Source organism: candidate division KSB1 bacterium (assembly GCA_034506395.1).
Taxonomy (GTDB): domain Bacteria; phylum Zhuqueibacterota; class Zhuqueibacteria; order Thermofontimicrobiales; family Thermofontimicrobiaceae; genus Thermofontimicrobium.
The window spans coordinates 1-57,671 of record JAPDPQ010000014.1 but is presented as its reverse complement, the minus strand read 5'-3'; the positions used below and the strand labels follow the sequence as shown (position 1 = coordinate 57,671).

Below are 57,671 nucleotides of genomic sequence, written 5' to 3'. Positions count from 1 at the left end.
TGTGACTTCCTGTCACCATTACCCCGCCGTCAGCTTTGGCATGAACGATCGAAAAATATAGCACTGGTGTGGGCACTTCTCCGATATCGATCACATTGCCGCCTGTTGCGGTAATGCCTCGAATCAACGCGTTTTTGATGCGTTCTGAAGAGAGACGAACATCTCTACCGACCATGAATATTTTTCGTCCTTTGCGCCCCATAAACGTGCCGAACGCACGACCGATAAGTTCTATCACCTCATCCGTTAGTTCAGTTTCAGCAATCCCTCGAATGTCGTATTCTCGGAAGATATTTGGATTGATCACAGTTACCTCCTCAGTTCAAGCCTTGATTTTATTTTTTTGCCATAACAATCCTTGGCAGACCATTAAGATCACGAACCAATTCCACCGATCGAAAGATATGAGTGCTATCGAACAATTCGCGTACCGCTTCGAATTGCAGGGCACCGATTTCTATTGCTATAAATCCAACAGGTGAAAGTAGCGACAGCGCGATTTGGGCAATTCTCCGATAAAAATCCAATCCGTCCGTTCCACCATCCAGTGCAATGTACGGCTCAAAATCCTTGACTTCCTTAGGAAGTTGATCAAATTCATGTCGCGAGACATAAGGCGGGTTTGAGACGATGACATCGAACAGCTCTGTTACCGGCCAAGCATCTGAAAAAATATCGAGCTGAACAAATCTGATCCTGTCCGATACCTCATGAGCCAGTGCATTTTGTCCAGCGATTTTTATTGCCTCAGGCTGAATGTCAACCGCTATCAATCGAGAATTCGGCAAATGTTTCGCCAAAGCAATCGCGATGTTCCCACACCCAGTGCCAATGTCGAAGATCGAAATTGTTTTATCAGCGCCGTATCGGTCCTGACATAGCTCGATAACTCTTTCCACTAGTAATTCCGTTTCGGGCCTGGGAATTAAAGTGTACTGATTAAGCTTAAATTTTAAAGAAAAAAATTCGGTCTCCCCTAAAATATATTGAATGGGTTCATGAGCCGCACGACGCCGGAGCAATTGCCGATATTGCTCGAGTTCATCTGGCGTTAGAGGTCGCTCGAAATTCAAATAAAGTTGGACCCGATTAAGCTTTAGGAGATGGCCCAACAATAGCTCAGCATTTAATCTGGCATTATCGATTTCTTTTTTTCCCAGATAATCAGCGCTTAGTTTTAAAATTTCGAGCACGCGGTAAGGCACTTTTTTGCTCTTACATTAATCGAAATCTGATTGATTTAGCTTTTCGGCGCGATCGGCGATTTGAAGCTGCTCAATGATTTCATCAAGTTCGCCTTCGAGAATTTTGTCCAACTTATACAAAGTTAAATTGATACGATGATCGGTGACGCGATTCTGGGGGAAGTTGAACGTGCGAATTTTTGCACTCCGATCACCCGTGCTCACCATGGAACGGCGTGAGGCTGCCAGCTTCGCCTCCTCCTCTTGCTTCTTTTGTTCATAAAGCCGGGCTCGTAACACTTTTAGCGCCTTGGCTTTATTTTTGTGTTGCGACTTTTCATCTTGACAAGTGACCACCATTCCAGTCGGGATGTGGGTAATCCGAACCGCAGAATCGGTGGTGTTGACGCTTTGTCCCCCTGGCCCTGACGAACGAAATACATCGATTCGAAGATCATTTGGGTCAATGGTAATGTCTACCTCCTCAGCCTCGGGAAGCACCGCCACTGATGCAGCCGAAGTGTGGATTCGGCCGCTCGCCTCAGTAATGGGCACGCGCTGAACACGATGTACGCCGCCTTCGAATTTCAACTTGCCATAAGCTTGCGGTCCGCTCACCGAAAACGAGATCTCTTTAAACCCACCGATCTCCTGTGGGTGAGAGGAAAGCACTTCGGTCTGCCAACCCTGGCGCTCCGCATATTTCATGTACATTCGGTACAAATCCCCTGCAAATAGACATGCCTCGTCACCACCTGTGCCAGCCCGAATTTCGACAATAGCATTTTTTTCATCTTCTGGATCTTTAGGGATCAATAGCACTTTCAGCTCTTGTTCGACCTTCTCCCTTTGTTCGCGCAGTTCCTTTAACTCTAACTCAGCCAGTTCCACCAGTTCATGATCTGATTCCTTTTCGATAATCGACTCAGCTTCGGAAATTTGGTTAACGATCTTCTCATATTCATCATATTTTCTCACGATCTCTTCTAACTCACTTCGCTCTTTCGATAATTTCCGAAATTTGTTCTGATCTTTAAAAATGTTTGGGTCGCTCAATATTTCGTTCAGCTCGTTATATCGCTCTTTGATTCTCTTTAATTTTTCGAACATTTTTTCCCCTCTCATACTATGGATTAGGCTCTTCAAATAGCACCACGTTCGCGCCATCGACAAGTTGCTGCCCTAACGAACTTTTCAACGCAACCAGCGCAACTTCTAACATTGATTCATCTGGCTCGCGCGCAGTGATTCTTTGGAGCCAAAGCCCTGGAAGGATAAATAACTGGACCAACCGATGGTCCTTTGCCCTGTCTGACAATTTGACCAGCTCATACGAGACGCCGCCGATCAGTGGTACAAGTGCTAAACGGATCAAACGATCGGCAATCGTCTCGGGACGCCCCAACAACATAAACACCAAGATGCTGACGAACAGCACCATTAAAATAAAACTGGTTCCACACCGAGGATGCTGGGAAGCATAGGATCGCGAGTTCTCGATTGTCAATTCTTTTCCATCCTCAAAAGCAAAGATGGTCTTGTGTTCCGCTCCATGATACTGAAATATTCGGCGCACGTCTTTCCACATTGCAATCAGCAGAAGATACGCTATAAAAATTCCTGCTCGAATAATGCCATCAATTAAATTAAACCAAAAGCCATTTCTTGCCCCCAACCAATCCGTCAGCATCAGCGGCAGATAAAAAAACAATAGCAAGCCCGCCGTCAGCGAAACAGCTATGGTAATGATCATCCAAGCTGCTGAAATGCCGCTTTTGTTTTTTTGAGCTGCAACTCGCAATGGTTCTGACGCTGCCACATCGCCTGAAAAAGTTAGCGCTTTGATACCAAGCACCATCGATTCTATTAGCACAACAGCCCCTCGGACGATTGGCAAACCCCAAAATTGATTTCGCCGCGTCAATGATTGATATGGACTGTTTTTCAATAAAATTTTTCCATCAGGCCGGCGCACTGCCATGGCAACGCGCTCTGGAGATCGCATCATCACCCCTTCGATGATCGCCTGACCACCGACCATCATCTTCTCAGATTTCGTCAAGAATAACTCCTGGGTTAATAAATTAGCCAATAAATGAATAAGATTCGCGGCGAAGGGATAAATTCCACTCATTTTAATTATCAAATAACCAAGCTGACAATCAATGCTCGACGCCTGCGCTGAATTTATGATAATTGAAAAATTGCCCTGCGAATGACATCATTCAAGTTCATTTTTATCATCCGCAGCTCAAAATTAAGCGGATTTCTAATGTCCCTAATTTTGAGCCTGATCTTCTTTTGATAATAAAAAACGGAATACGAGATCCACCACAGATCGATGTTCATATTCCGTTCCTGAATTTTACAATCTGGCAGCTAAGAATTTTGATTGGTCTTTGAATTATCCTTTAAGCCATACTTTTTGATAAATTTTTCGACCCGGCCAGTAGAATCGACCAGTTTTTGTTTGCCAGTGAAAAAGGGATGACAATTGGAACATATTTCCAAATTCATATTTCCAATCGTTGAACGAACCTGAAACGTATTTCCGCACGCACACGTCACGGTTCCAACCACGTATTTTGGATGAATTTTATCCTTCAACTTAATCTACCTCCATTCCGCATCATTAAATATAACTTCATCAATTGATTTATGTCTCATCAAAAAATCGGATCATTTTATCACAAGTTCGCTTCTGATTCATCTTATGTAATTATTTGAATCGTCGAATGTAGATTGTCTTTATTCTGACCTCAATAAAAACTGGTTAACGCCACGAAAACGCTAAAACAAATTGGACAGAATCGTAGGCAAACTCAATAACTTAAAAGCGGTCAAATATAAGAAACTTTTCATTTCAATGCAAGCAAAAAATCAGGAATGCATGGATTCCAGGAATTTCTTGTTCGATTTTGTGCTGCGCATTTTCTCAAGGAGAAACTCAATTGCCTCGATCGGCGTGAAGTCGCTCAATAATTTACGCAAAATCCAGACGCGATTCAGCTCCATCTTGGAAAGCAACAGCTCCTCTTTTCTTGTCCCTGATTTATTGATATCAATGGCCGGGAAAATGCGTCGATCGGAAAGGTTTCGGTCCAGCACCAACTCCATATTGCCAGTACCTTTGAATTCCTCGAAGATCACTTCATCCATGCGGCTTCCGGTATCGATCAAAGCAGTTGCAATAATAGTAAGGCTGCCACCTTCCTCGACATTTCGAGCTGCGCCGAAGAACCGCTTCGGTTTATGGAGTGCATTGGCATCAACACCACCAGATAAAATTTTGCCGCTGTGCGGGACAACGGTATTATAGGCCCGGGCCAGTCGCGTAATGCTGTCGAGCAATATCACCACATCGTGTTTGTATTCAACCAGCCGTTTGGCCTTTTCTAGCACCATTTCTGCCACTTGCGTGTGCCGCTCGGCTGGCTCATCGAACGTTGAGCTGATAACCTCAGCCTTCACCGAGCGCTCCATATCGGTCACCTCTTCAGGTCGCTCATCAATCAGTAGCACAATGAGCTTAATTTCTGGATGATTGGCCGTAATTGCATTGGCGATCGATTGGAGCAACATTGTTTTTCCGGTTTTTGGCTGCGCCACGATCAAACCGCGTTGTCCCTTGCCGATTGGTGTTAGTAAATCCATAATGCGCGTGGAATAATTATTTGGATCGAATTCCAATTGGATCCGTTCCATGGGATAAAGCGGCGTAAGATTATCGAATAGAATTTTGCTCTTCGCCTCTTCGGGGTTTTCATAATTGACGGCCTCGACCTTGAGCAATGCGAAAAAGCGTTCGTTCTCCTTTGGTGGTCGGATTTGACCAGAAACAGTATCACCCGTGCGCAACCCGAAGCGCTTGATTTGCGAGGGAGAGACATAAATGTCGTCAGGACCAGGAAGGTAATTATAATCTGGGGAGCGCAGAAACCCATAGCCATCGGGCAAAATTTCCAATACGCCCTCCGCAAATATCAATCCCTCCTGCTTGGTCTGCTCTTCAAGGATTTTGAATATCAACTCTTGTTTCTTTAACCCAGATGCTCCTGAGATATTCAGCTCCTGAGCTACTTTTGTCAGTTCAGAAATTTTCAATGCTTTTAATTCAGCAATATCCATGTTATCATCCTTTTTTTAATGTTAAGCTGAAAATGATTTATTTTTCTTCTGTGGTTTATTTAAGAGATTTATTTTAGTGATGCAATTAGTCAATTCCGTCGATTATCGGTTTTGAATTGGAATTTAGCATGTGGTTTTGGTCACCGCGGCTGCTATTGAAGTTGTGAGTGGCTTCATCAATACAGTTTTCTTTGCACAATTGAATTGTCATTACGCGATCTGGAGATTGAAGCAATATTTTACAGATGTTGTTCAGTATCCGGATCAAAAAAATGAGCGTTTTCCATATTAAATATGATTTCAATCTCTTTTCCTACAGCAGGGGTTTCTGTGGCAGTGACTCGAGCGACAAATTGATGTTTACCTGAATGAAAGTATAAAAAGATTTCGTTTCCCATCGGTTCGACAACTTCCAGCAAACTTGTAGCCTTGACCGTAGTTGCCGAATTGGGGGCAAAGCCTGGTAAGGAGATATTTTCAGGCCGAATTCCAAAGATGATCGACCGCCCCTCGTAGGGCTGCAACTTTGGCTGGAATTTCGTTGGGATAGAAAGCTGGAGTCGCCCCTCATCAAATATCAGACCGTTTTGATTACGAATCACTCCGGTCATAAAATTCATCGATGGGCTTCCGATAAAACCTGCTACAAATTTATTGATCGGCCGATGATACAAATTGAGCGGGGTATCGATTTGTTGGACCATACCATCTTTCATGACCACAATCCGGTCTCCCATGGTCATAGCCTCCATCTGATCATGGGTGACATAAATCATGGTCGTCTCCAGACGATTGTGCAACTTTGATATTTCGGTGCGCATTTGAACGCGAAGTTTAGCATCGAGATTAGAGAGCGGTTCATCAAATAAGAATACTTTGGGCTTGCGAACAATCGCTCGTCCGACAGCCACCCGCTGTCGCTGCCCTCCAGAAAGCGCCTTTGGTTTTCTATTCAGCAGATCTTTGATCTCTAAAATCTCGGCTGCCTCATTCACTCGCTGGTCGATCTCTTTTTTCGGATATTTCCTCAGTTTCAGACCAAATGCCATATTTTCATAAACAGTCATATGGGGATAAAGCGCATAATTTTGAAACACCATCGCAATATCGCGATCTTTCGGCGGCACGTGGTTGACCAACCGATCCCCAATATAAATATTTCCTGATGTGATATCTTCCAATCCAGCAATCATGCGCAATGTGGTGGATTTCCCGCATCCTGAAGGGCCCACCAATACCATGAACTCCTTATCCGCTATCTCGATATTAACATCCTTTGCAGCAATCACATTTTTATCGAAGATTTTCGTTACATGCTCAAGTTTTACGCTCGCCATAACTACTCCGAGGAGGTCAATTCATCTTCTTTTATTGCCATTCAAAAAAACAGTCGTTCTTATAAAGACAAAATGCCAATCAACCCGACCTGGTCGCCATAGAACACGATCCCACCATCGTGCCTACAAAGTGTGTCTCATGTCTTAGAACCTTTTTTCCGAGCTTAATCAATTCTACCGTTTCTTTCAAGGATAATGCCACCGAAGGAAATGTGAAGTCACATGACAAGTATATTAATCAAATCTTTTAGGCGAGTTTTCAACGACAATTTATAAAATTTTCGACTAAAAGTCAAGCAATTTTATTATGGCCTCCCGAAAAATTATTGCATCGATTGATTGAAATAACTAATGATCTCACCGACTAAATAGTGCGAACCAATGCAAAGGATTAGATCATTGGGCTGCGCCAATTGCAATGCATACATAATCGCCTGTTTGCTTGTAGGACATTGATAAATCCTATCGGAATACCTCGATGCAACCGCCGCAATGCTTCTCGGAGATAACGCTCGGGTGGAATCTGCCTTGGTAGCAATAAACAGATCGGCCATGGGCGCTAGAGTTGCAACCATTGCAGGATAATCTTTATCTCGACACACCCCAAACAATACGATCAAACGCTCAAATTTGAATATCCCCTGAATGGCTTTCGCTGCATGCAATATCCCATCAGGGTTGTGACCAACATCCAAAACGATTTTGGGTCTTTGAGAAATCGTTTGTAATCGTCCTGGCCATTGGACATCGATTAGGCCATGATAAATATCCTCATTTTTAATGGGAAAAAATCGCTTATTCAAAATCGTCGCCGCGGCCACAGCCAGACCAGCATTTTGAATTTGATGCGCCCCAACCAGCGATAATTTCAACTGCGGAAAAAAACAGCCATTCACTCCTAGATTTATTGTTGTCAGTCGTTCGGTCAATTCGACATTTTTCACTTCAATGAAACGTTCCATCTGAATGTGTTCAGCATGATTTTCCTTACATACTTTTTGAAAAACTTGATTGACCTCAGGGTAATGGCTATAAGTAAGGCATATGACGCCCGGTTTAATAATGCCTGCTTTTTCGAAAGCAATGCTTGTGCGGTCAGAGCCCAATTGCTTGGTATGGTCAATTTCAATTCCAGTGATAATGCTGAGTAATGGATGGATCACATTGGTAGCGTCCAGACGGCCACCCAATCCCACCTCGATCACAGCGACATCCACAGCTCGTTCTGCAAAATAAAGAAACGCGATCGCTGTAACTGCCTCAAAAAAGGTGCATTTATACTTCTGAATTAAAGGTCGCAACTGCGTAATGTAGCTGATCAGTTCCTCGCGGCTAATGGCTTTACCATCGCAGCGAATTCGTTCTCCAACATAGACCAAGTGTGGCGACGTGTAGAGCCCGGTCCGATAACCAGCAGCTCTCAACATCGATTCCAGCATAGCCGAGGTAGAACCTTTGCCATTCGTCCCCGCGATATGAATTGTAAAATATTTTTCGTGAGGATTGTGCAACTCACTAAGCATTGTTCGAATCTTGTTCAATCCTAATTTCCAGCCTACGCGGGTTAAACTCGAAAGATAATTAAGCGCTTCATCGCTATGATTGTTCAAAGCATCCCCTGTTTTTTGTGTTTGAACTGTTGGCATGGCTCAGCTTATCCTATAAAGCATTTGTACACAATTAAGCATCCATTCATCGATTTCGCTGTGCATTAAACTTCATTACGTTATAGGTGTTCCATCTCTATTGAAATGTGTTTAACCGAGGATAAGAATGATCAACATTTCTCACTTCTGCACAAGCGAAGCGCGCCAGCATTAGGTTATGAATCCAATTATTTTCGTGCATCTGACCCTAATGTAGCACATTTTCCATGTTTTGGTTAATATGGCTCGTTTTTGAAAAAGTCATCCTCCAGAATTTAATTCAATCCTGATTCTTGCAACCAAACATTTGCATCTATGCAAGAATTTACCGTTCGCTTGGTAAATTATTGCATATCATCCTGCATCGGGTCAATCGAAAGTGTTTATCTCTCAGAAAAGCTAACAACGATCGATCCACCTGAGGCTTGCTAAAGAGATAACAACAATTAAATCAATAGGCATGATCATCGGTAAAATTTGCCAGGAGTCTCTATATATTAGCTGAGGTTCTCCCCTGTGGCATGTATTTTGCAATTTCTTTATATAATTAAATTTTTCAGATTTGCAATGTATCACACCCAACTTGGTATTTCGCGATGAGATATGTTTTTATCATGGTCTGGCTGCTATTATTTTTGATAGCCCAAGCCAGCTTCGCGGGCATTACTGGTTCAATTTCAGGACAATTGCTCGATAAAGATACTCGGCAGGGTTTGCCTGGCGCCGAGGTCATTATTCTCGATACCAAGCTGTGGACGATCACCGACAAATACGGCTTTTATTCGATCAGCAATATTCCACCAGGAATTTATGACATTCGCGCTAAAATGCTCGGCTATGCCAGCTTAGTCATGCGCAACGTCGTTATCCGCGCTGATATGTTCCAGGAAATCAATTTCGAGATGGTCTCCGAAGCCATCGAAGGGCCAGAGATCGAAGTTGTAGCTGAGCAACCGTTAATCGGCAAAAATTCGCCATCGCTCAGTCATACTTTGGGATTTGTCGAATTGAATAAAAGCCTGCCGATAGATCAATTTTTTCAAGCGCTCAAGACTCAAATCAGTTCGATCAATGGACATATTCGAGGGGGACGAAAATACCATACAGCCTATTTGCTAGACGGACAATCGGTTCAGGATCCGCTATTCCGAGAAATTGGCACCTTAGTTCCTTTGAGTGCCGTTTCGGAGATGAACATCTATTCAGGAGGATTCAACGCAGCTTATGGGGATGTGCTCTCGGGCATCGTGAACCTTTCCACTCGAGAGGGCAAGGACAGAACTGAGGGCTTTTTCAAGATCTTTACCGATAATTTTGGCGCCAAAGTTGAAAACGATAATCTACGACGCCTCGAGATGAGCATCGGCGGTCCACTTCTGCTCAGCTTCGGCGGTCCAATGTACGATATGAATTACTATATCTCTGGATGTGCCAATTTTGACCAGCTCCATCCATCAAATAATTTTCACTATGCGTCAACCATTTTGCCTCCCGAGAAAAATTTTCATTATACATCAAAATTATCTTTTCGCCTCTGGCAAAAAATCAAAATCAATATTCAACATATTTCTTCGAATTGGCGTAGTTCTCAAACAAATTCCATTTCCGTTGGAACTGAAACGTTTGACCAGACGAGCATCAATGACAAGTCAGGGCGAAGGCTCCATCTCACAGTGATCCATACCCTCAACCCACGGTCATTTTATACTTTAAACATTGGTCGCGATATTTACATTAGGCAATTTGAAAATCATAGCACGATGAATTCGGCCGGCGAGGGAATTCAGTCAGGGCCAAGTGCAACATTCTGGAATTGGAATAATTTAATCAACGAGCGTGTCTATTTTTTAAAAGCCGCCTATTTTCACCAGTTCCGACCTTCGGATCTAATCCAATTCGGTATCGATTTGAACTTATATCGCATTTATATGACCGACCTGGCGCTGAATCCCTTTGCCCTGTCAAATTGGGGACCGAGGTACCAATCGATAACCAGCAATCAATTAATGGTTCAGCCATTCACGGTTGCATTCTACACCCAAAACCGATTTGAAGTTGGTAATGTTGTAATCAATCTGGGGCTGCGATCCGATTATTTCAATCCGCGAGTCGTCTTCCCAGAACAATCAGTCCTAGCTAATGCCGATACTTTGAGATTAGCAGCTCAGCAAGCTCGGTCACAGTTCCAGTTGAGTCCACGTTTTGAGCTGTCCTTGCCTTTTCTTTTTAAAGATGATCGCTTTTATGTTAATTATGGGTGGTATTTCCAAATTCCGCCACTCTACTATTATTATTTCAATTCAAAACAGAGATTGGATCGGGAACATCCATTAGTGGGGAATCCGCAACTAGGGCCTGAGAAGACCGAAGCTTTAGAACTCAGCTACCAAAAAGCAATTGCTGCCAGATCTATTGTAGGCACGACTGCATTCATCAAGCGGGTGAGAAATTTGGTCAATTCGGCAAATTATCATGCCGGGCAGGACCAGGTTACGAGCTATGTTCGGTTTGAAAACCTGGATCAAGCAATGGTGCGGGGATTCGAAATTTTTATTGAAAAGCGACCAGGAAATAGCAATTTCTCAGGCAAGATCAGCTATACCACAACCCGGGCAACTGGTACAGGCTCTTTTCCGCTACAAAACTTCTATCGCATGGACCAAAGCCATTTCTCTACTCAGACGACTGGTTCTTTGCCATTAGCCTGGGATCAGCGGCACAAGTTGCTCCTCAATCTCTCATATTTAGCTCCTCAAAAAATTTTGTTAAATTTACTGGCTCGCATCAACAGTCCAGTCCCCACGCTAAACAATGATCTCGAGGTAACAGAAAGAGGACCGTGGCGAAATTACATCGACTGGCGGATTAGTCGCTCTTTCAAATTGCTTAAAGCTGATGTAACGCCTTACGCAGAGATTTTAAACCTTTTGGATAATCGCCAACCAAGTCAATGGATTAACCCTTATTACTTGACCGATGATAACTTCTGGATGTTAGGTCTCGATAGCTACTTGTACGAATATGGGCGTCGTATTCGGATCGGCTGCTTGATCCATTTCAAATAACCCATAATGACCGTTCTCTTCCCATACCCCTCTAATCATCTTCCTTAAAAAAATCAATTCCCATGGCTCTATTCATGCGTTCTTTCTGTATCCACTCCTTGCAGCTCAGCTTGCTACACATTTTTAAAACTCCAATACATTAGAGTGACGGTAAGATGGTGGTGGACTGACCCCTGTTGACGTGGAGATTCGTGAAAGAATTAATTCTCTTGTATCGGCACTGAAATGCGAACATGAGGATTGGCGGTCATATTTATTGATCGTTTCACCAGCCGCTGGTCGGGTAATGATGAATCTTGTGATTAACCGAGACTATTTGCGTTGAATGGGGGATTCTTAGGCGTTTTCTGCTTCAGAATGTTATAAAACAGTCATCCATTGCTTTGCTCAACTCCAATGAGCATCTGCTGGACAAGGAGGCCTTGAGCAAATTTTGTCCAATTTCCAGCAGGATAGCTAGCTGGCAGTGACCTCAAGTTTTCCACTTCTATTCATTAGAATAACAGCTTTGCTCATATAATAAAAAAGCACCGATGATCAAATTGATCGATCGATGCTTTTAAAATTGCTTTTTGAGCTTGTTATAATTTAGCAGCGATGCTCGAAATCAAAAAACATTGTTGGATGACAAATTTCACTCAGAAGGACACGACCATGGAGACCATTTGTCCAGTTCCGAGGATCTTGAAATCAGTATACGCATAATCTAGCGCGATCCTGGCAAAGCCGAAATCATATTTCAGCCCGCCCCCAAAGGCGAAACTAGCTGTATGATAGCTCTCATATTTGTCCTTTTCCACCGATAGGCCTCGATACCCGGCACGGAGGGATAGAATGTTATTCCACACGTATTCAAGGCCAAAATTGGAGCGCATCAAGGCGTCATTCGGGTCGTAAGCATCAGCGCTGATAGTGATCGTATTGCTGTTGCTGGTCGCCAGTTGCCCTTCCGTTCCCACCAATTGGGTTGAGAGGCCGATGCGAAATGTGAGGGGCATCGGATATTTTTCAGTTTTGAGGTTCGCATCCGCGGTGACTGCACCGGGGTTATTCGGCCATCGTTTATGGGTGACCAGCAGTTTGGGACCTGTCAGGCTCATTTCTCCTCCGAAATTGCTGAGGCACATGCCCAGCTTTAACCCCAGTACACCTGTATTGAGCAACGATCCGAGGTCTAAAGCTAAGTTTTGGGCATAGAGCTGGTAGGCTCCTTCTCGAATATATTTGATCGTGCCGCCCAGGCTAAGGCGATCAGTCACAAACCGGCTATAAGTAATCCCAATGGCGTACGCTTCCCAAGAGAAATTCGTACCGGTTCCTTCAGGCTGAGAAAGGGTTGTGATCTCTATGTCATCGGAATCGAGGAAGACGGCGCTAATCCCGATAGCGCTGCTGCCGCCGATTGGTTGGACAAATCCGACGAAACTATAAGCCAAATCTGCATAGAGATTGTTGCGCGAGACAGCCAAGGAGGTGCGATCGACTGAGGCGATACTTCCCGGGTTCCAATAGAGCCCAAATACCTGTCCTGGGATGGTCACAGCAGCCTCACCTAAGCCGGCTGCTTGTGCGCCCACGCCGAGCTTGAGAAATTGCGCCGCAGCAGTACCCACCCGGCTAATATCCTGGGCGTTCACAGTGCTGGTGCTCATAATTATTATGATCAAAACAACATTTAATATTCTTTTCATTTGCCATTTCTCCTTATTTGAAAATTGCTCTCGTTTCGGGCTGAATTAATCCGAACTATGCAATTATCGCAACACCACGAACTTGCCCATTTTCTTAAGACCGTTGGGCGTCTCCACCACATAGAGATAACAGCCGTAGGCGATCTCCTGTTGATTGAACGATAGGAGATTCCACCATTCCCAGCCGTCGGTTGGATGATCATGGTGCAGCGTAATCACCCGTTCCCCACTCAACGTGTAAATATGGATGTCGCACACGGCGGGCAAATTAATAAATGCAAGTTTACGGTGGTTACGATCGAACTCCCACTCTGCTGCGAGGAAATAGGGATTCGGCACCACCTTGACGTTTTCAAGATCGCTCTTCACGGCTTCTCGGGTGGTGTATTTAGCCGTTTTAATTCGGAACCGATCTCGCCCCTCTTTGAACGGCTTGCCCGTGATCAGGCGTAGCACATCCCCCGCAACTGGTCGTCGGCTGGTGTCAACTTTGGTGATGACAATGTTGCCGCCAACGATGCTTGTATCGATTCTTGGCGGTGGGGCGGTTAATTTAAATGTAAAAGTGAATACACTCTTTCCACCAACAACCTCCTGAACCTTGAGCTCATCTCCGCTGGTCCAGGTGTTGCGCATCTCCTGCGTCGTGTCAGCCGGATTGGGCGGCGGATAATGCGCAAATCTCGCCTTCTTATTCAATGTCAAGTTCCAAATTTCGAACGGGACAATATAGGTTGTTGGGAAGAAAGCGGTGTCAGGCTCTTCGGTGAACCGAATCTCCCAATCGAATGGCTCTTTCGTCGAGATCCCGCCCGAGAAAATCCAATTGCCAACAGATGGAGTTCCTGGTGTGTTATGGAACCATTCAATTGAATCGGGATCAAATACCACAGCGCTAAAATTCTGCTTAATGGCCAAGGTCATCCCATCAAAAATGGGGGAGACTTCTCCATTGATATTGGGAGATTTCTCGATAATATATTTATTGGCTTGTTCATCGAACAAATTGAATAGCGTTCTGCCCGGCGACGTTGTTTGATCAAAGGTGATCAAATAATCGTGACCAGTGATGGCGAATTGATCGATGATTTTAACGGTGAAGGTATGTTTAGCGTAGCTCCCCTCCAGCGGCTCGACATGGATATCCGATGGCACAAAGTTACTTGGCGTTTTGCCTGGAACAACCATGACCAAATTGGATGAGGCAGATGGGTTGATTCCCTTCGAGCACTCGAGTGAGTTCAATGGAGCCCATCCATCGGGGTTCAACTCTGGGTCTTCCCGAACACCCCGATCATAAGCCGTGACTGAATACCAATAGGTCTTGCCATTGGTGAGGTTTTTATCGACATACATATGGACGAGACCAGTATTGTTACCAAGGTTCAGATGGGGGTGTTGTGGATCGAGCCCGGAGATGTTGTTGACGAGATCGAATTGGGCAATCGGGACAAAACCAACTTCCTGACCATAACCGTCATAAATTTTATCTCCCCATTGGTTGTTAACAGGGTCCGAGGTGGTACGGTAAATTCGATATCCTTCAAAATCGCGATATTTGGTCATCAGATCAACCGCCTGCTCCGCCTTATCATCCCAGTAGAGCGTGACCTGCCCGTCGCCAGGGACGGCCCAGACCGTGGGTGTCGGTGGTGGGTCAGCGCCCTGGTAATTTAATTCGTACATGAACTGGGCATTTCTGGCATTGAACTTCACATCCGAAGTATCATCCCCCATTACCAATGCGAACGAGAACACGGTAGTGTCGCCAGCAGCCAGATCAAAAGGGCCTGAACTCATGATGAATACGCAGTCGGTACCAGTTGGAAACATCTCTCGGATTCCGGCCGGGGAATCGAAGTGGGGGTTCAGCTTGCCATCAGGGGCAGGCCAGAAGTAGGCATTATCTTCCTCTGGCAAAATGTCGGTGTTATCCCCAGCTAAAATCTTATAGGTGATCAATTCCAAGCGAGTGTTGTCCACTTGCCCAGGCCGCTGTTCCCACTCGAACCAATGCCAGCCTGTAATACCAAGCTGCTCACCCTTAAATATATCGATCACTCCATCCCCATCCAAGTCAATGTCCCGCGGAGAAGGTGGCGTCTCCAAAATCTTCAGCGCAGGAATGACCTTGTATTCAGGACCAGGAAACGGTTCGCCACCACCATATCTCCAGTCATAAATATATGCCATGTTGTAATGATAAGTGGTATCCTTTTCCGCATCGTACTCGCTGGTGATGAATGTCATCCAGTCCATTCGGTCGTTCAAGGTTCCGCTCAAATTGTATTCTGGGACGTCGGTATCGTTGTAAAATCCCACGTAAACATCATGGTAATTGTAGGGGCTATTATTAATGATTTTCATGGGGAAAAAGATGATATCTTCTGCGTAAGAGCGGCCGTAAGAAAGGGCGGAGACATCCAGCTGTAACCCCAGCTTATATCCCTGCGTGGTATCGCCATCGCTTTCAGCGTACACCTGGCCAAGATTCGTCAAATCATAGTCGGTCATGCTGAAGAAAATCTCTTTATCGGAGAAAAATTTGCCCACAAGGACAGTATCCCGAGAGGTTGGACAATATTTCCAGGGACGGGTGGGATTGGTGAAATCGAATTGGCTTGCTGCCACCGAGTCCCAGGCGATTTTGCCGGTATTGGGATCGACCGCCCACATGCCCGGCCAGACTCGATATCCTTCTTCGTTTTTAGGCCAGCTCAATGGGTAGGTACTGGTGGCCATCAATGGATAATTGTCCAACGAGGTTCCAGCTAATACCTGCCCAAAGGTCATGTCCCCAGAATGGGTTTTCCCGTAGGAACCTGCCTTCGGCCCCCAATCATTTGCAGCAAACTTCTCAGAGACGGATGGGCCCTTCAATTTTGGTAAGCCGGTTTTTAAATCCTTCGTATAGGGTGTCCAGGCAGGGTCTTCTGGCACACCGATCATCATCGTTAAATCTGGGATATAAGACCACCCTTTATAGAAAACCGCTGGGACCTTGGTCCGATAGTTCCAGGTGGATAACCAGCCATCATTAAAAACCGCATGTTGCACTTTCCCAGCATCCAACAAACCAACCGCCAAATCGATCGTATGGGCTGGCTTATTGAGTGATTTTTCTTTTTTCACGTCTGCGGCAAAAACAGTCACAATGCTGAGGATCCATATCAGCAAAAGGACCATGCCGTAGCTTATCGATCTTTTCATCAATTTTTCCTCCGCTTGATTCAATTCCATGAACCAGTAATTTGACAGATCATTATGAATCGCTGCTCAAATGATCTTATTGACAATCGGTGAAAATATGCTCTTTCAGATTGGTCAGCGATCTGTATTTTACATTTCAATCACCAATCCAACATCAATGCTCCGCCCTGGCATCCAGAACCATGGATTATCCCAGTTCGTACTGTAATTGGTTTTGCTGTAGCCAGGGTTTGGATCGGTGGGGCTACCGGTTTCCGAATAAACTTGCAGCACATTTTTACGATCAAATAAGTTATGAACCTCGATCCTGACACCAGCCCGAATCTGATTGAACATGGTGAAATCTTTGCGGAAAATCGCATCCACGGTATAGACCATGGGCCGGCGCGCCGTGTTGGGTTCCAACGCTTGGCCGCCAATTGTGGGGGTATATGGGTAGCCACTGCGCAACCTGAGAATATATTGCATGACAAAGTTTTGCAGCGGTTTAAATCCCCACAAATTTGGCCCGCCACCTTTGAGAAATTGAATCCCAAAAAATCCGGTCAATTGATGCGGGGCATCAACGGGAGAGAGGTATTCTTTTTTGGCCACGGTTTCGGCAGTCACACCGTCCCAATAACCGGACCAGGAGTAGAACTGGTTCATTTTAGAGACCGAATACGTGTATTCGATTTTTCCGAAATAATTGTCGCTCAAGCTTTTTTCAATCGTTAAATCGATCCCCCGTGAGCTGCCGAAGTCGTTATTGGTGATGATGCCATAGGTATAGCCGCCAAGGCTGTCGGGATCGAAGCCGGAAATACGGAAGCTGCCGGCATTGCCGTTGTTCTCTTTGGCCCATGCAGCCACGCGCACCGCCCAAAAATCGCTGATCTGATAATCCACCCCTGCTTCATAGGAGATAGTTCGTTGCGCATCCATATTGGCCCATCCAAAGAACGGCTGCGGTGCGTTCAGATCGAGATGCTGGTTGGTGTACAGGTCGCGATAATCTGGCACCTGGAAGAAATGGCCATAATTGAAATGGAATGTGGCCCGATCGGTAATGGGATGGCCGACACCGATTCGGGGACTAAATTGAAATTTCTTTTTACCAGTTACGACCCCGGATTTAGGATCCGACCAATCCCTCCAAGCACGGCCTTTGGAATTGGCATAGTCCAATCGATAGCCGATGTTCACGATAAAGTTTTTGAAATCCATTTTGTCCTGGATGTAAGCAGCAAATTCCTCAGGTTTCAGATGGTAAAAGGAGGGATACCCCCGCGACAAATATGGGTATTGGTACTCCAGGAAACGAATGCCGCCCACATCTTTGCCGAATAATTTGTCCTTCCAACCAAAGGTTTTATATTCGAGTCCGATCTTGAATTGATGCGCGCGATGGGCCTGCCAGGTCACATCCCCCTTGAATTGCAGCGATTGCTGAAAATTGAAATTCCAGTATTGCTCTGCCGATCCATCATATACATGCCGGATTCGCCCGTCGCTTAAGGTGTCATAGCGAAGGAATCGCATCGGCACATAGAATCCATTTGAATAGATGCCAGTAGGATATTCTTGTGGCCCGAAATCCACTGAGATGGTTGGATCATTATAGAAAAACCGATAGGCTTCGGAGAACTCATCGGCATGGCCTGGGGTAAGTCGATGATGATCGATCCCATGGACCAAATAGGATCGGCCTTTGAAGAATCGCGAGGCGCGCAGTTCATAAAATAATTTAGGGGTGATTTGATGAGTGAAAATCAAAGTCTGTTGATCGGTTCTATCATCTAAAACATTACGCCCTTCCATAGCAAAAGTCCAGGCACTTGCCCAGCTTTTTTGGATGCGCTGATTGAACCGGATCGGGATCATCAATTTGATATTGGGCGAGATGCGCCAACTCAACTTCGAGGTGAAATCCCAATACTTGTTAAAACCAAAGCTGCGCCAACCAGCCACATCATCCCAGGCTATCGGCTCAGCATGGCCATCACCATCCCAATCTGCTCGATAGCGCCAGGCTTTGCGCCACGCCCCAGTATGCCATTCCCGAAGCACATCGCCAACATAATAATAGCTCTCATTGTTGCGCAATTGATTGATGTTTTTCACCTCGGTGATGATCCCGTCCTTGATCTGCTGGAGGATCTTCTGATATCGCGGATCATCTGGCTTATCGAGAATGTCGTTGAGTGGTGTGGTATCGTAGATGTGATTATCGAACTTATAGTAATAAGGTCGGCGATAGCTTTGCTCGCCAGAGATAAAGAACGTCATGCCTTTGATGAACGGCACAGGACCAGAGATCGAGCCGATGGCCTGATGGGCATCGCGCACATCATCTGCTTTTGACCAGAGGCCAGAAATTTTGCTGGTGTTGAACTCCGAATAAATATCGAACTTGGTGCCACCCTCTTTCGTGACGATGTTCACCACCGCGGACTGGGCTTCGCCGTATTCGGCATCAAACGCGCCGATGATAGTGGTCAGTTCTTGGATGGCGACGCGGTTCACACTGGTGCCCATGCCAGCATAAATCGCATCCTCCACGTACATGCCATCGACCATGTAGGCGATTTCGCCACTACGACCACCGCGCACATGAACCTGATCGATGCCCCGCGTCTCAAACCCGGGGATCTTTTGACCTTCATCCATCATTATCACTCCGGATTGCATGGTCATGATATCTTGCGCGGTTCTGACTGGCATATTCTGAATCATCTCCGCCGTCACCGTGGCCCGTTTACTGGTCACCTCTGGCTCGATCAGTGGCCGCTCCGCCGTCACAGTCACGGTCTGCCCTAAGTCCATTACAGTCGGCTTTAGTTCAAAATTAACTTTCGTAGTCAAATCCACCCGAATGGTCACATCTACAACCTGAGGCTGATAGCCGATCATGCTCGCCTTGATCGTATATCTCCCTGGCGGGATGTTGATGATAAAAAAGTAACCATCCATGCCAGAGGCCGCGCCCATGGTTGTCCCCTGTAGAACGACGTTCACTCCTGGCAATGGTGAGCCCGTCTCAGCATCTTTTACGAATCCCGCCAACTTGCCAGTAGTTCCACCGAACGTCACGCTCCATAGCAGCAAGGCAATCAACAATGCTCCAGGAGCAATACCCAAAAGTGCTCTTGTAACTCTCAATTTAACACCTCCCAGATTTGGTTAAAGGGTTATCAGACTGGCGAGTCTGATTCAATTTGAAATTTAGGTATTGGTTTCCTCGCTGAATTGGTTGATGATGAGATGTCTCCAACCTGATGCGAATGTCCCTTCTCATTCACCAGCGGCGTCTGTTCGCTCTCAATAAGAAATAATATCGCATTCCGAGATCACGCCCTGCTCTCGCTTTGAGGACATTAGCTCAGAATGGCGATCGACAGAATTCTATCATGCTCGCTTCGCTGTCAAAAAAATTTAAAATTTTTCTGGAAACTTAATATGGAATGTTGGCGTAGGAAGGAATGCACGAAAAAATTCCTTTCGTTGGAACGGCAATTCCAACCCCATAAATTTCGTGCATCAAAACCTCCAATTAGGTCACAAATGGTTTTTATCCCTCCCCATTTGTGACCTTACTTTTATTTAAACATTGCAACAATAATGCCACCTCGCAACAATTTATATCACTGCTAAGCCTTTATTTTTTGACTGCTGAAATGAACAGCCTTCAGCTATTCAGCTATTTCTGGCATCAAATTGCATACTCATCCAGTGAAAAAACTTGCACCATAAGCTAATCGTCACAACTCGATTTTCAATTCGTCTATTGCCGAAATTCCGTCTAAAAAGCCAGCATTTATTCGAGAATTGATAATAGGCTCTTGCAAAACTCTCAAGTATTGATTTGTTGCACGCACCCGGCCGCGGGCGGTAAAGAAACTTTTTTGAGTATTGAAGATTTAAGAAATTCCTCACCGCCCGACGCTGGTGCATTGGGATGATATCGATTTCAATTTTTCAGAATTCTTGCCTTGACATTCGATATGAACGGATGGCAAAAATTAGGCGACGAGCCCTTCTCCCAATTAGCAGGCAAATCGGCGCAAGAAGCTATGGAAATCGATCTCGTCGGCATCCAGGCCGAATTCGTAAATAAAATGGCTTGCCAGCCACGAGGAGACAATGGCGCGCTGATAATTTTCCGGAACGCGTGCCAAAATTTCGTCGATGCCCAGCAATTTGACCAATGCCGCAGGGCAGTGCCGCTCGATCACCGCCTTTCGCAGGGCCAAATCATCAAATAAATCGGAGCGATGGATGGAATCGGTGACCTTATTGATCTTATCACTCAATTGATCCGATAAAATAGCCATTGGTGTTTTGGATTTTTGGTTTTCTTTCCAAATCACTTCGAATTCGAGCCGTGCATTTTCGCGGATGATGCCAATGACATCGTTCACATAATTCTTGCGGAATTCTGGGATCACCCCGTCCTTCACGCACATGAGACGCTCGTATTCCTCATCCGTCAATGCCAATGATGCCAACACTTCCAGGGAGGATGACGTCACCCCTCCTTTATTGGCCGAGGCATCCTTGAAAATGATGACGCCCTTTTTTTCAAGCTCCAGTCGCGCTTGCTGAGTGAGAAATAAATTGGCGCCTTCAACGATATATTTGAAACGCGGGGCCCCATTCTCGTCCAGCATTTGCTTCCAATTTTGAATATTCACTGAATTGGGACGACCGCCACAGGGAACGAACAAATCGGCCTTTAAAATGGGGTTGAGATGAAATGTATTCCGAAATGCCAGACCGCTTTCAACTAGCGTACCATCTGGCAATTTGACATTTCGATCATTGATATGAACAAAGAAGCCCTTTTTGCTCAATTTATTTTTATCGAAGTGCTCCACCATGACGCGTTTTTTGGCAAGTCGAGTCAACTCAGCTCGATCAATCCCCTCAGGATCATACAGCACGCCGCTGCCATCAATCACACAGAGCGTTTTATCTTTAGAGATCAAGATCTCATTGCTTCCCAAATCGCCGTCTGGGCCTCCAGTTTGTGCCTTGGTAATATTCTCTTCTTTGATCCCAAGCTTATTGAGAATTCCGAGCACATATTCGTGCACCGAATTGGTAGTCATGCCATACAAGTCGTGGGGGATGCCTCCCTCGCTGACAGGTTTACCCGTGGAGATGGCCTTCCAGAACTTATAGCCCCGCTGCTTTGCCCGCCATGACGCCCAGCTCATCAATTCAGCCGTCCCTTCATCTGGACCGAGAAATAAAATTTCCTCCTTGCCGAAATAATCTTTTATTGATTCATCAGGAAGAATGACATCCAGCAGACCATCGATATATTTCTCAAATGCCAACTCTCCTTTATCCTGATATTCGAGATTGAGCAAAATCGTCCCCTTCGACCCGCCTTCTGGGATGTCCTTATTTTTCTTCTGCTGCGTAAACGCCAGGTTATAGTTTTCATCGAAAATGGAGTCTGAGTTCTTGTCGTAGTCTTCTTGGTCGCGGGACTTGACAATGCGGATGCCACCCCGGGCAATATCGCGGAACCGAACATGAAAGCCGCGCATCTCCTTGGCGAGGATCATAAACACCCCATAGGGCTTCTCCTTATATTCGATTGGGTCTAGAAATTTGCTCGGATCTAATCGGAAAGCTAATGATGTCTTATTTCGCTTATAGAAATTTGTCTTCAATACAACATCATTAAACAGCACAAACGACTGCAAAATCACCCGATCGATCTCATTCCCAACAGATTCAATGTCAATTGGTTCAAGCTGGGCAGAGGATTGTTTATGCGGATTGAATTTGTCCTCAAATTGAGCATACAGCTTTTTGATGATAGCTGGGTGGCTAAAAATAGTTTGAACGATGCGGGATTCGGTATAGGAATCCTTCACCAGCCGAGTTCGCATGGTGCTCAAAATATCGACTAACTCTGGACGGTCTTTCAGTTCTGCCCAGATCGCCATATATTCATCTGTAAAGCTGGTCAAGAATTGGTGTGTGAATTTCCATGCACCGCGCGCGTAGAACGCCTCATGCACCGAAAGCGTATTGCTCCGAATTAGGGGTGACAATTCATTTTCAGGGTTGACATAGATAAGGCTGATATCAGTGACCATGTCGTCAATGTGCGGCTTGGTCTTTTCTGCATCGAGATAGACTGAAATGATGAGCTTGCCATTGGAGAACGGCTCTGCATATTTATGATTGCTCACGAGCCCATAATAGTTAATAATGTCTGAAATGCCAGATAAGAAACGATATGCCCCATTTTGCGGGACGCTGATCATAAACCGGGTTTCCCCACGAACCTCTTCAGTCACCTCGATATACGGCTGATTCCACATGATCGATTTCTTCAAGAGGCTTTGATATCGCTCCTTTGTCTCTTCAGGCACGCTGGCTAAAAACTGTTTCGCGGCGACTTTGTGGATGTCGGTTTCGGTCGGCGCTGCGTCAGGTTGGACATAATCAGGGCGAGAGGCAAAATAACTTCTAAAATGGGATTCAAGATCGATACCAGGGGTTCGATAGCTTTGCAATCGGTAAGCAGGAAACAATCGCTCCAGTCGTCGTTCGATCTCAACCGCCTTATAGTGATCATCATTCACAAAATACATCGCTGAATCTTCTCGTTCGCTCACAAAATCCACATCAAGCTGATTACTTCCTCGATTGATAGCAATCACTTCCGCCGCTAGTAGCGATTCGATATGATTGGCGATGGTCTCAATCGGGGTCGTCTGAAAATAGTACGGCACCATACCGATCTTGCAAAAAAAAGTATACAATCCGTTCTTAACCCGCTCTTGAGAAAATGTCCCTTTGCGCAAAATCAATTCCTCAATCTTCTTCACATCATTGACCGATAATCCGGTCGCTTGTGATGCCTCTTGATAAATTTCCATACGTCAATTCTCCATAAAATAATCCAAAGATGATCTCTATTTCGAAATAATGAATGATGCCGCCGCGATTATGTAGCCATGTTCATGAATTCTGAGCTTTAATATAACAAATTATTACAAAATATCAAGGAAATTTTCTTAGATATGGGGAATAATGCAGTGAAAATGCGCAGCCATAGCGATTATCTTCTTTGACAATCCCCAAAATTGGGAATAAAAGTCATTTCAGCAAGAGATCATGGCATATAATTTTGCGCCTAAAATCAATTGGAGGGACGATGGTATCAACGGGACTAATGGCAAGCAGGAGTCGATCATTTAGTGGGCAAGAAATGAAGCAAAATTGAATTTAACTGATTCCAGCAAATATACGGCTAAAAAACTGGACAAACGGTTTGATCACCATTGAAAAGATGGATTTTTTCGTGATGAATCCGAATAGGATGACAGCGATCAAGATAGTAGGACCGAATTTCATCAGCGGTGACAATTTGGATTCATAGCGATCTGGGATCAGCCCGAATAGGATTTTTGACCCATCCAGTGGCGGAATGGGTATTAGGTTAAACACAGCCAGAACGATATTAATGCTCATGCCATACCATATCATTGCCACCAGCATGCTCATTTGATAGATCGCATCATCCGAGAACAGCCGCAAGCCAAGGCCAAATAGGGATGCCAAAAACAAATTCGAGGCAGGACCAGCCAACGAAACCCATAACAAATCGCGTTTCGGTTGTCGAAAATATTGTGGGTTTACCGGTACTGGTTTAGCCCAGCCAACGCCTGCAATAAACAACATGGCAGTTCCGAGCAAGTCTAAGTGGACCAGCGGATTGAGGCTCAGTCGTCCCGACAATTTGGCGGTAGGGTCGCCGAGACGATAAGCAATATATCCGTGGGCAAATTCATGAATGGTCAAAGCGACCAAAATCGCTGGGGCCATGATTAAATAATCGGTCAATTGATGCATCATTTGCCTTCAGTAAATTCATTCTGTTTTGTGAATCAGCCAGATCGCTCTGGTCCGAATAGATTGCTAAGAAGTTTGAAACTGAACGATGGCAGTAAATCGGAAAAGCATAGATATCATTAAAACACATGGGGAAAAATTTTGCGAACATGAAACCTGTTCAATTTCATTCGATTCCCCTGTTATGGTTCTTTGGCAAAACTTCGATTTAGAAATTCAAGCCTGCTCATCTTTTCCGCACTACAGCCAACTTTTTCATATCGGTCATCCCACCAGCGCGCAGCACAATCACATACACCCCGCTGCTCACAAGTTCTCCATCGCTGTTTCGGCCGTTCCAGCTATAGCGATATTGGGACTGGTCAAATTGGTTCGATCTGATCAATCGTCCATCGGCTGAAAAGACTTGAATGCTGGTCGGTACATTGGGTTCAGCGATGACATTATATACCTTCACTGAGTCATGCAAACCTATGATGAAAGGATTGGGGAAGATTTTATAGATGTAATTGTGATACATCTTTTGAAAGGTCGCTGGAAAAAATTGGATGATCTCAGCCCCACTGCGATCGTCCATGACAATTGCCTGCGCCTGCCATTGGTTTGTCGCATTGGGGTCTTCCCCCAATCGCACCCCGACATGATCGTTCAATCTGATCAGATTGTTAATCAGGAACAGGAATTCACTGTCTTCTCCACGCTCGGTGGCGATGGAAGTGACATGCAAATTGAAGCTGGCTCGATCGCTGGTCAAATAATTGGCATCCGGCGTCTGAAAATTAGTGATCACCAAGCCGATCGTTGTGCCGCCATAAATATCGATGAGTTGAAAATACGTCGAAGAAAGTTTTCGCATTTGTTCGGTGAGAACAAGGGAGTTGCCCTGGAGGGTGTATTTCCCGAAAATCTTGATCTCCGGATATAGATGACCATCTGGATAGTATTTAATGGTATCGGCCCGGCTACCAGTGAAATAATTCCAGATGCCAAACGAAGCGAGCTCTTGATTAAAGGTAGTGCCGTACTTGGGAAGCACCTGTTGGATAGCGCTAAAGGCGGTTTGTTGCGGGATGGCCTGCCATATCTCGCGGATGACCTCTGGCCCATATTTTTTCACGATCATGTGGTTCCATAAGCATGAGCCGTACTCAAACCAACTGCCGTTGGTATAATAAAACGGATAGTTGATGGCATTGAAAAAATTGTCCAAATAAAATAAATAATCATTCACTTCATCGTAAATGTAATCCTCCATCCATGTGGAGCACATCTCCATGAAAAAGACATCTTCATCGCGATAGCGATATCCCACCTGCACAGCGTGAAAATATTCGTGGGCGCTGGTGACTTGGAGCGCTCCCAGGGCCGGGGTTTTAAATCCAAGGAAGTCATTATCCACCTCAATATAGCAGGAATAGGCGTCCTTTTTTCCAGGTACCGACTCCTCCAGCCAGGTGATGCCATAGGTATTATGAAGGCTTATCAAATAAATATCAAAAGCTGTGCCTTTGCCACCTGAATCTGCTGGAGGCGATTGATAGCCGAGACGATCCACAATCACATGATGGGTATGATCGAAATATTCGGCTGCTGCCTCTACAAAATCAGGAATCCCATTGCTGTCACGATCAGTGCCATCTACGCGATTACTTCCATCACGCGTATAATGAATTCGAAATTGGCCACTGGCGCTGCGAATACTCAGCGGCAGCGCCGGTCGCTGGAAATATGGCGTTAACATGGCTTGCGATTGGGGGCTGAGCCGATCCCAATTGGCCTTGATCTCTTGGATCACAAATGTGCCTGTTTTGAGCGGCAATTGATCGGATGGGATCTGATGAATCGAAGGCACTTTTTCTGGATCAAAGATCTGTAAGGCGCTATTTACCAGATACTGCTCATAACTTATCTGCCCCTGCTCATAAGCTGCCCGAAGATGCGTAAATCCTGAGAGGGCATGTGCCCCAGAAGCGAGGATCCATGTTGCGAACAGGAGTTTAACCAAGAATCTTTTCACAAGTTACTTTCTCCTGAAAACCAAAGTTAACGGCACCCCCAAAAATCCAAATCGTTCTCGAAGCTTGTTTTCGAGAAAAGAGCGATAATTGGCCTTAATTAGCTTGGGATGATTGCAGAAAAAAGCGAACACTGGCGGACTCGCTTTGATCTGAGTTACGTATTTGATCTTGATCTCCTTTCCCGCCACCGCAGCTGGTGGTGTTTCTGCGATGATCGGCTCAAAATAATCGTTCAATTCGCTGGTCGCGATCCGTTTGCTGCGCTGTTCGAATACCGATTGGGCGGTCTCGATCACCTTGAATACGCGCTGCCGCGTTAGCGCGGATATAAAAATCGTTGGCAAATACGAAAAATATGGAATCGCCTCGTAGATCCGTCGCTGGTATTCCATCGCTGTATCTGCGTTTTTTTCGATCAGATCCCACTTGTTAATAGCCAGCACAACCCCTTTTTTAAATTGCACTGCCTGGTGAATCACTGTCTTATCCTGGTCCGTGATGCCATCCTGAGCATCGATGACCACCACCGCGACATCGCAACGCTGAATACTGGTAACGCTTCGTACCGTACTGAAATATTCCACAGCCTCTTTGATCCGCGATCGTTTGCGCAACCCAGCGGTATCGATCAATAAAAACCGACGACCATAATATTTAAACGGTGTATCGATGGCATCGCGCGTCGTGCCTGGAATATGCGTCACGATCACCTTTTCTTGCCCTAATACGGCATTGACAAACGATGATTTGCCGACATTGGGTTTGCCGACAACTGCAATTTTGATCTCGGGTTCTTCTTCTGCTCCAATAGATAATTTTGCAGCCGGGAAACGCTCGATCACCAAGTCCAGAAAATCACCCACGCTTCTCCCACTGATCGCCGAAACTGGAACCGGGTCTCCCAGACCTAACTGATAGAAGGCCGGCACTTCCAATTCTCGAATCTCATTGTCGACTTTGTTCACAGCCACAATGATCGGTTTGTTACATCGCTTTAAGATGCGGGTGATCTCCTGGTCAATGACCGTAATACCAGTTGTGACATCGACTAGAAACGCGATCACATCCGCCTCGTCAATGGCTTGGTGCACCTGATTGAGCACCGCCTGATGGATCAAGTTCTCGCTATCTGGTAAATAGCCGCCGGTATCAACAATCGTGAAATTGACACCACTCCATTCAGCATCGGCATATTTGCGATCCCGAGTAACGCCAGGTTGATCATCGACAATGGCATCGCGCTTCCGGATGATCCGATTGAACAGGGTTGATTTGCCCACATTCGGCCGACCAATGATTGCCAGAATCGGTTTGCTCATTCGAAACTCTCAAACAAACGAAGAAAATCAGTATCGATCAATTTCACTGGCCGCTCTAACCGTTCCGCCAATTGTTCTGGGGTCCAGTCATCTAAAAATACGCTGTCATAGTTGATGCAGTTGGCTGGAAGCACAATTACGTCGCCGAGCGCCTCGTCCTTCAATTGGTGGTAAATATCCTGCCCGGTCAGCAGCCCAGTAACCGTGACACTTGGTCCAAAAAAATCATTCCGGATAATTCTCAGCTTGGCATTCAGATGCTCGATCTGATTGAGACGAGGCAGGACCACTGTCCCGATCATCGGCGCGGCCAGCATACCCGTCACCAGCGTCATCGTTTTGCTGGTGCTTATTCTATGCGGAAACTGAAAGCTTTGTTCCTCGAACTGATCGATGAAATGTCGCGTCATGCCTACACCATTTTCGATCTGAGGAAAATCCTCATACCGTTGCGCAAGAGGTAGGGGCTGTGCTGCTAATAAATAAAATTCATCGGCGAGATAGACGAAATAATCGTCCCAAATCTGTTTGAAATGCTCGCTAATCGGCTCCACTTGATCGATCAGCGCTGCGGCGAAAGCCGGTGTTACTGAAGCGAGCTGATACAATCCCTGGCGATGCCGGGTGAGCCCAACTGGAACGATGGCTACAGACTTGAGTTGAGGGTAAAACCTTGCCAGATCATCTATCGTTCTTTGCAAGCCTTGACCATCATTGATCCCAGGACAGAGCACGATCTGGGCATGCAACTCAATCCGATGCTCGACCAAATAGCGGATTTTTTCCAATAAATGATCATCCTTAGTTATCCCTAGCAACAATTTTCGGATGGTCAAATCGGTACTGTGAACTGATACATACAGGGGCGATAACCTTTGCCTGACGATGCGCTTCAGATCAGAGCGACTGACATTGGTAAGCGTAACGTAATTGCCATACAAAAATGACAGCCGAAAATCTTCATCTTTGAAATAGAGGCTGGGTCTCAACCCCTGAGGGTTCTGATCGACGAAACAGAAGATGCAGTGATTTCCACAACAGCGAAATTTGGTCTCCTCAAAAATAATACCCAGCGATTCATCATAATCTTTTTCGATCTCGAAAATGAATCGTTCGCCATCTCTCAGCACTTCGATTTCGAGCAGTTCATCGCTCGCATAGAACTGAAAATCGAGCTCATCGCCGATCTGATGATCATTAATTTTGGTGAGATCATCCCCCACCTGAAGCCCCGCTTCCGCAGCGAGACTATTGTTTTCAAAGCCGATGATTTTCATTGTTGAATGGATCACTCACATAAATGCCGGCAAACGCGTGCGATTTATCAGAAAGCCATTTGATTCAAATAAGAAGAAGCCCAGTTTGATAATCCTGGGCTTTATGAAAATATGGTTTATTCGATCGACCAACTACTTTTGGAGCATTGCGATCATTGAGGGTGTTCAGCTTACCACATTAAACAAAACAAGGAGTCGATTGACCGAGCAACATGTCACTTCATCTGATCCCGCTGCTGATTCCACCGCACCCAATCATTGTCTTGATCCTGCTGCAAATCGAAATTTGATTTATAATATTTGCCGTTTGCACGGACTTCGATCTGTTGACCAGCTACAATTTGAATCCAATGATCCAGCGATACTTCGAATGGACCAGGCACTTGGCTGGGACCAGGCACCGGTGTCGGAGCTTGAAAAATCCCAGATTGCCGAGTCCCAGAACTATCCCGCTTTACCAGCCAGAGCGGTCCGACATCCACTTGGCCCTGATAGACCTTTACCTGGGTGGACGAATCTGCATCGATCCGATAAATAGTTCCTCGAACTGAACAGACCGCGTTGGGCGTTCTGATCCAGAAATTCGAATCCCTCCCCGTCAACCGAATATTAGCCCAGATGCTGCCAGTTTTCAAATTGGCATTTAATTTTTTCTTCAGCAAATCTTCGCTAAACTCAAAAATCGAATTTTCGCCGATTCGAACGACACCGCGACTGACGAGTTTGGTCTCACACCGCGATTCTTGATTGGTCTTAATTTGATCACCAGCAAATATTGGCTGATACAGCTTTGCTGGCTCCCAGGTATCGTGGCCGGCCCTCAGGATCATCACATCCTCGGCATCTCCAAGGATGAAATTCACACTCCCAATGCTGCTTTTTCCCGCTGGCAAAAAGCCATAAACGATCAAAATCACTACCAGCAGCAATCCCCCCCAAAATACGAGTTGCTTGTTCATGGTGCTTGCTCCCAATTTATTAAATTTAAAACGACCGAAGGAAGACAACCAATTTCGTCTCTCTCGGTCGTTCTTAAAAAGCCGATTCTGAAATTCATCTCATCCGCTACGTTCGATCACTTGCAACGGACATTTTGCTCAAACTGCTGACTGTTCAATCGTCCATCCGATTCGCTCATTGAAGATCGTTCCAAACGCGATGCAATGGTCTGACGATATCCCCGCGTTGAATGTTCTTTCCCTCGACAACCTGCGCCCTGGCCACTCGATCGCCAACAAAGCCAACCACTTTTATCTTGGCCTTGGATTGGTTAGTGCTGTCCGAATCGGATTGCGCCAAGCTGTCCAATAGGCCAAGCGGCTTATTGAAGATCTCAAATAGCTGGGCCAGCTCGATCCCGGCATTTCGACCTGGGGTGAAATAGACGACGCTATCTCCCTTGCATTGAACCACTGTGCCAACCCAGTCAATTCTGGATACACAATCGACGATGTCCTGAGCCATTCGGTTCACAGCTTTGCGAACCGCCAGTCCGAGCACTGTATTCTCGAAATCCCCCCAGTTTTCCAGATCGATCGTTTTGGTTTTCAAGCCAAAAGAGGGTTTTATTTCTCTTTCTGTGATATCGTTCGCAAAGAGGATTTCTCCCGTTGATGTATCTACAATCTTATACGCGAGCCGAACCTCACCGATCGTGGTCTTTAATTTGAATGACCACTTTTTTTCCTCATCTTCTATCTTCCTCAGTTCAGTGGTTTCACTAGCGGATAGGATCTTACCCAGGACCAATGCTTCGACCCCTAATAATTTGCCAACTTCAGGGGCGGTTTGCTCGGCAACAGCGCCTGATTGCCCCAGGGCTTGTTCCCGCAAAATTTGTTCGATCTGAGATCGCTCAACTAACGTATAGCGATTGGAGCGAGCGACCAAGCTGATCAATTGATCGGCAATCGCACTCCCAAATTTAGCACCCCCCAAATCCGATAGATTTTCAAAATCAAGAATCGCAAGTCGGCGCTTCAGACCATAATATGGGACGAACTCAGGCCCTTTGACGATACGATCCGTTCGGCTCGAGTCCAGCTCGGGCATTAACGCACAAGCTACCAACAAAAGCAGAAACAGGATAAAGGCAACTGCAATTTTTGCCTTGCTGATCAGCATTTTTTCCCCAAAAATGAGGAACATTTCCCTCGCCTATTTAGTCGGACGCTGACGTACCAAATCCCCCTGTTGAAACCCACCGCCCGATTTGATCTTGCATTTCGACGCCTTCCCATTGCCAATGCTATTATCGACGACTTCAATAAGGCCAACCTGGCGCTCCTCAGCGCCCAAAGAAAGGCCAGTGTCAGGGTCGATTAGCTCCTCCCCGCGCGTGATTACTGCTAAAATATCTCCTACATTTACCCCAGCCTCAGAACCCGCATTAATATAGACCATATTGTCGGCAACTTTGATCACTTTGGCTTGCCAAGGCAGATTGCCCAATTGAGTGTCCAATTTGGCCATGATCTCTTCGATCGCCTTGCGGGTAGCTTTCCCAACCAACGATTCATCGAATTCATTTTTATTCTCAAATGAGAACTTTTGGGTGTCTAAGTTGAGGCCTTTCTTGCTCTCCACTTTCCGAACGTTGTCGGCTGCGATGATCTCTCCAGTATTGGTATTGACAAATCGCACGTCAATCCCAACCGAAGCTGAGGCAGATTGGACGCCCAATCCGAAACCTTGTTTCTTCAATACGCCCCCCACATCGCTCTTTTTATAGCCGAACTCGGTGACCGCACCGATAATCGCTAGCTCCACGCCGAGCAATTGGCCTACTTTCGCTGCACTTTGCGGCGTAATCATCCCAGTCTGGCCCAATTGCTGCTCTTGCATGATCTTCTCAATGGCCTGGCGCTCGATCACCTGATATTTGCCCGATTTTACAAGTTCGGTCGTCAGCATATCGGCCATCCCCTCTCCAACTGGTTGGCCAGTCCACCAATGCCAATGATGATCCGTTTTGTCCTCAAATGCAAAAACCGCCACGCGTTTTTTGGTTTGTGCTGTCGTATTTAAGGTGACGACAAAAACGAAACCAATCAAAACAAATGTAATGAAACAATTCCTGCTAAATCTCATCGCACAATCTCCTTACTGCTAATCTCTGGTTAGTTCTTGTTGCAAATTTCGGAAACAAGGCAAAATGTCATGCCTGAGCATGCAGACATTTCCAAGTCTTTTAGATCACGGTTTCAATTTTTATGAGATTCCTCGCTGCGGCCGGAATGACGTCACTTTTTAATATGTTCGAATTTTGCAGCAGCAACTAATTATTCTTGCATCTGCTTCTCTGACAATTGAAGGGTAATCTTGTTCATCGTCAGTCCAATGATCCGGACTTTGAATTTATCGAGATTCTTTCGCTCCAGCTCCCGCGCCAATTGGTTGGCGTTGCCAGTCATCTTCACATCTAACTCAGCAATGCTGCCAGAGACTTCACGCGTATAGATATCTTTAATTCCTCGGATGTAAAACTTCAATGTGCTCTGGAAGCTATTGAGCTGATCGAACGAATTGATGCCATTGACGATTAATTTAACCGTCGTCGCTTTATAAAATTCATCCTTCCAGACCTGAGCGATTTTTGCGATGAGCTCATCGGCCAATTTATTGGTCGCCTTTTTGATCGCCTCAGTTCCACCGGTCACTTCATCGATGTGCGGATATGCTGCATGCTGCGAAGCTGTGGCGATGATCGTCGCGACATCGGCACGAATTACCCGCGCTGTGACATTCGCCTGGCAAGATTTCATGCCGCCCAGGTTTATCCCAGTGGCTACTTTGGCGAACGCCTTGCCCGTCACCACCACTTCAGCGCCCAATTTTTTGGCTAAAGTGGCTGCCAACTGCGTGTCCCCCTGTAAGATCGCCGCTGCTTGCTCCTGCTTGAGGTTCTGCCGCACCGTGGCTGGATCAACACACTCAAAACCGTTCTGAATAAACTTGTCCAATAGTGTCGTCTCTGTGATGTTCATATCTACTGACAGATAATTAAATTGATTGGTCGATTGACCAATGTTTTGCTCTTCGATCATGAACATCATCCGCGGATTGCCCATGCGGTTGAGCAAATTTTGTAGCGATTCCCAATCGTTTCTCAAATTCGCCAACTCGACCACAGCTTCAATGGTGACCTCATAGGTCGAAGCATCGGCCATCCCTTCGCTCACAATGCGGTGCGAACGCACATAACCATCCGACCAGGCCAATATATTATCCTCAATCACCATGCTATTCTGTACCAGCGTCGATGCTTGGACAAAGGTCCCCAGCGTCTGTTCGACCGCTTTTCTTAGCGCATCGTTGATCGCTTGGTCCCGGGCTAAACCCTTATCTTCCCCAAATACCGTGGCAACCCCTTTGGCTATCACTGTTTGGGTCGCTTGCTGAGCATGAGCGATTATAGCCCATCCAATCACTAAGCTGATCATAACGCCAACTTGAATCTGTTTGCTCATTTTTGCTCTCAAGGCTCCTATCCTCCTTGTGCTATCACCCGTTTCATGTCAGGTTGGTTCAAACTGAACTCTAAGCTATTCGCTTCGCGATCTGATCGCTTCTAAAACTTTTGGTCGCTATTATAAATCTGGGGAAAATACTGAACCTTCGATTGAATAGCCGATTCTTTTCATCTTTCTTCTGCTATCGCAAAGCGAGTTATAGGCTATTTTTGGTTTTGAGCAATTCTCAGAATAAAAGGGCTGGCACGCTATGCCAGCCCTTAAACATGCATCAGAATGTGATTCGCAAAGCGTTCTGAAATTCTCGGATCGCCAGCAGCGCATCCGCCCCAGACATCGACTCTTTGGGTCGAAACGCTCCTGAAATTTTGTCGGCTTTCATAATCCCGCGATCTACCATCAATGCCATGGCATTATAAGCAAAATTGCTGCTGGATACATCTGGGAAACGGGAAGGTTCGCCAACATACTTTGTCGCTAAGCTTTCATCGCCGGTGACCAGTATCATGATGCTTTGCATCACCTGAGCGTAATTGGCGCGATCGATCGGCTCATCAGGATGAAATGTATGATCGGGATAAGGATCCAGCCCGGGGATCTGAGCTTTGATAATGTCGCGCAGCCAGGGTTCAGCCCAATGTCCTTTGATATCAGTAGCGGCTTCCATCTTGGTCACCTGGGTCGCCTGGAGCTTGCTGGCGTCTTCTGGTGCACGGAATCGAGTATCAAATACCTCTGGACGCTTTTTCTCGATTAAAGTCATCAGCTTCAACTCTTCCATTAATAGCACAGCCAGGTCAGCCCGATTGATCTTGTTGATCAAAGCGATTTTCGCACCAACCTTGGTGCCTGGTTTGGCACGTTCGATCTTTTGAACCAATTCCCATTCGTTGTTGGCTTCCTCTGCATAATCGCCCTTCAACTCTACCACCTTGCGGAATGCATCCACCGCTTTGCCGAACTGAAATCCTTCTTTGTATGTAATGCCCAAATAGTACCAGGCCTTGCTGCTGTTGGGATTCAGCTTGATCGCCTTATTAAACGCATCGGCGGCATCTTCGACCCAATCATCTCCCTTGCGCTCCAGCGTGATAATCCTCCCTTTGATAATGTGAACATCTAGCGATTTATCACTCTTGCTAATCCCCTCATTAGCAAAATCGTAAGCCTTCTTAAACAGGGCTTCCGCTGCTTTTTTGTCCTGGGTTTGTTGGGCTTGTTTAGCATACACCAACCCCATGCCAGAATATGCAGGGCCAAAATTGGGATTCAATGCTTTGGCGCGTTCAAAGGAGGCCAACGCTGTGGTCAAATCACCTCGTTCATATTCAATCATCCCTCGATTGAAATGATTCTCTGGCGTATCCAGCACCGAAGCCTCTTTCATTGGTTTAGGACCACAGCCGATCATGCTAAATAAAAAAACGCCGATGATAAGCGTTGCACTGAGATGGAATATTCGTCTGTCCATATTTGATCTCCTATCCGATAAAATTCGACTTCATTGTGCGCCACCTGCTCAATCGTGAGGCAGCGCTGCGTCTTGCTTATTGTGAGTGTCACTCCTGCGGATGTATGAGCCCTTTGATTCGGATAAATGGAACATCATGAGATGCCTGTCCGATAGTAGCCGGATGGCATGACATGAAAATTTGCTTCTATTTTGCAAGCGTCTTTGCTAATTGAAAACCAGCATGACCGTTTTTTTTCGGCCAGCCGATGAATTAGTCTAATCTCTTTTTCAAAAGGGACCAACTAATTTACAATGAACATCACCTTGCATTTATCCAAGAAATTTTGATTCGCAGCGGCCTGGTGGATCAGCGCGGCATCGGCATTGGAGATGACGACATCGGTTTTGTTGGGTCCTGAGGCCTGGAGCGCTTTAATGACCAGAGGATTATTAGCCACGCGGTCGTTTTGACGGGCGCGCATTAGGTCCTTATCATATCCAACCATGCCGATCTCGACGGCCCATTCTCGGCTGACGAATTTTGATCCATAAATTTCGTTTCCTTGCTCATCGAGGACCTTAGGAGCCATTGCAGGTCGAACACCCAGTCCTTTGCAATCGATGATTAAACCTGTATAAACTGCGCTAGCCATTGGGGTGGTTGCTCCACCAACTTGTTGCAATTGCACGCCTGGCGGGACTGGCCGTCCCTGGGGCCATGGTTGTCCGCAGGTCGGACAAACCATCTGGCCGGCTGTCATCAGTCTGCCACCGCCAAATTGCGATGGAAGCAAGGCATCCAAGATGCCGCCAGTGATCGGCATTTCCACCGTGATTTCCACCGAGCCGTCCGACATATAGCGCGGCTCGCCTACCTGCTTGAAGTTCTGGGCTAATCCCTGAACTTTCGTGGTAATGACATCATTTTCTACCATGGCGTTTCGAACCGTAGTCTCGGACGTCAAATAAATCCCTTTGATGGTCTCCAAAATATTTCGAACGGCGTCCAGCTTTGCAGCTCGGATCGCGGCTGCTCGCTGCGCAGCGATGGGCAGATCTGGATTCGGCGAACCGATTCCTACCGCCTGAATCACCTGGTTTGACCAATTCACGGTTTGGTTATCACCAAAACTTTGAATCACCTGCGCTTGCGCCATTACCGCAAAACTCAATATAATGACCGCAAACATTCCAATCATGCCCGATAGTTTCATAGCGATCTCCTTTGCTATTTAGTAGTTGACTTGCATAAACTCCCGGAGTTTTGTAGACCTAAATAATACTATTCACCTGGGAATTTTGAGCATTTATTTTATTGATGAATTAAATTTGGCAAAAAAATCGATGGATCTCGGATTTTGGTTATTAGCTGGCTTTTCAATGTTTCTTGTTAAACGAATTGAAGCAAACAGGAGCCAGAACCGTATGACTAATTGCAATATAACTATACCTGAAAACCAGTTGATCGTCGCTCAGGGAATAATATCTGTTCGTTCTTCATCAAATCGAGTTGAGGCTCATTAATCTCTCAAATCTCTTACTAATAAAAAGAGACCTTAGAATAGCCGATGCTGCTTCCAGTCGGTCTCTTTTCGCCTTAAAAAAAATAGAGCGAATGACGGGATTCGAACCCGCGACACCTGGCTTGGGAAGCCAGTGCTCTACCAGCTGAGCTACATTCGCCTGAATCTCATGTTATCAATTCTTTCGTGTTATAAATTAATAGATTTTTGGAAAAAGTCAAGAAAAATTTTTGATCCATTTTTAAAACGCTCTAAACCAATGGATGTTTCGCGGCCGCGAAAAATTTTTTCCTCTTCTCATCCCCCAAACCAGCAAGTTCATTCCTGATGACACTGTTTTATAGCTGCTCCTAAATTCCCTCTCGAACAAGTGCCCGAACGAAAACCATTAACTTGAATTATAAACGTCATTTCGAACGGAGTGAGGAATCCGGGTAAATATTGTTTAACTTTTAGCTCGATCCCTGCGATTGAAATAACAAAAGGATGAGTTTAGGTTCAAAGAGTAACTAAAAATTCTGCAACAAAGTCAAAAGCCGCTGCGTGGCACTTGACCAAGGATCGCACTAGAGAAATCGGCATCAAGCGAGCGGTCGGAGCAAAACGCCGCGAAATCATTTTTCAATTCGTCTTTGAATCCGTGCTGCTCGCGGTCGTCGGCGTCCTCCTTGGACTGCTGATCGCCCTCGCAATTATCAAATTGATCTGGATGATCCCTGCTAACGATGGTGCGATGCAATTTTTAGGACGGCCATTGCTTTAAAGGAGCGTGGTTTTCATCGCTATCGCCATTTTAACCACTATCGTTTTACTGTCAGGATAGTTCCCCGCTCGGAAAGCTGCAAAGATCGATCCAGTGGAAGCTTTGCGATATGAGTGGCTTAGAAGAGATTTTCCATTTGATTGTCTACCACGAAAAACCATTCAAATTAAATTCCACGAAATTTAAATTATTGGCATATCTCGAACGGAGCTGCCATTGGGGAGAGAAGCTAAAAAGATATCTATCCCATCTGATCTATTCATGGTTTTGATTGCTCCTCTCCTATCAAATGAAAAATTTCACTTTTTAGAAAGCCATCCACTGTAATTCAGTTTTCCACTAACGATTGATCTTGAACTCAAGTTGACTTTACCGGACCTGATCGCCTCACAAAAGACTTGAATGTTTGGTTTAATCTACTTAATTTGTGCATTAGTAGACAGCCATTTGAATGCAAATACAAATGAAAAGAAAAAAATAATAAATTTGGCTGATGCCCAATTCCAATGGGGTTATGGGCAATTTCAATTATTGGCCCCGCAAATTAATCTTTTGATCAAGAATGAGGAGAATTTCAAATGCGACTTCGAATGAAAATTTTATCTGGATTTCTCATATTAGCGGTAATGCTATCCATTGCTGGAGTCTGGTCAATTTATGAGTTAAAAACCATTGGTACGAATATTCAAGATTTGTTGAACGATAATTATCGAAGCATCAATGCCTCCAAGTTAATGATCGAAGCCTTAGAGCGCCAGGACAGTGGTCTTTTAATGTTACTTTTGGGCAATTGGGAGCAGGGCAGAAAGATTATCGCTTCGGCGGACAGTTTGTTCCAAAATGCATTTGCCGTTGCGGAAAATAATATCACGATCCCCGGGGAACAGCGCTATGTCGATTCAATCCGAATAGCCTATCAGAATTATAAAAAGTTATGGATGGGGCCGATCATTAATATCCAGAACCAAGGAGATATAAATTGGTACTCTCAATCGATCCACGAACCATTTCTCGAAGTGAAAAAACTGGTAAATCATTTAGCCACCTTGAATGATCAATTCATGTTTAAAACCGCATCTGAGTTACAAAGCAAAGCCAATCGGGCGATCATGCCTGGGATCGTTGCCATTCTTGCTGCTTTGGTCTTCACTTTTTTATTCAATTTTTTTGTGAACTATTATTTCGTCAGTCCCATTATGAAGCTTACAGATGGTGTAAAAAAGTTTTTGGAACGAAAGACTCCTTTCGATGTGACCATCGAAACACGAGATGAAATTTATGATTTAGCTGCTTCCATCAGCCATTTATGCGAGATCATTAAAAAAGAGAGCATATAAAAAATGAGACTTCATATTGTCTTTCGATATATAGGCATAGTCTTTCTAATCAATGCGGGGTTTCTATTCATCGCTGCGATGATTTCGATCTTATACAGCGATCAAGCGTTGCGACCGCTGCTATACAGCTCAATTGTCACCGCTCTCTTCGGGATTTTTCCTTTGATATTTGTTCCGCCAGCCAAAACAATCAGAAATAATGAGGGATTAGCTATTGTGGTTGGCAGTTGGTTACTTTCCTGTTTGGTCGGCTCTTTACCCTATGTTCTTTGGGGGGGAGAATTCTCGTTTACCAATGCCTGGTTCGAAAGTGTATCTGGCTATACCACCACTGGGTCTTCAATCCTCACCAATGTTGAAGCCCTGCCCAAAGGATTGTTATTTTGGCGATCGACCACCCATTTTCTTGGCGGAATGGGTATCATTCTGTTTGTACTCTCCGTTTTGCCATCGATGGGGATCGCTGGGCTGGTTTTATATCGGTCCGAAATGTCAGCTTTAGCCCAGGAGAACTTCGGTCAGAATGTGCGCACTACATTAAGAATCTTATTGACCATATATGTTGGCCTAACGCTGCTTGAAACGCTTGCCTTAATGATGGCTGGGATGAATCTGTTCGACGCGCTGACCCACTCATTTGGGACGGTTGCCACCGGCGGATTTTCAACCAAGAATGAGAGCATCGCTTATTATCATAGCCCGCTCATTGAGCTGATCATTATCATCTTCATGATCCTGTCAGGCATTCATTTTGGAGTTCTCTATTCATCAATTTTTAGGGGCAGTAAAGCGATTTTTAAATCGACGATCGTCAAATATTATCTCTGGGCGATGATCTTCGGGATCATGCTGACCACAATCCAGCTTCACGGGACATTTTACCATCGTTGGATAGATTCACTTCGATATGCTGCGTTTCAAATCATTTCGATCGGGACATCCACTGGATTCGCAAACGCCGATAGTTCAGTATGGCCTGCGCTTGCCAAACTCTTATTGATCTTTTTTGCATTGCAATGCGCCTGTGCCGGGTCCACCTCAGGTGGCATCAAAACTGATCGCATGGTTATGCTTGGCAAGGCAATTATCAAACAACTGAAATTATTGCAGCACCCACATGCTGCTTTAGCGGTGAGAATCGATAATAGGGTTATTCACGAAGACGTTCTTGCCATGGCGATTCTCTTTATCTGCGTTTATTTGCTAGTGATTTTCATCGCGACGATGCTCATAATTCTCCTAGGCGTTGATTGGCTCTCAGCCTTTTCTGGTGTGGTAGCAGCCATGGGCAATGTTGGACCAGGGCTCGGAACCGTTGGCTCGATGGGAAATTTCAACCACATTCCGCTATTCGGGAAATGGATTCTGACTGGTGTCATGCTGCTCGGACGGCTGGAAATTTATGGTTTGATCATTTTCTTCCTCCCAGAAATTTGGAAGCGGATAGCCAAACCATGATAAATCGCCAAATCATTTCCTTCTGACATTGGCTTCGGATTTTTGTTGTGACCATTCAATTGTTTGATTCACGGCACATCTGGCGTCGCCAAGGATTAGCCGACTTGCATTCTTCACAAGAATTTGCCCTATTTTTTCTATCATCAATGCTAACCCCGATCGCCTCAGAAAAGTCATTGATTTTTTGCAAAATTATTGTTATAATGAACGCTTTCAAAAAAGCGCATCACAGCCATCAAGTTTTTAGATTAGACTATGAGATCGGGAGAGAATAATGGCTAAAATAAAAATGGTCATCCCCAAAGGTCGCATCTTCAACAATGTGATTAAACTATTGAACGATGCTGGATTCGGGATTGATGTGGACGAACGATCGTATATTCCACGAGTTGAGGATCCAGAGATCGAGGCAAAAATCATGAAGCCGCAGAATATACCAAGACTATTGGAATTGGGATCCCATGATATTGGATTTACCGGTCATGATTGGGTAATTGAGACTCGAGCTAATATCATCGAATTAATGGATCTGGAGTTTGATCCAGTAAAAATCATTGCGGCGATTCCCGAGGCTATGGATCAAACGGATTGGCGGCAACGAAAGCTCGTGGTGGCCTCAGAGTACGAGCAGATTGCTAAGAATTATCTGGAAAAGAAACGATTTCAATATATCTTGCTTCGAACATTCGGTGCTACAGAGGTTTTTCCCCCAGACGATGCCGATATGATTATCGATAATGTCTCCACTGGAAGAACACTCAAAGAACATAATCTGATCGTCATTGATACTATTCTAGAGTCGTCCACCCGTTTTTATGCTAACAAACAAGCGCTCAATGATCCGTGGAAGCGGGAGAAAATTGATGAAATGAAAATGATCTTCCAGGCCGTGCTGGATGCTCGCCAGCGGGTGATGCTGGAGATGAATGTGCCCAAAGAGAAATTGGAAGAGATCGTCAAATTTCTGCCGTGCATGCGTTCGCCCACGGTGGCACCGCTCTATGGCGATCAGGGATATGCCGTGAAAGTCGCAGTGAAAAAACGAGAGGTGGTTAAGTTGATCCCATTGCTTAAAAAATACGGCGCAACCGATATTCTGGAATACGATTTTCGAAAGGTGGTCTTATGAGGACGCCCAGAAGGTCCATGGCGCAGGCAAAAACCTATCAGGTGTTCAATGCGGGTCGGCGGGAGAAGGTGAGACTCGATTTGAATGAGAACGCCTGGGGCTGCTCGCCAAAAGTGCTGGCGGCGCTGGAAAATCTGTCGCCCGAAGATATTTCGCTCTACCCTGCTTATGATTCGTTCATCAGCCAGGTTGCCGAGCATTATCAAATTGCCACTGACCAGGTGATTATCTCCAATGGCGCCGATGACTCGATCCGCTGCCTATTCGATACCTTTGTAGAGGAGGGCGATGAAATATTGTTGCCTGTGCCCAATTACGGCATGTTCGATATTTTCGGTCGAATTCGGGGTGCGAAGATCACTGAAATCTTATATCCCGATGATTTTTCATTTCCAGTGATACAAGTGCTGGCTGCGATCTCGCCCAAAATCAAACTCATCATCATTGTCAACCCCGCCAATCCGCTGGGAACGGTGATTCCCGAACAGGGATTGCTGCAAATTCTGGACAAAGCCGTTGATTCGCTGGTGCTGCTGGATGAGACGTACTGGCACTTTGTCGAAAAGTCTTATGTGAAACTTATCAAGGAATATCCGAATTTGATCCTCGTGCAAACCTTTTCCAAAGCGTACGGTTTGACGGGCCTGCGGCTAGGGATGCTTTTTTCGACAGCAGAAAACATTCGCCATCTGGCCAAAGTGAATCTGCCGTTTGCTGTAAATAATCTGGCCCTAATAGCGGGCAGTGCGGCCCTGGCGGACCAGGAATTTATTCAGCAGGTGGTTCGAAATGTTCGGATGGAAATGCAGTTTTTGCAAAACGAACTGAATCAATTGGGCATCGAGACCCGAACTTGCCAGACCAATTTTCTGCTCATGAAGGTCGGAGATCAGGCAGATGAAATTTATCAGGCGCTGCAGCAGCGGAATGTACTGGTGAGAAATCTGAACAAATATCCCTTGCTCAAGGGCTATCTGCGGGTCAGCATTGGCAGACGGGAAGATAATCTGAGATTTCTGGAGGCGTTGCGGCTCATCATGAAAATTTAAGACCGCTAATTTCGCCAATTATGCGAATTTCGCTAATTGACAATTGTAGCAAGGCTCTCCTCCCACAAAACCGCCAGCAGGCGGTCCGCCCTTTGGCGGATTGAAAGGTCACGGAATTAGAAAGCAGAAAATCATTTCTGTGGGACTTCATTTCTGTGAGAGAAATTAAGAATAACTTTTGCAATCATAATCGTGCCTGACATCCAGCCACGGGCTTGAATAGAAAATCTAATTCGCGCAATTTGAACAATTAGCGCAATTCGCGGTCAAATAATTATCCGTTGGCTTCATCTATCCGTTGGGCAAAAATCAAAATATCAAAAAATGAGAACATCACAAATTCACAGAACCACCACCGAAACCGATATCTCCATCGACCTGAACCTCGATGGCACAGGCAAGTATCAGATTCAAACACCCATAGGCTTTCTGACCCACATGCTGGAGTCCTTCAGCAAGCATGGCTTGTTCGACATCACGATGAGCGCCAACGGGGATTTGCATGTGGATCAGCATCATCTGGTGGAGGATTGTGGCATTGCCCTGGGGCAGGCGTTCAAAAAGGCGCTGGGCGATAAGAAAGGGATCAATCGGGCAGGATATTTTGTCTATCCCATGGATGAGGCGCTGGCGGTGGTGGCCGTGGACATCGGTGGTCGGCCCTATCTGCAATTCGAGGCGAAATTCAAGCGGCGCTTCTGCGGTGAGCTGGATACCGACTTGCTGGAAGATTTCTTTCAGGGATTTGCCACCCATTTGGGCGCCAATGTGGTGGTTCGGATGCCTTATGGCCGCAGCGATCACCACAAGATCGAAGCCATTTTCAAAGCCTTTGCCCGAGCCATGAAAATGGCCTGCTCGGTCGATCCACGAGCCATCGAAAACATTCCCAGTACCAAAGGACTGATTGAGGATGATAGCGATCATTGATTACGGCGCAGGCAATTTGCGCTCCGTAAAAAAAGCGTTTGATTATTTGAAAGTCGAAAGCCAGGTGATTTCCAGCCCTGATCAATTGACAGGTGCGACAAAGATCGTCCTGCCAGGCGTGGGCGCTTTCGGCGCAGCCGTTCAAAAATTGCACGAGTTTGGATTTTATGACGCCATCCGTAACTGGTTGCTGGCGAATCAGCCGTTCCTGGGCATCTGCCTGGGCATGCAATTGCTGCTGGAAACCAGCCAGGAATCGCCTGGCGTGAAAGGGCTGTCGATTTTTGAGGGCGAAAATCTTCGCTTCGATGCAGCCAAGGTGCCACAGATCGGCTGGAACCAGGTTCAAGTTCAGCGAAAATCCAGACTATTTGCAGACATCCCCAATGGCTCATTCTTCTATTTTCTGCATGGATATTATCTGTCGCCCAGGGAGGATAAAATAATCATCGCAACGACAGACTACGGCATCGAATATCCATCGGCCATTGAACTGGGCAATATCGCCGCCGTCCAGTTTCATCCTGAAAAGAGCGGGGATTTGGGGTTGAGATTATTGAAGAATTGGATCGAATTATGTTAGCCAAATCGCCTCCCATCAGGGCCATAGATAATTATTGTTGAGATTATTGAAAAATTGGATCGAATTATGTTAGCCAAACGAATCATCCCCTGCCTGGATGTGGAAGACGGCAGGGTGGTCAAGGGAGTCAAGTTTAAAAATTTGAGAGATGCGGGCGATCCCGTAGAGCTGGCAGCGCTATACAATGAGCAAGGGGCGGACGAGCTGACCTTTCTCGATATTGGCGCCTCGTATCGCAGTCGGGAGATCATGATCGAAGTGGTGGAACAGGTCTCCAGCCAGGTGTTCATCCCATTGACCGTTGGCGGTGGCATCCGAGAAGTGGCGGACATGCGGCGGATTTTGAATGCGGGCGCCGATAAAGTGGCCATTTGCACGGCGGCGATCAAGAATCCACGGCTTATCTCCGAGGGAGCGGAAAATTTTGGCTCACAGTGCATCGTGCTTTCCATCGATGCCAAACGTAAGGGCAACTCCTGGTCGGCTTATATCAATGGCGGCCGAGTCGATGCGGGCATCGATGCGCTGGAGTGGGCGAAAGAGGGCGAGCGATTGGGTGCAGGCGAGATCCTATTGAACTCCATCGATATGGACGGCACCAGGCAGGGGTACGATCTGGAATTAACCCGAGCCGTTTCGGAGCTGGTGGGCATTCCCGTCATCGCCTCAGGCGGCGCAGGCACACTGGAGCAAATGTACGATGCGATCACAGTTGGCAAGGCCGATGCGGTGCTACTGGCATCGCTATTGCATTATGGAGAATTCACGATTTCGGGCATCAAAAACTATTTGAAAGAGAGAGGAGTCACGGTTCGATGATCATTCCTTCGATTGACTTGATGAATGGCAAAGCGGTTCAGTTGAAGCAGGGCAAAGACAAAATGCTGGAGCGGGAGGATCCCATCGATCTGGCCAGGGAATTTAACAAATTCAATGAAATTGCCGTTATCGACCTGGATGCCGCCATGGGCAGAGGGAGCAATGCAGAAATCATCAGACAGATTTGTGGTGTTGCCGACTGTCGGGTGGGCGGCGGGATTAAAGACATCCAGCGAGCCAAAGAGCTGATCTCGTGGGGCGCTTCCAAAATCATCATTGGCAGCAAGGCATTTGAGAACGACCAAATCAATCATGAGTTTTTGAAAGCGCTCACCTCAGGGGTTGGGAAGCAACGGATCATTATCGCCGTCGATGCGTTTGAGGGCGAAATCGTCACCCAGGCCTGGCAGCATCGGACGGGGTTAATGTTGTTCGATGTCGTGAAAGAGCTGGAAACATACGCATCGGAATTTTTATTCACCTGTGTCGAAAAAGAGGGCGGCTTGCAGGGCACCGATTTGGAAATCATTCAAAAGTTGCGTCAGGCGACCGATTTGCAATTGACCGTGGCGGGCGGCGTAACATCATTGGATGAAATCAGAAAATTGGCAGCCCTGGGCGTAGATGTGCAACTGGGTATGGCGATCTATACAGCAAAAATTCGTTTAGATGATGGCTTCATTGAATCGCTGAATTGGAAATCTGATCTCATCCCGACCATCACTTGTGATGACGAAGGCCAGGTGCTGATGCTGGCGTATAGCAGCAAAGAATCGCTGAAAAAGACGTTTGAGACGGGCAAGGCTTGGTACTTTTCCCGCTCCCGAAATCGGTTGTGGCAGAAGGGCGAGACTTCGGGCAATGTCCAGGAGTTGATCAAAATCCGCACCGATTGCGACGGCGATGCGTTGCTGGTCACGGTGCGACAAAAGGGAGTTGCCTGTCACCTGGGGCGCTATTCCTGCTTCGGGGATAAAAAATTCAGCTTGCAGGAACTTTACCAGGTGATCAAGGATCGATTTGATTACCCAACGCCAGGATCGTACACGGCCACGCTGACCGATAAGAAAGTCAGAGAGAAATTATTGGAGGAGGCCGAGGAGGTGGTGATCGCCAAAACCAGGGACGAGATCATCTGGGAAGCGGCCGATGTGCTGTACTTTTTGACGACGTTGTTAGTGAAAAGCGGGGTGGAAATCGGAGACGTATTGAACGAGTTGCGGAGGCGCCGAAGGCAATGAAGATCGTGCACTGGAAAGATTTAGATGAAAGTTTTTTTCAATATCAGGAAATGGAGGAGATCGATTCGGTCAGGCAAATCATTGATGCCGTCAAAGCGAATGGTGATGCGGCGATCAAAAAATACACTGCCCAATTCGATGGGGTAGCGCTCGAACAATTTTTAGTTACTGAGGCAGAAATTAAAAATGCTTATCAGCAAATGACAAAAGAGGAGCTTGCCGCCATCAAATCGGCAGCGGAAAATATCGAGCGATTTGCCATCAAACAGAAAGAGTCACTAACGGATTTTGAATTTGAAATCCAGAACGGCGTCTTTGCGGGACAGAAGGTGATTCCCATTGAGCGAGTTGGCGTCTATGCGCCAGGCGGGAGCTATCCCCTACCCTCAACCGTCCTGATGTGCGCCATTCCCGCCAGAGTGGCAGGTGTGGACGAGATCGTTCTCTGCTCGCCCCCCAGGCACAGTGGCACCATTCACCCCGCCATTCTCGTGGCAGCCGACATCTGCAAGATAGATAAAATTTACAAAATCGGCGGTGTGCAGGCTATTGCGGCAATGGCTTTCGGAACTGAGACGATCCAGCGGGTGGATAAAATCGTTGGGCCAGGGAATAAGTATGTGGCCCTGGCGAAAAAGATGGTCTATGGCGCCGTGGGCATCGATTTCATTGCTGGACCGACCGAGCTGTTGATCATCGCTGACGAGCAGGCGAATCCCGAGTTCATCGCTGCCGATCTGTTAGGTCAGGCCGAGCATGATGTGGATGCCGTGCCCATTTTGGTGACGACTTCACTGGAACTCGCTCATGCGGTGAATCATGAATTGCAGCGACAGATTGCCAGCTTGCCGACAGCGGATATTGCTCAGAAGTCATTGGACAATAATGGAAAAATCATCCTTGTCGAATCCCTGGCTGAAGCGTTCATGATTGCCAATAAGAAAGCGCCCGAGCATCTGGAATTGCAAATCCAAAATGCCGAAAAATACATAAACCAGTTGCGCAATTATGGCTCGCTTTTTATCGGACCTTATTCGGCCGAAGCCCTGGGCGATTATAGCAGCGGTTTGAACCATACCCTCCCTACCAATGATTCTGCCCGATACACAGGTGGATTGAGCGTCAAAGATTTTCTGAAATTTCAAACCACGCTGCGGGTGACAGAACAGGGGCTTGCTTCGATCGGCTCAACGGCGGTCGCTTTGGGAAAAATGGAAGGGTTGATGGGACATGCGAGGTCAATTGAGATTCGGATGAAAAAAAGTGATTGCTAGGATTGCACATTTTGAATCATCAAATAACAAGAAACCAGGTTTCTTGAAGAAACCTGGTTTCTCGATATATCCTATACCGATGCAGCCACTGCCACTTTTTCCACTTTCTCTTTCACAAGCTTTGCCACCTTCGGCTTCTCATCTTCTCTCAGCACTTTCATGGTGTATTCCACTTCCTCTTTGGTCACCTTCTGCCGCATCTCTTCCACAGCCTTCATCACCGTCGCCCATTTTTGGCCTTCAGCGGCGCTGACCCACTCGAGTTGCAATCGCTCGGGTCGAATGCCTAATTTCTCGAGTGCAAATTGAAATCGTGACGAATCTACCACATCAGCGCTTTTAGAGGAATAAAATAGCCGAATGAACTCAGGTGTTCGGTCAATGTACCACACAGATTTATCTGGGTGAGAGAAGAGAACGAACCGCCCTACCTTGTAAACCGTTTTAACGGTTTATTAAATAGTAGCAGAGCGATTCCCTCTTTATAAAAATTATCTTGCTTTTTACCTGAAAAATGAATAAGTTTGTTCATTCCAAATGAACATTAATTTTCATTACCAATGAATGGATACGACAATGATCCTGAAAGAAACTCTTCGTGATATTGTTAAGCTACAAAGATCAGAGCTGAATCTAACTGATGTTGGTGTTGAACGAGAGCTGCTCGATCAAATCGATCGGGACAGCCATCATGTCGCCATCATCAGCGGGATCAGGCGCTGCGGCAAAAGTACCCTGCTGCGGCAAATTATGAAAAAAATGGATTCGTTTTATTATTTCAATTTTGAAGACTCCAGAGCCGCCAGCTTTGAGCTCAATGATTTCGATAAACTGGATGCCGTATTTCATGAGGAATTTGGGGAAAGCCGTTACTATTTTTTTGACGAGATTCAAAATATCCCCCAGTGGGAGCGCTTCGTGCGACCGCTTCAAGATCGAGGGAAAAAAGTCTTTATCACAGGATCCAATGCCTCGCTGCTCAGTCGAGAATTGGGCAGCAGGCTTACAGGACGCCATCTCACCTACGAGCTATTTCCATTTTCGTTTGCCGAGATGCTGCAACTGACGGGGAAAAATCCTTCGGTCGAGTCCTTTGCCGAATATTGTCGATCAGGTGGGTTCCCTGAATTTCTAAAATATAAAAATCCTGAGATACTGCATCAGTTGTTTAGAGACATTATCACCAGGGATATTGTGGCCCGTTACCAGATTCGGGAGCATCGGCTGGTATTGGAGCTGGCCGTTTATCTGTTGACCAACTGTGGCAATGAATTTTCATTTAATCGACTCAAAAATCAGTTTCAGCTCGGCTCGACCAATACCGCCATAGCCTACCTGTCCTATTTAGAGGATAGCTACCTATTTTTTACCGTGCCCAAATTTGATTTTTCGTACGCCAAACAGCGGACTCATGCTAAAAAAGTTTACTCCGTCGATCCTGGCTTAACTCGTGCCAACACCGCTTCACTGTCGGCAGACCAGGGACGCCTGTTGGAAAATATCGTGTTTTTGCAGTTGTTGCGCCTGGGCAATGAAGTTTTTTATGTGAAAAATCAATTTGAATGTGATTTTATCGTCAAACAAAACCATCAAATAACTGGGGCGTTTCAAGTCTGTCACCAGTTAACTGAAGAAAATCTGCCGAGAGAACAGGCGGGATTAAAAAAAGCCATGGAGGCAACAGGAGCCAAAGAGGGTATTTTCCTCACCTTCGATCAAGAGGATGAAATTGATGGCATTCGGATTGTGCCTGTTTGGAAGTGGTGTTTGGGGTGAAAGTGAAAAGTCTTCTGAAAAAATATTAGGTAATTTGGTAATTTGGTAATAAGTTAATTCGGTAATAGGGGATCAGAGTTCAAGAAAAATGGACTGCCTTTGAAATTGAAGTCCATTTTTCAAGATGGTACTTATTTGTGCATTAATATTTTGAAACCAGCTTGTTTAAAATGGTCATCCGTTGTCAGCGCCTCTGTAACTTTGTTCTCCCTCATTACTACAAATGAAATGCAATCTACCAGGCTCCAGGCTTTGTCTTTATACTTTTCGTACATTTCAAATCCCTTCAAAAATAGCTGAGAGTTTTGTTCAATTATTATAACATCATCACCTGAAGATCGAAATGCTTTAATAATCGCTATCGCTTCTTGCTTATAGTCCTTAGCCAAAGCATTCCCGATTTCCATTAAAACAGCTTCAGTTATAAGCATTGGGGCATTTTCATACTTTTTGGATAATGCCATTGCTTGAGCGTGATATTGATCATTTGGGCTCACTAATGCAATGACAAAAACTGTATCAATAAAAATCTTATTCATTATTATCTCCAGGGACATACAAATCAGCAGTCTGAGAGAAATCGCTCGGAGCGGAAATCTTTATACTCCTCAATTTAGACATTAAACTCTGCCTGGATTCAACTTTTTTCTTGCTTGCCTCAAAGTGTTTAATAATGTCGTAAAGCTCAAGCAGGTAAGGCTCAGGCATTTTTTGAATTTTATCAATTATCATTTCACGATGGCTCATTTTGATCAACTCCTGTAGATGTTTAAAATTAAGCTGGCTTCGGAAAATATTTCGCCAACCTGATTCTCGTTAATAAGCGTGTATTAATATAGTCAAATTTTCTTTATTTGTCAACATGATATTTGAGAAATTCTTCATCCTCCCAAATTACCCAGTTACCTAATCACCGAGTTACACAAAATTTAACTTGTCTTTTTAGGTAAATATTTCTATATTTCACCTGCGAATAAAAAAGGGCAATTGCTTCATTTTTTTGCATGTCGATGGATTTTATTGATGTGCCCATGCATCAAAAATGACAAAGGGTTTGCTCATGCCACGAGTATTTATCAGCTACAGTCATGATTCACCAGAACATTGTGATGCTGTGCTAAATCTCTCCGATCGGTTGCGGGAACAGGGCATTGATTGTATCATCGACCAATACGAGTTCTCACCGCCTGAGGGTTGGCATCGCTGGACTGAAAAGCAAATTAGGGATGCCGACTTTGTGTTGATGATCTGCAGCGAAGGTTACTACAAAAAAGTGATGGGGATGGAGCCGCCCGATCTTGGACTTGGGGTGAAATGGGAGAGCAATTTAATCTATCAGCACCTTTACGATGCAGGAACTCAAAATAAAAAGTTCATTCCTGTTTTGCTAAAAAATTGCAAAACCGATTATATACCAACGCCCGTAAAAGGAGCCACATACTATTTCTGTGATACTCAGGAAGGCTATGAAAAACTGTATCGACATCTGACCCATCAGCCCGCTATTAAAAAGCCCAAGCTTGGCGAGATGCAAAGCCTACCGCCATTGCAGCGCCAAACCGATTTTTTTAAACCATGCAATGTTCCCTATCCCAAAAATCCTTTCTTTACTGGTAGAGAAGATGTCTTGAAACGGTTGTATGAGACATTAATTTTTACCAAAGCAACCGTCATTTCACAGACGCAGGCGATTAGCGGATTGGGCGGTATCGGCAAGACGCAAACTGCGGTTGAATACACCTATCGGTATCGAAATTTTTATAAAGCCATTCTCTGGGTCACTGCTGAAACGATCGGTACCCTGATTTCTGATTTTGTTAAAATAGCCGCCTTGTTGAATTTGCCTGAAAAAGATGCCGAACAGCAGGAGCTTGCAGTTGCTGCAGTGAAACTAGGGCTGCAGAGAAATAGTGACTGGCTTTTAATATTCGATAATGCCGATACCCCTGAGCTTATCGAAGATTTCATGCCATTCGATTTTCAAGGCCATATTTTGTTAACCTCTCGAGCGCAGGCGTTTGACAATCTCGGTATTATCAATCCCATTGAAATGCAACAGATGACGCCCAACGAAGCAGAAAAATTTCTCATCAAGCGTACGGGGCGTAGCAGGCTTACACGCTCAGAGCGAGAGTGCTTAAAAAAATTAGCTGAAGAACTTGGCTATTTGCCCTTGGCGCTGGAGCAGGCAGGGGCCTATATCTATCGAAAAAAATGTTCTTTTCAGGATTATCTTCTCAGTTATCGAAAGATGGGGATTAAATTGCTCGAAAAGAGCAAAGTGATTGCTGCCAAATATCCTAAATCCGTTGCCACAACCTGGCTGATCAATTTTGAGCAGATCGAACAGATGTCTCATGCGGCTGCTGATATTTTGCGGGTCAGCGCCTTTTTACATTCCGATAAAATTCCCCTGGAAATCTTTACCGCAGGAGCCAGGGAATTGGGTCCTCATATTGCCGAATCACTGAAAGATGTCTCATCCAATCCGCTGATCCTGGATGAACTGCTCGAACCGCTGTCCCAATATTCTTTAATTAAAAGGGACCTTGAATCAAAAACATTCAATATCCATCGGCTTGTTCAGGCGGTTATTAAAGAGGTGATGGATGACGAATTAAAGAAGCAGTGGGCAGAAATAACAGTAAAGGCTCTGGCGGAGTCATTTCCGCCCCCTAAATTCTCAACCTGGGCTAAGTGTGAGCGATTAATTCCTCACGCCAAAATATGCGAAAATATAATAAATCAATGGAGTTTTGAGTTCTATAAAGCGGCACATTTACTGAATCACATCGCTATGTATTTGTATGATCGAGGAAGATATGAGGAAGCAGATCCGTTGTATTCCACTGCATTGAGAATAGTTGAAAGAGTTGATGGAAAAGAGTCTAATAATGTGGCTTCAATTTGTAAGAATCTTGCTGATCTTTATATCATGCAGGGAAAATACTTTGAGGCAGAGCAATTACTGAAACGAGCTTTAAAAATAGATGAAATCATTTCTGGCAAAGAATCTTACAATCTGGCTAGTGATTACACCAGCCTCGCTAATATTTATTTACATCAGAGCAAATACCTTGATGCTGAAACACTTTATAAACGGGCATTAGAAATAGCTGAAAAGGTACTTGGACCAGAGCATTATGAAGTTGCAACCAGCCTGAACAACCTGGCAGGACTCTATTGGGTTCAGGGCAACTATGCCGAAGCCGAGCCGCTGTTCAAGCGGGCGCTGGAAATTGCTGAAGCCGCCCTGGGACCGAACCATCCCGATGTCGCAACCAGCCTGAACAACCTGGCAGGACTCTATCGGTATCAGGGCAACTATGCCGAAGCCGAGCCGCTGTTGAAACGAGCGCTGGAAATTTATGAAAGGGTTCATGGGGAGAAGCATCCAAATACTAAAACAATACTAAAAAATTTAGCAAATATTTACAAAGAACTGGGTAAGGAATCGGAAGAGGCGGAATTGAGGGAACGCCTGCATGAAATTGAGATTGATGAGATCCTGTTAAAAGGCTTATTGTAAAACTAAAAATTATTGAGCACAAAACTTTTAAAAACATAATTTGCTGTCTTCATTTTCGATGTCGAACATCTGGTACAAAAGGACTCAATCCAATTACTCTCCGAATATGCCTACTTCAATGTTGTCAAAAAACATAGCGAATGGTCTAAAATTTAAGGGCACCTTTGCTTCTTCAGATCACTTCTCTTTTTATCACAAAAGAAAATAGCTGAAATTCATCTCCATGACCTATTTCTAAGAATAACTCGCTCCAAATTACTGAAATGCTTTTCCCCCCAAAAATATGTGTAAATGCTACTTCAAAATAAAAAACGGGTAGATTGAATCAATTCCTCTACCCGCTTTAAGTTTGACAAAAAACGATGCTGTCTTCCTTTAAGAGGATGCAGCCATCGCCACTTTTTCCACCTTCTCTTTCGCAGGCTTGGCCACCTTCGGCTTATCCTCCTCGCTCAACACTTTCATGGTGTATTCCACTTCCTCTTTGGTGACCTTCTGCCGCATCTCTTCCACAGCTTTCATCACCGTCGCCCATTTCTGGCCTTCGGCAGCGCTGACCCATTCTAATTGCAATCGCTCGGGACGAATGCCTAACTTTTCCAATTTGTCCCATAACTTTTCCACCCGCTTCTGGGTCCAGCGGTTGGCGTCGATGTAATGGCAATCGGCGAAATGGCAGCCCGAGACCAATACAATCGGCGCACCCAATTTGAAGGCGTGGAGGACGAATTTATCTTTCACCCGACCGCTACACATGGTGCGAATGATACGGGCATTGGGCGGATATTGCAGCCGAGACAATCCTGCCAGATCGGCACCACCATAAGAGCACCAGTTGCAGGCAAAAGCCACAATCTTGTCCATGGGATTTTCCGAAAGAATCGACTCGATCTGGGCGTAGATCTGGCGATCGCTGAAATGCTGCATGGTAATGGCATCGAAACGGCATTCGGCGCTGCAGGTGCCGCAGCCTTTGCAGGAGGCTTCGATCACCCGTGCGGGCGTCTTGGCGCCTTTTTCAAAAATAATGGCATTAAAGGGACAGACATCGGCGCAGATGCCGCATAGTTTACATTTTGATTCATCAACAACAGCGGTAATGGCTTCGATCTTGATTTTTCCCGCCGAAAGCAGCGTAGCGGCTCGTGCGGCTGCGGCACTCGCCTGGGTCACGCTGTCCTTCACATCCTTGGGATATTCGGCGCAGCCCGCAAAATAGACGCCGCCTGTCGGTGCATCGACTGGTTTCAGCTTGGGATGCGATTCCATGTAAAATCCATCCGATGTGCTGGACAGACTGAAAAACTTTTTAATGATCTCATTGTCCTGCCGAGGAATCACGCCGACCGACAGCACCACCATATCAAATTCGTGTTGTTCCACCGTACGGGTGGTAGTATTTTCAACAGTCAATATGAGATTTTTGGTCTTCGGATCTTCCTCGATTTCGCCTGGGATGCCACGGATGTACATCACGCCTGCTTCCTTGCTACGCATGAACAGGTCTTCAAAGCCTTTGCCGAACGCTCGAATATCCATGTAGAAAACTTTGATCTCAGTATCAGGGTAGTGATCTTTCAACAGCAGGCTGTCTTTGATGGTATTCATGCAGCAGATGTTGCTGCAATAAGGATTACCTCGATTGGGATCTTGGGTGCGCGAGCCAACGCACTGGATGAACCCGATCCGTTTCGGCGTCTTGTGATCAGTGGGCCGAATAAAATGGCCCTTGGTCGGTCCTTCGGAGCAAATTAGCCGTTCGAATTCCATGCTGGTGATGACATTCTCGAAACGGGTGTAGCCATAGTCATCCAATTTGGTGGGATCATAAACATCCATGCCTGTAGCCACAATGACGGCGCCGACTTTGACATCGATTAGTTCGTCCTGCATGTCATAGTCGATACATTTCTTATCACAGGCCTCATAGCATTTTCCACAGGCGATGGGATTATTACCCAGGCAGTGATTCATATCCAAAATGTAGGCAGAGGGGACTGCTTGAGGAAAGGGGATATGGATGGCTTTGCGCAGCGACAACCCCATCTGGAATTCATTGGGCACGACAATGGGGCAGACTTTGGCGCATTCACCACAGGCGGTGCAATCTTTCTCTCGAACATAGCGGGCTTTTTTCCGGATCCTGACATTGAAATTGCCAATGTAGCCTGTGACGTTTTCGATTTCGCTATAGGTGAACAATTTGATCCGTGGATGTCGACCGACATCCATCATTTTCGGACCGAGAATTCATATCGAGCAGTCCATTGTGGGATAGGTCTTATCGAGCTGCGCCATAATCCCACCAATGGACGGTTGTCGTTCCACCAGATAGACCTGATAGCCCGTATCGGCTAGATCGAGCGCCGCCTCAATGCCTGCCACACCGCCGCCAATGACCAGCGCTTTGCGTTCTACAGGCACTTCCAATTCGTGCTGGGCTGATAGGTGGCGAGCCCGTGCCACCGAGGTTTTCACGATATCCTTGGCCTTTTCGGTCGCCGCCGCTCGATCGTACAAATGCACCCAGCTACAATGTTCACGGATGTTGGCCATCTCGAACAGGTAGGGATTCAACCCCACCTCAGCCACGCAGTTCCGAAAGGTCGGCTCGTGCATTCGAGGCGTACAGGATGCCACCACCACCCGATTCAGCTTGTGCTCGACAATATTGCGCTTGATCTCCTGCTGACCCGGATCGGCACAGGTGTAGCGATTGACGCAGGAGAACACTACGCCAGGCAGGGTGGCGGCATAATCGCTCACCGCCTTGCAATCCACCGAGCCAGCGATGTTCAGCCCGCACTCGCAGACAAACACCCCGATCCTCAAGTTATCCGTATCGGTCATGAATTCTGCCATGGTCTGTCCTCTGAATTATTATAGCCTGTTTATTAAATTTTTCTTTGTTGAGTGGTTAAGTTTGTTAAGTAGTTGAGTAAGGTTTGGCGCTAAAAAGTATTATCTAAAATCTCCTTTGATTTTAATTTGAAAATTCTTTCAATCGATATCAATGAATGACTTATTGAAACTTTTGGGATTGCTTGGTTATCATGGAAAATATCGGCAGATATCCTTCCTGAATAAGAAACGAATGAATATGAAGGTATCATTTTCTAATTTCAACCCAATCCGATAATTGCTAATTTTAATCCGAAATTATTCTCTTTCACCTTTGAGTTGTTGCAAGTTATTTATCATGTCAAGACTTGGCGCTGTTTCGACCTCTTCACTGGTGGCTTTTACCCGTTGAAGTAAGCAGAGAAGCTCTCATGAAAATTGACTCTCACGCATTCCCCTCTAAAATTTTGAAAACCTCGTCTCTGCTCACCGATGGAGTCCATTCTCCTTAATAGCCCGAATTAGCGCTATGTCTTCAAGCGCTTCAGGTAACAACTCAGAGAACAAACTCCTTCTTTCCCCAAGAACTTCAATCAAGGCACTTTTAAAAATCTCCTTTAGGCGGGTTTCATTTAAAACTGCATGTTCCATAATGCTATTCCAATCAAAATAGTCGTGATAATTATTCTCAGCAATCACTATTTCAAGAAATTATCATAGATCCAATTATTAGAATTTTTCGATCTTGATTTAAAACATAATGCATGACTGGAGAACAAATAAAAACTGATTAGGTTAAGCAAACAATCATCTCATCACTCCAAAACTCCATCACTCCATTTAAAAAAATAATAGCCTCAATGAAAACCTACGCCGCCACCTCCACCGCAGCTTCCTTCGCCCCAATCATCTCCATAATCCGATCAATCTTAATCCGATGCAAGTGCAAGCCCACTTCTTCAGGAGTAAATCCCTGCGCCAGTCCCAGCATCTGGCAAAAGTAGATCACAGGCAAATTGAACTCCCGATTCTTTTTGCGGGCGATGAGAATCTGTCCCATATCGAATGAATTGAAGCAGGTGGGGCAGATCAAGCCCATGCAATCAGCGCCCACCGATTCCATCGAATCGAAAATCTCGTACGTCATCTCCAGCGGCATTTCATCGTCCATGCAGCCCTTGCCGCAGCAGAGCAATTTTTCCGTGTGGGTCAGCGGCGTGGCGCCCAAGGCCTGGGTCAAATTTTCTAACAGGCTGGGGTAATCGGCATCGTCGATGTGCATGATCTGGCTCGGCTTCAGTAAATGGCAGCCGTAATGAATGCCCACCTTCACGCCCGTCAGCGGTCGCTTAACCGACGCCTTGATCCGTTCGATGCCAATATCATCTCGCAACAGCACCACGATATGCTTTACCTTGACGGTGCCCTTGTATTCTTTGTTGATTCTTTTCAAGCGCTGATTGATTTGCTTTTTCAGCTCAGGATCCTCAGCCAGCATAAATCGGGCTTCCTGCAGGGTCGAGGTGCAGCCGCTGCACATGGTCACGATATCCAATCCTCTTTCTTCAGCCACTGCCAGGTTTCTCGCTGCAATGGTCAGCCACTTTACCTTATCCCGAGCCTTGAAATAGATCGGATCGGGACAGCAGGTGAATTGATCCAGATCGACCAGTTCCACGTCGATCGCTTTCATCGTCTTCCTGACCGATAGCTCCATCTGCGGATATTTCACAGGAATCATGCAGCCCCAAAACGGCGCCACTGAGATTTTTTTCGCCATATCCAGTCCTTCTATTCAATAATCGTCTGCAACTCTGCGACATTGACATCTTTCAGTTCGGGCAAACCCAACTCCTGCCGTCGGCGATTGACCGTGCTGGTGATCACCACGCTGCGGCCCGTTTTCACCAGCGTCTCCGAAAATTTATTGATATCCTCGGGCAAAACCCCCTCCTGGGCGCAGAGATTCTTCAGCGCAATAATCACCTCCACGGGACGGACATCCTGCGGGCAGCGCTCGTAGCAGCTATAACAATTGGTGCATTTCCAGATAATGGAATCGGGCCGAATCAAATCCTCCTCATCGCCGATCAGCGTTTTCAACAGCACATCCCGAGGATTAAAATTATCGCTGAACCGAGCCGCAGGACAGGCCGCCACGCAAGCGCCACATTGATAGCAATAGTTATGATGCTCCCCGCCGAGGATTTTGTTTAGTCGTTGTCTGAAATTGAAATCCAGCTTTCGATGGGTCATAATTTTATCCTTATTCGTTCGCTTGCTTCAACCTGTGAGATCTTTTTCCCAGCATTTGCTTGTTCGATTCCTTGTTCAATTTTGTAGATCAAGTAAAGTCTTTCGATAACATCTTCAGTTGAAACATCATGAGGCAGCTCTTGAAGAATTTGCATGAACTGTTCTTTCACAGTCAATTTATCAACTCCAATAGCAAATTCTGAAATTTGCCAATTTTGATTCAAAATTCATTGATCCATTTCCCAATTACCTAATTATTGCCAGATCGAAAACTTACCTTCTTGTCATTTCGACCGAAGGGAGAAATCTGTCCATCCAACAATCTCAATATCATCAGATTCCTAACTTCGTTTGGAATGACACTTCTACTTCGAATTCAACGGTTTTCATTCAAGCACTAACTACCAAATTCCCCAATTACCTACTCTATCAAGGAAGCCACCAAAATCATCAAATCCTTTATCTCCAGATTGACTTCTTGCTTAAGCCGCTCATCCTGCAAG

The 57,671-nt window shown here is 45.7% G+C and carries 43 protein-coding genes and 1 tRNA gene (1 of these 44 running past the window's edge); 13 read left to right on the top strand and 31 right to left on the bottom strand.

What is annotated here, in order from left to right; genetic code table 11:
* From ONB37_10890 to ONB37_10855, 8 genes are all read right to left on the bottom strand, one after another.
* A protein-coding gene (locus tag ONB37_10890) for a phosphomannomutase/phosphoglucomutase (GenBank protein MDZ7400659.1) crosses the window boundary here: on the bottom strand, positions 1–307 show its 5' portion. The gene continues 1,067 nt to the left of window position 1, outside the view; the window shows 307 of its 1,374 coding nt (coding positions 1–307); it begins with the start codon at positions 305–307; its stop codon lies off the left edge, out of view.
* Between the two features lie 28 nt (positions 308–335).
* Positions 336–1,205 (bottom strand): peptide chain release factor N(5)-glutamine methyltransferase, encoded by an 870-nt coding sequence (gene prmC / locus ONB37_10885; GenBank protein ID MDZ7400658.1) that lies wholly within the window; start codon positions 1,203–1,205, stop codon positions 336–338.
* Between the two features lie 15 nt (positions 1,206–1,220).
* Positions 1,221–2,294: a peptide chain release factor 1 gene (gene prfA / locus ONB37_10880; GenBank protein MDZ7400657.1), complete on the bottom strand. Its 1,074-nt coding sequence runs from the start codon at positions 2,292–2,294 to the stop codon at positions 1,221–1,223.
* A 16-nt stretch (positions 2,295–2,310) separates the two neighbouring features.
* Positions 2,311–3,246, bottom strand: a complete 936-nt coding sequence (locus ONB37_10875) for a DUF1385 domain-containing protein (GenBank protein ID MDZ7400656.1) — start codon at positions 3,244–3,246, stop codon at positions 2,311–2,313.
* 317 nt (positions 3,247–3,563) lie between these two features.
* Positions 3,564–3,791: a 50S ribosomal protein L31 gene (gene rpmE, locus ONB37_10870; protein ID MDZ7400655.1), complete on the bottom strand. Its 228-nt coding sequence runs from the start codon at positions 3,789–3,791 to the stop codon at positions 3,564–3,566.
* 273 nt (positions 3,792–4,064) lie between these two features.
* Positions 4,065–5,312: a transcription termination factor Rho gene (gene rho / locus ONB37_10865; protein ID MDZ7400654.1), complete on the bottom strand. Its 1,248-nt coding sequence runs from the start codon at positions 5,310–5,312 to the stop codon at positions 4,065–4,067.
* A 239-nt stretch (positions 5,313–5,551) separates the two neighbouring features.
* Positions 5,552–6,649, bottom strand: a complete 1,098-nt coding sequence (gene ugpC / locus ONB37_10860; GenBank protein MDZ7400653.1) for a sn-glycerol-3-phosphate ABC transporter ATP-binding protein UgpC — start codon at positions 6,647–6,649, stop codon at positions 5,552–5,554.
* Positions 6,650–6,972: 323 nt separating this feature from the next.
* The gene (locus tag ONB37_10855; GenBank protein ID MDZ7400652.1) at positions 6,973–8,295 is read right to left on the bottom strand and encodes a bifunctional folylpolyglutamate synthase/dihydrofolate synthase; all 1,323 of its coding nucleotides are present in this window, start codon (positions 8,293–8,295) and stop codon (positions 6,973–6,975) included.
* 596 nt (positions 8,296–8,891) lie between these two features.
* Between ONB37_10855 and ONB37_10850 the strand changes: the two genes are divergently transcribed.
* Positions 8,892–11,360: a TonB-dependent receptor gene (locus tag ONB37_10850; protein ID MDZ7400651.1), complete on the top strand. Its 2,469-nt coding sequence runs from the start codon at positions 8,892–8,894 to the stop codon at positions 11,358–11,360.
* Between the two features lie 638 nt (positions 11,361–11,998).
* Here the strand turns inward: ONB37_10850 and ONB37_10845 are convergent.
* From ONB37_10845 to ONB37_10775, 15 genes are all read right to left on the bottom strand, one after another.
* Complete coding sequence (locus ONB37_10845; protein ID MDZ7400650.1) at positions 11,999–13,051, bottom strand: PorV/PorQ family protein; 1,053 nt, start codon at positions 13,049–13,051, stop codon at positions 11,999–12,001.
* Between the two features lie 63 nt (positions 13,052–13,114).
* Complete coding sequence (locus ONB37_10840) at positions 13,115–16,261, bottom strand: hypothetical protein (protein MDZ7400649.1); 3,147 nt, start codon at positions 16,259–16,261, stop codon at positions 13,115–13,117.
* A gap of 129 nt (positions 16,262–16,390) precedes the next feature.
* Positions 16,391–19,402: a TonB-dependent receptor gene (locus ONB37_10835; GenBank protein MDZ7400648.1), complete on the bottom strand. Its 3,012-nt coding sequence runs from the start codon at positions 19,400–19,402 to the stop codon at positions 16,391–16,393.
* Between the two features lie 884 nt (positions 19,403–20,286).
* Complete coding sequence (locus ONB37_10830; GenBank protein MDZ7400647.1) at positions 20,287–23,145, bottom strand: NAD-glutamate dehydrogenase; 2,859 nt, start codon at positions 23,143–23,145, stop codon at positions 20,287–20,289.
* Positions 23,146–23,494: 349 nt separating this feature from the next.
* On the bottom strand, positions 23,495–24,124 hold the full coding sequence (locus tag ONB37_10825; protein MDZ7400646.1) for a site-2 protease family protein: 630 nt from the start codon (positions 24,122–24,124) through the stop codon (positions 23,495–23,497).
* Between the two features lie 223 nt (positions 24,125–24,347).
* Positions 24,348–26,138: a T9SS type A sorting domain-containing protein gene (locus tag ONB37_10820; GenBank protein ID MDZ7400645.1), complete on the bottom strand. Its 1,791-nt coding sequence runs from the start codon at positions 26,136–26,138 to the stop codon at positions 24,348–24,350.
* Between the two features lie 3 nt (positions 26,139–26,141).
* Complete coding sequence (der, locus tag ONB37_10815) at positions 26,142–27,458, bottom strand: ribosome biogenesis GTPase Der (GenBank protein ID MDZ7400644.1); 1,317 nt, start codon at positions 27,456–27,458, stop codon at positions 26,142–26,144.
* Entirely contained in the window at positions 27,455–28,735 is a 1,281-nt protein-coding gene (locus ONB37_10810) for a DUF512 domain-containing protein (GenBank protein MDZ7400643.1), read from the bottom strand. Before ONB37_10810 ends, der begins: the two co-directional genes overlap by 4 nt.
* A gap of 215 nt (positions 28,736–28,950) precedes the next feature.
* Positions 28,951–29,694, bottom strand: a complete 744-nt coding sequence (locus tag ONB37_10805) for a FecR domain-containing protein (protein MDZ7400642.1) — start codon at positions 29,692–29,694, stop codon at positions 28,951–28,953.
* Positions 29,695–29,869: 175 nt separating this feature from the next.
* The gene (locus tag ONB37_10800) at positions 29,870–30,859 is read right to left on the bottom strand and encodes a CsgG/HfaB family protein (GenBank protein ID MDZ7400641.1); all 990 of its coding nucleotides are present in this window, start codon (positions 30,857–30,859) and stop codon (positions 29,870–29,872) included.
* Between the two features lie 33 nt (positions 30,860–30,892).
* Positions 30,893–31,825 carry a CsgG/HfaB family protein gene (locus ONB37_10795; protein ID MDZ7400640.1) on the bottom strand — a complete coding sequence of 311 codons (933 nt, stop codon included), beginning with the start codon at positions 31,823–31,825 and terminating at the stop codon, positions 30,893–30,895.
* A gap of 191 nt (positions 31,826–32,016) precedes the next feature.
* Positions 32,017–33,204: a hypothetical protein gene (locus ONB37_10790; protein ID MDZ7400639.1), complete on the bottom strand. Its 1,188-nt coding sequence runs from the start codon at positions 33,202–33,204 to the stop codon at positions 32,017–32,019.
* A 274-nt stretch (positions 33,205–33,478) separates the two neighbouring features.
* Positions 33,479–34,678 (bottom strand): tetratricopeptide repeat protein, encoded by a 1,200-nt coding sequence (locus ONB37_10785; GenBank protein ID MDZ7400638.1) that lies wholly within the window; start codon positions 34,676–34,678, stop codon positions 33,479–33,481.
* 284 nt (positions 34,679–34,962) lie between these two features.
* Positions 34,963–35,874, bottom strand: coding sequence for a hypothetical protein (locus ONB37_10780; protein ID MDZ7400637.1), 912 nt, complete (start codon positions 35,872–35,874; stop codon positions 34,963–34,965).
* A gap of 396 nt (positions 35,875–36,270) precedes the next feature.
* A tRNA-Gly gene (locus tag ONB37_10775) sits at positions 36,271–36,343 on the bottom strand.
* Between the two features lie 390 nt (positions 36,344–36,733).
* Here ONB37_10775 and ONB37_10770 point away from each other — a divergent pair.
* From ONB37_10770 to hisD, 10 genes are all read left to right on the top strand, one after another.
* Complete coding sequence (locus ONB37_10770; GenBank protein ID MDZ7400636.1) at positions 36,734–36,946, top strand: FtsX-like permease family protein; 213 nt, start codon at positions 36,734–36,736, stop codon at positions 36,944–36,946.
* Between the two features lie 578 nt (positions 36,947–37,524).
* The gene (locus ONB37_10765; protein ID MDZ7400635.1) at positions 37,525–38,283 is read left to right on the top strand and encodes a hypothetical protein; all 759 of its coding nucleotides are present in this window, start codon (positions 37,525–37,527) and stop codon (positions 38,281–38,283) included.
* A 3-nt stretch (positions 38,284–38,286) separates the two neighbouring features.
* Positions 38,287–39,741 (top strand): TrkH family potassium uptake protein, encoded by a 1,455-nt coding sequence (locus ONB37_10760; protein MDZ7400634.1) that lies wholly within the window; start codon positions 38,287–38,289, stop codon positions 39,739–39,741.
* Positions 39,742–40,015: 274 nt separating this feature from the next.
* A complete protein-coding gene (gene hisG / locus ONB37_10755; protein MDZ7400633.1) occupies positions 40,016–40,870 on the top strand; it encodes an ATP phosphoribosyltransferase in 855 nt (284 codons plus the stop codon).
* A gap of 17 nt (positions 40,871–40,887) precedes the next feature.
* Positions 40,888–41,919: a histidinol-phosphate transaminase gene (hisC, locus tag ONB37_10750; GenBank protein MDZ7400632.1), complete on the top strand. Its 1,032-nt coding sequence runs from the start codon at positions 40,888–40,890 to the stop codon at positions 41,917–41,919.
* 324 nt (positions 41,920–42,243) lie between these two features.
* The gene (hisB, locus tag ONB37_10745; protein ID MDZ7400631.1) at positions 42,244–42,849 is read left to right on the top strand and encodes an imidazoleglycerol-phosphate dehydratase HisB; all 606 of its coding nucleotides are present in this window, start codon (positions 42,244–42,246) and stop codon (positions 42,847–42,849) included.
* The gene (hisH, locus tag ONB37_10740) at positions 42,833–43,432 is read left to right on the top strand and encodes an imidazole glycerol phosphate synthase subunit HisH (protein MDZ7400630.1); all 600 of its coding nucleotides are present in this window, start codon (positions 42,833–42,835) and stop codon (positions 43,430–43,432) included. The genes hisB and hisH overlap by 17 nt, the downstream gene beginning before the upstream one ends.
* 66 nt (positions 43,433–43,498) lie before the next feature.
* On the top strand, positions 43,499–44,251 hold the full coding sequence (gene hisF, locus ONB37_10735) for an imidazole glycerol phosphate synthase subunit HisF (GenBank protein MDZ7400629.1): 753 nt from the start codon (positions 43,499–43,501) through the stop codon (positions 44,249–44,251).
* Positions 44,248–45,492 carry a bifunctional phosphoribosyl-AMP cyclohydrolase/phosphoribosyl-ATP diphosphatase HisIE gene (hisIE, locus tag ONB37_10730; GenBank protein MDZ7400628.1) on the top strand — a complete coding sequence of 415 codons (1,245 nt, stop codon included), beginning with the start codon at positions 44,248–44,250 and terminating at the stop codon, positions 45,490–45,492. The genes hisF and hisIE overlap by 4 nt, the downstream gene beginning before the upstream one ends.
* Positions 45,489–46,766 (top strand): histidinol dehydrogenase, encoded by a 1,278-nt coding sequence (hisD, locus tag ONB37_10725; GenBank protein MDZ7400627.1) that lies wholly within the window; start codon positions 45,489–45,491, stop codon positions 46,764–46,766. Before hisIE ends, hisD begins: the two co-directional genes overlap by 4 nt.
* Positions 46,767–46,837: 71 nt before the next feature.
* On the opposite strand, the gene ONB37_10720 is transcribed toward hisD, so the two are convergent.
* On the bottom strand, positions 46,838–47,158 hold the full coding sequence (locus ONB37_10720) for a hydrogenase iron-sulfur subunit (protein MDZ7400626.1): 321 nt from the start codon (positions 47,156–47,158) through the stop codon (positions 46,838–46,840).
* A 184-nt stretch (positions 47,159–47,342) separates the two neighbouring features.
* On the opposite strand from ONB37_10720, the gene ONB37_10715 reads away from it, so the two are divergent.
* The gene (locus tag ONB37_10715) at positions 47,343–48,542 is read left to right on the top strand and encodes an ATP-binding protein (GenBank protein ID MDZ7400625.1); all 1,200 of its coding nucleotides are present in this window, start codon (positions 47,343–47,345) and stop codon (positions 48,540–48,542) included.
* Positions 48,543–48,673: 131 nt separating this feature from the next.
* Here ONB37_10715 and ONB37_10710 read toward each other — a convergent pair whose 3' ends face one another.
* Both ONB37_10710 and ONB37_10705 read right to left on the bottom strand, forming a co-directional pair.
* On the bottom strand, positions 48,674–49,081 hold the full coding sequence (locus tag ONB37_10710; protein MDZ7400624.1) for a PIN domain-containing protein: 408 nt from the start codon (positions 49,079–49,081) through the stop codon (positions 48,674–48,676).
* On the bottom strand, positions 49,074–49,289 hold the full coding sequence (locus ONB37_10705; GenBank protein MDZ7400623.1) for a hypothetical protein: 216 nt from the start codon (positions 49,287–49,289) through the stop codon (positions 49,074–49,076). The genes ONB37_10710 and ONB37_10705 overlap by 8 nt, the downstream gene beginning before the upstream one ends.
* Before the next feature lie 313 nt (positions 49,290–49,602).
* Here ONB37_10705 and fxsT point away from each other — a divergent pair, with 313 nt between their 5' ends.
* Complete coding sequence (gene fxsT / locus ONB37_10700; GenBank protein ID MDZ7400622.1) at positions 49,603–52,071, top strand: FxSxx-COOH system tetratricopeptide repeat protein; 2,469 nt, start codon at positions 49,603–49,605, stop codon at positions 52,069–52,071.
* A gap of 375 nt (positions 52,072–52,446) precedes the next feature.
* Here the strand turns inward: fxsT and ONB37_10695 are convergent, their stop codons facing one another.
* The 5 genes from ONB37_10695 to ONB37_10675 all read right to left on the bottom strand — a co-directional run bounded on the left by ONB37_10695 (position 52,447) and on the right by ONB37_10675 (position 57,392).
* Positions 52,447–54,306: a hydrogenase iron-sulfur subunit gene (locus ONB37_10695; GenBank protein MDZ7400621.1), complete on the bottom strand. Its 1,860-nt coding sequence runs from the start codon at positions 54,304–54,306 to the stop codon at positions 52,447–52,449.
* A 15-nt stretch (positions 54,307–54,321) separates the two neighbouring features.
* Positions 54,322–54,933: an NAD-binding protein gene (locus tag ONB37_10690; protein MDZ7400620.1), complete on the bottom strand. Its 612-nt coding sequence runs from the start codon at positions 54,931–54,933 to the stop codon at positions 54,322–54,324.
* Positions 54,934–55,780: 847 nt separating this feature from the next.
* Positions 55,781–56,692, bottom strand: a complete 912-nt coding sequence (locus ONB37_10685; protein MDZ7400619.1) for a CoB--CoM heterodisulfide reductase iron-sulfur subunit B family protein — start codon at positions 56,690–56,692, stop codon at positions 55,781–55,783.
* Positions 56,693–56,703: 11 nt separating this feature from the next.
* The gene (locus tag ONB37_10680; GenBank protein ID MDZ7400618.1) at positions 56,704–57,168 is read right to left on the bottom strand and encodes a 4Fe-4S dicluster domain-containing protein; all 465 of its coding nucleotides are present in this window, start codon (positions 57,166–57,168) and stop codon (positions 56,704–56,706) included.
* Positions 57,165–57,392: a hypothetical protein gene (locus ONB37_10675; protein ID MDZ7400617.1), complete on the bottom strand. Its 228-nt coding sequence runs from the start codon at positions 57,390–57,392 to the stop codon at positions 57,165–57,167. The genes ONB37_10680 and ONB37_10675 overlap by 4 nt, the downstream gene beginning before the upstream one ends.
* Positions 57,393–57,671: the final 279 nt, after the last annotated feature.

Excerpts from the sequence above, each read along its gene's own strand:
- prfA (MDZ7400657.1), bottom strand. The coding sequence starts at position 2,294 with ATGTTCGAAAAATTAAAGAGAATCAAAGAGCGATATAACGAGCTGAAC.
- rho (MDZ7400654.1), bottom strand. The coding sequence starts at position 5,312 with ATGGATATTGCTGAATTAAAAGCATTGAAAATTTCTGAACTGACAAAA.
- ugpC (MDZ7400653.1), bottom strand. The coding sequence starts at position 6,649 with ATGGCGAGCGTAAAACTTGAGCATGTAACGAAAATCTTCGATAAAAAT.
- ONB37_10855 (MDZ7400652.1), bottom strand. The coding sequence starts at position 8,295 with ATGCCAACAGTTCAAACACAAAAAACAGGGGATGCTTTGAACAATCAT.
- ONB37_10850 (MDZ7400651.1), top strand. The coding sequence starts at position 8,892 with ATGAGATATGTTTTTATCATGGTCTGGCTGCTATTATTTTTGATAGCC.
- ONB37_10845 (MDZ7400650.1), bottom strand. The coding sequence starts at position 13,051 with ATGAAAAGAATATTAAATGTTGTTTTGATCATAATAATTATGAGCACC.
- ONB37_10840 (MDZ7400649.1), bottom strand. The coding sequence starts at position 16,261 with ATGAAAAGATCGATAAGCTACGGCATGGTCCTTTTGCTGATATGGATC.
- ONB37_10830 (MDZ7400647.1), bottom strand. The coding sequence starts at position 23,145 with ATGGAAATTTATCAAGAGGCATCACAAGCGACCGGATTATCGGTCAAT.
- ONB37_10825 (MDZ7400646.1), bottom strand. The coding sequence starts at position 24,124 with ATGATGCATCAATTGACCGATTATTTAATCATGGCCCCAGCGATTTTG.
- der (MDZ7400644.1), bottom strand. The coding sequence starts at position 27,458 with ATGAGCAAACCGATTCTGGCAATCATTGGTCGGCCGAATGTGGGCAAA.
- ONB37_10810 (MDZ7400643.1), bottom strand. The coding sequence starts at position 28,735 with ATGAAAATCATCGGCTTTGAAAACAATAGTCTCGCTGCGGAAGCGGGG.
- ONB37_10805 (MDZ7400642.1), bottom strand. The coding sequence starts at position 29,694 with ATGAACAAGCAACTCGTATTTTGGGGGGGATTGCTGCTGGTAGTGATT.
- ONB37_10800 (MDZ7400641.1), bottom strand. The coding sequence starts at position 30,859 with ATGCTGATCAGCAAGGCAAAAATTGCAGTTGCCTTTATCCTGTTTCTG.
- ONB37_10795 (MDZ7400640.1), bottom strand. The coding sequence starts at position 31,825 with ATGAGATTTAGCAGGAATTGTTTCATTACATTTGTTTTGATTGGTTTC.
- ONB37_10790 (MDZ7400639.1), bottom strand. The coding sequence starts at position 33,204 with ATGAGCAAACAGATTCAAGTTGGCGTTATGATCAGCTTAGTGATTGGA.
- ONB37_10785 (MDZ7400638.1), bottom strand. The coding sequence starts at position 34,678 with ATGGACAGACGAATATTCCATCTCAGTGCAACGCTTATCATCGGCGTT.
- ONB37_10780 (MDZ7400637.1), bottom strand. The coding sequence starts at position 35,874 with ATGAAACTATCGGGCATGATTGGAATGTTTGCGGTCATTATATTGAGT.
- ONB37_10765 (MDZ7400635.1), top strand. The coding sequence starts at position 37,525 with ATGCGACTTCGAATGAAAATTTTATCTGGATTTCTCATATTAGCGGTA.
- ONB37_10760 (MDZ7400634.1), top strand. The coding sequence starts at position 38,287 with ATGAGACTTCATATTGTCTTTCGATATATAGGCATAGTCTTTCTAATC.
- hisG (MDZ7400633.1), top strand. The coding sequence starts at position 40,016 with ATGGCTAAAATAAAAATGGTCATCCCCAAAGGTCGCATCTTCAACAAT.
- hisC (MDZ7400632.1), top strand. The coding sequence starts at position 40,888 with ATGGCGCAGGCAAAAACCTATCAGGTGTTCAATGCGGGTCGGCGGGAG.
- hisB (MDZ7400631.1), top strand. The coding sequence starts at position 42,244 with ATGAGAACATCACAAATTCACAGAACCACCACCGAAACCGATATCTCC.
- hisH (MDZ7400630.1), top strand. The coding sequence starts at position 42,833 with ATGATAGCGATCATTGATTACGGCGCAGGCAATTTGCGCTCCGTAAAA.
- hisF (MDZ7400629.1), top strand. The coding sequence starts at position 43,499 with ATGTTAGCCAAACGAATCATCCCCTGCCTGGATGTGGAAGACGGCAGG.
- hisIE (MDZ7400628.1), top strand. The coding sequence starts at position 44,248 with ATGATCATTCCTTCGATTGACTTGATGAATGGCAAAGCGGTTCAGTTG.
- hisD (MDZ7400627.1), top strand. The coding sequence starts at position 45,489 with ATGAAGATCGTGCACTGGAAAGATTTAGATGAAAGTTTTTTTCAATAT.
- ONB37_10715 (MDZ7400625.1), top strand. The coding sequence starts at position 47,343 with ATGATCCTGAAAGAAACTCTTCGTGATATTGTTAAGCTACAAAGATCA.
- ONB37_10710 (MDZ7400624.1), bottom strand. The coding sequence starts at position 49,081 with ATGAATAAGATTTTTATTGATACAGTTTTTGTCATTGCATTAGTGAGC.
- ONB37_10705 (MDZ7400623.1), bottom strand. The coding sequence starts at position 49,289 with ATGAGCCATCGTGAAATGATAATTGATAAAATTCAAAAAATGCCTGAG.
- fxsT (MDZ7400622.1), top strand. The coding sequence starts at position 49,603 with ATGCCACGAGTATTTATCAGCTACAGTCATGATTCACCAGAACATTGT.
- ONB37_10695 (MDZ7400621.1), bottom strand. The coding sequence starts at position 54,306 with ATGATGGATGTCGGTCGACATCCACGGATCAAATTGTTCACCTATAGC.
- ONB37_10690 (MDZ7400620.1), bottom strand. The coding sequence starts at position 54,933 with ATGGCAGAATTCATGACCGATACGGATAACTTGAGGATCGGGGTGTTT.
- ONB37_10685 (MDZ7400619.1), bottom strand. The coding sequence starts at position 56,692 with ATGGCGAAAAAAATCTCAGTGGCGCCGTTTTGGGGCTGCATGATTCCT.
- ONB37_10680 (MDZ7400618.1), bottom strand. The coding sequence starts at position 57,168 with ATGACCCATCGAAAGCTGGATTTCAATTTCAGACAACGACTAAACAAA.